Source organism: Microcoleus sp. F4-D5 (assembly GCF_036704885.1).
Classification (GTDB): Bacteria; Cyanobacteriota; Cyanobacteriia; order Cyanobacteriales; family Microcoleaceae; genus Microcoleus.
On sequence record NZ_JAUBSX010000035.1, the window covers coordinates 1 to 56892 of the forward strand.

The following is a 56892-nucleotide window of genomic DNA, read 5'->3' on the forward strand; positions in this document are numbered from 1 at the left end:
CGTGAAAATAAACCTGCTCCTTCTTTGCTTCCATCCGTCTAAAGAAGAGTGAAGATAACGCTTGAATTTTTAATCTAGCTGGATTTAGTTACTTGATTGCTGGCAATAAGTGATGCTTGAAAATTGACTCAATGCCCGAGAGAATTCGTGGTTACATTCTTGTTCGCTCACCCTAGACTCCCAAGCATATTGATGCTTAAACTCCTCTTGGGGTGGTGCGCCGCAGGCGCACCCCCTGAACGGTTACGTCAAAGTTGGATGGCGGCTGTGGTGTTGGGTCAACTTTTCGGTACATTACAAAAGTGATGGTGTGCAGGGGTTTTGACTCATTTTAGCTGTATTGCTTGCACTTTTTTAGCGTTAAAACGAGCCAAAGTGTTTTGAGATAAGGGTTTTAGCCTTTTTCAGCAAGCCCCAATTAGATGTTCTGTTGCTTTTCCGACAAAAAAACTGTCGAATAGGTAGATTGGGGCGCTCAAAAACCCCAGTCCGTTCAAAATCATTGCTTTCATTACTTGTCCTGGGCTTAGGGTTTATTTAATTCTTATTCCCACTTTTTTGTTGACTTCTTCTACCAATTCCATTTCATCTATTATCCCTGCTACTATTCCCTGCAGGGTCTAAATTTACGATATTTATAGCTTCAGATGGCTTTTTCATGGTTTTTAGAGTTGCTCTAATTGCACCAATCATTATACCTGAAAAAAACCTCAAATGATTGCTCTGCAATCATTTGAGGTTTTGACAATTCTGAATCTCTTTGAAATTAAATCCGATCGAATATCTGCGGAATGTGGGTTTTAAAGACCGAGAATATAACCTAACCATTGCCAAGTTTACTCCACATTCATCAATGAATATTAAGTTTTTCAAACAAACTTCTCTAATTTTTTGCCAGAACTCATATCGCAGGTTCTGAACTCTGTCAGTGCCTTTGCCTGATGGGAATAGAGTTTTTTTTTAGGTCATATTTAAGAGTTTTGCCATTCTTCCCATCGTTGCTACGCTGATGGTAAAACCAATTTTCTGGTACAGTAAATAACGGAGTTCTTCGAGAGTTGCATCATTGTTTGCTTCAATCACTTCCGCTAAAATCAATAGTTGTTCTCTATTCAGTTTTAATTTGACTCCACATCGCTCAGTTCGAGGAGCAATATGCAAGGGTCTCGCGATACTGTTTAATCAATTTTTGGACAAAACTTAGAGCTACACCAAAACGGTTAGCTATTGCTCTTTGTGACAGCGGTTCATTATGGTACACATCCATAATTTTTTGTCTAAAATCAATCGAATAAGTTTTCATTTTTACTAATGCGTGATACTTGCTAAAGTTCTAGATAGTTGTCATTCGAGTGACTGCTGCGGGTCAAGGGACTACTGCTTGAAGAGTTCCTCATTTAATTAGAGCTGCATAACATTTTGGGGTTCTATATTTTTCACTCCGTTCAAGTCAGTTATATCATACCTCATCTTTCTGATAAATGCTATAGTGCGAACCTTTCATAAATTAATGACAGATAAAATCGATCGACCTCACGCAACAGTAATACTCGCGATCAGTGCTGACGGTAAAATTGCAGATGCAGTACGATCGCCCGCGAGATTCGGTTCTGCCAACGACAAAGCCCACCTCGAACACCAAGTATCAGCAAGTGACGCGGTTTTGTTCGGCAACGGCACTTTACAGGCTTATGGGACGACGATGAGAGTGATTTCGCCGGAATTGCTCAAACAGAGAGAATTGCAAGGGAAGCCCCCACAACCGGTGCAAATTGTGTGTTCGCGATCGCGCAAATTTGACCCAAACTTGCGATTTTTCCAGCAACCAGTGCCTCGGTGGCTGCTGACAGGGCAAGACAGTAAGGAAATGCCAATGCCGTCTCCGTACCCGACAAAAGACAGTAAGTTCGATCGCACATCTGGCACCATTCTCAATAACGGGCAAGATGCCCGTGAAGCGAGAGATGAATTGTTTTGTGGCACAGGCATCTCGCCTGTTCGTAAAAGGCTTATTGAGAATGGTGCAACATCTCTATTTGATCGAATTATCTATGCGAAAACCGCAGGTGGAGAGATTGATTGGATTGATGCGTTTCAACAGCTAGCAAACTTCGATATCAAACGTTTGGCGATTCTAGGCGGGGGAAAACTCGTAGCGTCTGTGGTGGCTGCTGGCTTGGTAGACGAACTCTGGTTGACGGTTTGCCCGTTAATTTTGGGCGGCGCGGGCGCACCGACACCTGTGGAGGGAGAGGGTTTTTTAGCGCATTTAGCGCCGAAATTGGAGCTTTTGGCGGTTAAACAGGTGGGACAAGAAGTATTTTTGCATTATAGATTCGGGGCGGGCTAGAAGCCCACCCCACAAGAGTTGTGCGGCACAGGCATCTTGCGTGTGGCGGGCGAGAAGTGCCCACCCCACAAGAGTTGTGCGGCACAGGCATCTTGCGCGGCACAGGCATCTTGCCTGTGGCGGGCGAGAAGTACCCACCCCACAAGAGTTGTGTGGCACAGGCATTTTGCCTGTGGCGAGTAATTACACAAGCAGGGGAGATTGTATTAACTTAAATGAAGTTCGATCGCTCTACGCTCAAATCTCCCTATGCTGAAACAGCCAAAACCTGAATATTCTGTAGCCTGGATTAGCAAAATAGGCGAAATCCCGCAAGCGTCGTGGGATGCCTTGGCGATGCCGCTAAAAACTCCTTTTCTGGAATGGGATTGGCTGAACAATCTCGAAATATCGGGCTCTGCGACAGGTAAAACCGGTTGGCTGCCGCATCACTTGACTGTGTGGCGAAACAAACAGTTGATTGCTGGCGCGCCACTTTATGTCAAAAGCCACAGTTACGGTGAATTTGTGTTCGACAATCAGTGGGCCGATTTAGCCCAACGTTTGGGTATTCAATATTATCCCAAATTGATGGGAATGACGCCGTTTACTCCGGCTGAAGGCTATCGGTTTTTGATAGCCGAGGGGGAAGATGAAGACGAGTTAACTGGAGTAATGGTAAGCGCGATCGACCATTTTTGCGATCGCCACAATATCTCCGGCTGCAATTTCCTTTATGTCGATCCAGAATGGCGCGAAAGAATGGAACGCCACGGTTTCAGCGGTTGGCTGCACCACAGTTATATTTGGCAAAATCAAGGCTATCAAAATTTTGACAATTATTTAGGCGCATTTAATGCCAACCAGCGCCGCAATATCAAACGCGAACGCAAAGCAGTTGACCAAGCTGGTTTGTTGGTAAAAACGCTGACTGGCGATGAAATTCCCCAAGCCATGTTTGCTCAAATGTATGCTTTTTATGAGAATACTTGCGACAAATTTGGTTGGTGGGGAAGCAAGTATCTGACTAAGCGATTTTTTGAACAGTTGCACCACAATTACCGCGATCGAGTTTTATTTGTAGCCGCCTACGACAAGGAAGACGACAGACACCCGATAGGTATGTCTTTTTGTTTGTATAAGGGCGATCGACTGTACGGGCGTTATTGGGGAAGTTTGGAGGAAATCGATTGCTTGCATTTCGATGCTTGTTACTATACGCCGATCGAATGGGCGATCGGTCGGGGCATCCAAAGCTTCGATCCCGGTGCCGGCGGACGGCACAAAAAACGGCGCGGCTTTCCAGCTACGCCAAATTATAGTTTGCACCGATTTTATAACAACCGTCTGGCCCAAATTCTCAAGTCTTATATCGGTCAAATCAACGAAAGAGAACAGGAAGAAATTGATGCAATCAACGAGGATTTACCTTTTACTAAGTCACCTCCGTTGTTACTCGGCGATTGACGGTTGACTGGGAATTTGGAATTGGAAACTGGGAATTAGTAACAGCCCATCGGTGTCAACATAATACTAAAACCCTCTGTATATCTCGTTTGTATCGAAGTTTCGATCCCCCTCGCATCCCCCTTGAGAAGGGGAGTAGGGGTTGACTTTGAATGCTCTTTCCCCTTTATTAATGGGAGTTAGAGGGGAGGTAAGAATAGTCTTGTCCCCCCATTATTAAGAGGGGTTAGGGGGGAGCGAAACTCAACTATAAACGATATTTATTATGGATTTTAGTCTTAAGTTGACACGAATGGTAACAGTCAACAGTCAACCGTCAACTAATTAACCTAATTCAAAATTACCTTGCCATCTTCCTGAATTTCCAGGGATTTTGTATCAGTGCCCAACTCAGTTGTCGCGCCGAAACTGACTTGCAACATTCCCGGCATCGCCGTTGCTTGGGGGCGAACCAGCAGCAATCCGCCGTCTGCGCGCTGGTAAGTGAGGGTGATTGGCGCTTTGAGGGCTTGAAGCAAAATTTCAGATTGTTCGCCCAGAGTGCGCGGCTGGGTGACGCCTACGATTTGATAATTAATGACAGCATTGGTGGTATTCACCAGTTTAATTACTATCATGCCTTCTGCAGGCGTAACTCGCGCACTGGGCATGGGGAAGCGGGCCGGCGCGTCTGTGGGTGTAGAGGGCATACCGCTGGGACTCGGACTCGCAGCCGGAGTTGGTTGGCTGACGGGTTCTTCAGTGGCTGCGGGAGTTTCTGCGGGTTGGGAAACGGGTTTTCCTTGTTGGGGCGGAGGGCCGCCGGCGAGGGAAAGTGTTGCGAGACTAACGAGTAAACCTCCGCAGGTGGCTGCTAGCAAGCTGATTTTTTTAAACGGTAGATTGTGGCAAAACATAAATAACTCCTCACAAGTTCGATCGAGGTTGTCCAACAAAGTTCATGTTAATCTATGCGGGAATTGAATTTTAATAGCTTGGTTTGGGTCAGAGGTAAGAAGAATCAGGGTTTTAGGGATAGATTTTTTTTAACCGCAGAGGGCGCAGAGGGCGCAGAGTCCGAGGGGAAGAGAGGATTTTTACAGGCGAGATGCTTCTGATTTGTGGGCGGGCAGGGTGACGGTAACGGCTGTACCTCGATCGACTTGGCTGTCAATGCGGATTTGGCCGCGGTGATTTTCGACAATTGCTTTGGCGATGGCCAATCCTAAACCGGAACCGGCGGCGCTGCGGTGGGTACGGGCGGGATCTGCGCGGTAGAATCGATCGAATAAATGCGGCAGGGCTTCTGCGGCAATTCCGATGCCGGTGTCTGTTACTTTTATTTGCAGCGCTGGATTTAATATCGGCGAATTTCTTTTGTTTTTAGCTGCAAGTTGCAATTCTACTTCAATTTCGCCGCCAGAGGGCGTGTACTGCACGGCGTTGCTGACGATATTGGTAAACAGTCGCGCTAGTTGATCCCAGTCGCCCAACAGTGTAAAGTTGTCCTCAGCGTTGGGCAGATCGACAATTTCCAAAGAAAGAGAGAGATTTTGGGTAGTGGCGATCGCCTGTTGTTCTTCAATAACTTCCATCAGCAAAGCATCGAGGGGAACCTCAATCCACTGCTGCTGCACGATACCGCTGTCTTGTCTGGCTAAAAACAGCAAATCGTCAACCAAGCGCCCCAAACGGCGCGTCAGGCGTTCGATAAGTTGTAGCTGTTGATGCTGCTGCGGTTCGATATCCGGTTCCGCCAAAGCTACTTGCACGTTAGTTTGAATAGTGGCGATCGGATTTCTCAGTTCGTGAGAAGCATCAGCGGTAAACTGTTTGAGACGCCCGTAAGACTCCCGCACCGGTGCCATCGCCAATCCCGACAGCAGCCAGCCAATAGCCGCCACGCAAATTAGAGTTAAACCCGCGCCCAAAATCAAATCGAGAATTAGTTGGCGGATGGGTTTTGTCACTTCAAACCAAGGATGGCTGACTCGCAAATATCCCAGAACTTGGCGGCCGATTTCCACTCGCTGCGTTACTTGTCTGAGGGAATAGTTTTGAGTTGTCCGAATGCTAATCGGTTTGGTAGAAACGCGATTTGTATTTTGTGCGATCGACTTTTCACTACCTAAATTTAGATTTTCCTGCAAACCTGCATTCAAACCGCCATCAAAATCTCTGATTTCTCCCCTCTGCGCCCTCTGCGCCTCTGCGGTTAAATCCCTCTTCCCTCTATCCCTTAAATCCGTGACATCCGGTACATTGCCCGTTGCGAACCTTTCTTGTACCTGATTTGTACCTTCAAACCGCAACTTATGATTAACCCAAACTGTTTCGCCCGTGCGGTTAGCGTGAATGGGAATATTCAGCGGTTCCGATAAAGTAGACCACAGCAATTCGCCCGTAGGACTGAACCATTCTAAATCAATGTGGTCGTCTTCTACAGCATCGGTGCTATCTCGAAAACTCGCTTGAATATTAACTTGCAACTTATTTTTATCTTTGGTAGCAGGCAAACTTAGCGGTTCGATAACCAGTGTTCGCTCTATTACTTCTACAACATGATTGAGGGTGTCGTCAATGCGATCGATCAAAGTAGTGCGGACGTAGAAATAGAAACCAGTGGCGAATACAAGTAACAATACAGCAGTAACGGCTGTGTACCAAATAGCGAGGCGGCGGCGGGTAGCTTGGAACATATTGCGAAAAAAGTTCGGCAACTGATTTTGTTCAGCAACAGGCTTTCCGGCCTGTTGCTGACAATGGTGCAACATTTCAGTTTAACCAATTTAATAACTATAACCTTCTTCTCTTATCTTCTTCTCTTCCTTCGTGACAATAGCGCTTACGCGCGGCTTCGCCTAACGCGCCGAAAGCGGTTCGTTAAAAAAAGCCTTGTTCGCAAATTATCTCAAAAAACTCTAACAACTTTCCATTCTTCTGACATCTTGCAGCAATATCAATCAGAGGATTTTTCGTGGGGTCGGGCGGGTTTATAGAACCTATTTGCAAGCTTTAAGGCTGTTGGCTAACCCGCCCCTACGGCTAATTGAGAATGGTGCAAGATCTCAGTTCTTGATACTTCAGACAGATGTCGAGGTAGCTGTCATGCTGGTAGTCTACTCGCTAAACTTTTTAGGTATCAAGCCTGTGAACAAATTTTTATTTCGAGCCGCGATCGGGCTATTAATGGCATTTTTTGGGGCAATTACCTATTTTACAAACGACGTACAAAATCCGGTAACTGGAGAGAGACAGCGGGTGCAACTTTCTCCCCGCCAAGAGATAGTTTTGGGATTGCAGGCGCGAAATCAAATGGCCGCCAAGTACGGGGGGCTTTATCCGAGTCAGAGTATTCAGCAGTATGTCGATCGAGTAGGAGAACGAGTTGTCAACGGTTCGGCAGCGAAACAAGCGGGTTATCCGTTTGAATTCCACCTGCTGCGAGACCCCGAAACTGTCAATGCTTTTGCTTTGCCGGGGGGACAAGTTTTCATTACTGCAGGGCTGCTGCGGCGGCTGAATTCCGAGTCTCAGTTGGCTGGTGTACTGGGGCACGAAAGCGGTCACGTTGTGGGGCGCCACGCTGCGGAACACTTGGCAAAACAGCAGTTGGGCAGGGCTTTGGTAACGGCGGTTGGGGTGGCTGCTAGCGACGATCGCGGGGGCGGACAGCAGGCAGCATTAATTGCTCAAGCTGTCAATCAAGTTGTCGGTTTGCGGTACGGTAGATCGGACGAACTTGAGAGCGATCGGCTCGGTTTTCGGTTTATGACGGAGGCGGGTTACGATCCTAGAGGTATTGTTGAGGTGATGCAAATTCTCGGTGCAGCTAGGAAGGGAGAAGCGCCGCCGGAGTTTTTGAGTTCTCACCCAAACCCTGAAAACCGAGTTCAAAAGTTGCAAGCTTTAATCGCACAAAATTACCCTAACGGCGTTCCAGCTAATTTGGTGTCTGGACGCGAAGAGTTTGCTAAGAATGTGTCGGGCCGTTAACGAGAATTGCATCGGGCTTTACAAAAGTTATTACTAAAGGCGGATCTAAGTTCGGCTTGGGGTGGGCACGATCGACTTAATGAGCGATCGAGCAATTGGAAAGTTGAAAACCATGATTCAATCTTGGATGATTATCGGCGGCGTGACTTTCTCAGTCGCTTTCGGCACTCTGTTTTTTAAACTGCGCGATATTAACTGGGCCGTCAAACTTCAAAGACCGAATTGGATGTTTTTTGAGCCTGCTATTCCGTTAATTTGGACGGTAATTTTTGCTTGCGGGGCCGACAGCGCTACTTTCGTGTGGGAACAGGAACCAGGGAGCCTTAAAACATGGCTGTTGATGGGTTTGTACTTGCTTTTAGAAATAGTCACAGTTGCTTATATTCCTGCTACTCTCAGAGCCAAAAGTCTCAAAGTAGGGACAATTTTGGGAGGGGCTGGGGAGATTTTGGGAATAGTGCTGACGTTGGCTGTTTTGCCGATTTCTCAAACCGCAGCTTTGTTACTTTTGCCTTACGCGATTTGGGGTGCGATCGGCACCTATACCACTTGGGAAATGATTCATTTAAACCCAGAATCTGCATAAAGATCGGGCGTACAATGCAGACCATACTAACGAACCGCGAAGACGCGAAGCTCGCGGAGAAAGAGAAAAGCGATTCAGAAATAATAACTAAGCTATTAACCAACGATTCACAAGTATAACCATCTTTTATTATTATCTTCCTACCCTTCGGGAACGGCTTCGCCGAACGTGTACTTCGCGTCTTCGTGGTTCGTAAAAAAAACCTTGTTAATATAATAGCAAATCCGTGCTACCGGGTTAACCGACCGATCGAGTGAGGGAATCCGCTTGACATTGTGTGCGTATTGGATGAGAAAATAAATGAATAAAACTGGTTAAAATTAAAGGACGCTCGTTATCAATGGCAATTAAAGACCAGCCCCAACCACCTCGTTTTAGGCAAATTAGCAATATTTTGTTATTGCTCTCAAGTTTGTTTCTGCTGGCAAATATCTTTTTGCCGAATTTGTTCGGGCCGCAAATTCCGCAAGTGCCTTACAGCTTGTTCGTCCATCAGGTTCAAGAACAAGATGTAGTCAGAGCTTCGGTAGGTCAAAATGAAATTCGCTACCAACTCAAAGGCGAAGGCGACAAACCCGGTCAAATTCTGTCAACTACGCCGATTTTTGACTTGGAACTGCCTAAACTTTTGGAACAAAAAGGCGTTGAATTTGCGGCAACTCCGCCGGCAAAAAATAGCTGGATCGGCAGTATTTTAAGCTGGGTGCTTCCGCCGCTGATTTTTGTGGCGATTTTTCAATTTTTCATGAACCGGGGTGCTGGCGGGCCGCAGGGTGCACTGTCGATCGGCAAAAGCAAGGCTAAGGTCTATGTAGAAGGCGAATCGGCGAAAATTACTTTTGCCGATGTGGCTGGAGTAGAAGAGGCTAAAACTGAATTAGTCGAAGTTGTTGAATTCCTGAAAAGTCCCGACAGATTTACGGCAATCGGTGCGAGAATTCCGAAAGGCGTGCTGTTAGTCGGACCGCCGGGAACTGGCAAAACACTGTTAGCTAAAGCAGTGGCGGGTGAAGCTGGCGTGCCGTTTTTTAGCATTTCGGGTTCGGAGTTTGTGGAACTGTTTGTAGGTGTGGGTTCTGCAAGAGTTAGAGATTTATTCGAGCAGGCTAAAAAACAGGCTCCTTGTATTATTTTCATTGATGAATTGGACGCGATCGGCAAATCTCGCAGCAGCAACGCTGCATTCGGTGGTAATGACGAACGCGAACAAACTCTCAATCAACTGTTAACTGAAATGGACGGTTTTGCTGCGGGCAATACTACGGTAATTGTGCTGGCTGCAACTAACCGCCCGGAAAGTTTGGATGCTGCTTTGTTGCGCCCCGGCCGTTTCGATCGCCAAGTTTTAGTCGATCGCCCCGACTTATCTGGCCGCGAAGCAATTTTGAACATTCACGCTCAAAAAGTGAAGCTGGGCCCGGATATTAATTTGAAGGCGATCGCCACTCGCACCCCCGGTTTTTCCGGCGCAGATTTGGCAAATTTGGTGAATGAAGCTGCTTTGTTGGCGGCCCGCAACAAACGCCTAACTGTAGCACAAGAAGACTTTGCAGAGGCGATCGAACGGATTGTAGCCGGCTTGGAAAAGAAAAGCCGCGTGCTCAATGAAAAAGAGAAAACCATCGTTGCTTATCATGAAGTCGGCCACGCGATGGTAGGTGCTCTGATGGCTGGCGGCGGCGAAGTTGCCAAAATCTCGATCGTCCCTCGCGGTATGGCTGCTTTGGGTTATACTTTGCAGTTGCCGACTGAAGACCGTTTCTTGTTAGATGAATCGGAATTGCGGGGTCAAATTGCGACTTTGTTGGGCGGGCGATCGGCTGAGGAAGTGGTGTTTGGTAGCATTACTACTGGCGCTTCAAATGACTTGCAAAGGGCGACTGATTTAGCAGAAAGAATGGTGACAACTTACGGAATGAGTAAGGTTTTGGGGCCTCTAGCTTACGATCGAGGTCAACAAGCAATGTTCCTCAACGACGGTATGGGAAATGCCCGCCGCGCTGTCAGCGCCCAAACTGCTGAGGCGATCGACCAAGAAGTGAAGGAAATTGTCGAAACTGCACATCAGCAAGCTGTGGATATTCTGAAAGCAAATCGAGAATTGTTGGAAACAATTACGCAGAAACTGTTGGAAACTGAAGTGGTGGAAGGTGACGCACTTCGCGAATTCCTCCGTCAAGTGCGGCCTTTAGATAAAGTTGCAGCGGTTGTTTAAAAGGGTTTAATATCATGTAGGCGTGAATCGAGCGGAATTTCTGTAGGGGCGGGTTTTACCAACCATAATCGCCTAAAACTAATAATCTAGTAAACCCGCCCCTCGGTTATCGCGGTCGATCGACTGGACAAGATATTAAACCACAGGTGAACGCAGATAAACGCAGATGATGACAAAATATCATCTGCGTTTTTTGGTATTTCTTAGCTCGTAGATTTTCAAGCAGAAGGCTTGGGAGCCGGTGCCCCCCGCAGCATTCCTTCTGTACTGAGGTCTTCATCGATTTCTTCCCAGTGAATGCCATAGCCTCCTCCGCATATTTCCCATTTTGCCCTTTGATCCGGCGTTGCATTAAACAATCTGGGATACCAAATTAAAGGCACAGTAATGGTTCGTCCATCCATCAAATCAACACTAATTGTTTCTTCTGTAAAATGAATCTCCTTAACTCTCTCGTCCGCTCGAATCGCCAAAATACCCATACCAAGCCTCCAATAAAGTTTGTTGATTTTCTTGTACTACCGACTGTATTTTCCGAAGTTCTTTAGCACTAAAACCAAGGTTGTTTGCCAAACTGACTGGCTCCAACCAAAATTTAACTGATGATTTGTCTCTGTCAATGTGAACATGAGGTGGTTCATTCGGTTCATGGCTGTAAAAGTAAAGTCGGTAAGGGCCTACTCGTAAAATAGTTGGCATAATTTCAGGTTATACAACATTTCAATGCGAATATCTGTAAGTTTTGTATTCTATGATAGCACAGGGCGATTTTATATTTTGGTTACAACCCTTTGATATACTGCCTCAATATAGGTGGGAGAGTGTAAAGACTTTCCTGTTTTTCTATAAAGCAGCGCCGCGATAAAGATTGGAGCGCGTTGAGTAAATCTGATGAGGATAGTTGTCCTTTTTTTAGCAATTTTGCTAGGTTGACTGGCTGGTTTTCTGCAGCCAACAATGACATAACTTGTTTTTCTAGTTCGGAAGTGCGATCGTACTGCTGCTGTAAAACATCTTTCAAATCTTCTGGCAATAATATGGTATCATCTAGTAATAATTCTGTCACGCTGATTCCCAAGTCTTGAATCAGATTCGCCACGCTTTTTAACCATAGGGGGTTGCCTTGGTAGCGGTGAATGAGTGCTTCACTGTTGTCGATTTCTTCTAACCCATAATCTCTGAGTATTTCCCGTCCGGCTGCGATGTCTAAACCCTTGAGTTGTAAGGTACGAATAGAAGTATTTTGGTTTTTAACTTGAGTCACTTCTCTCGGTTGTTCCCAACCGATTAACAGAAAGCAGCTTTGATGGGATAATTTTTCTATCTGTTTGAATAGGGAGCGATATTCTTCGTAGTCTGGTTTATACTTTCCTGCTGATTCGCCACTACAGAAAAGGTTGTGAACGTCATCTAAGACTACTAAACAGCGATGGTTTTGTAAATATTTAATCAGCGGTAAGCGTTTCTGGTTGATTGGGGATGAATCTAGTTTTTCTGACTGGGAAAAAAACTGTATTAGTTTATGTTCAAATTCATCTAGGGTGTAGGAGGCGTCGATGCTGCACCAAATGACGCATTCAAATTCATCTTTTATTTGTTGTACGAGTTGCACTGCTAAGGTGGTTTTGCCGATACCGCTGATGCCGATGAGCGCGATGAGGCGACACCGTTGTTGTAGAATCCATGTGGTGAGGGTGTCGAGTTCGAGAGTGCGATCGTAGAAATCGCCCAACTCTGGCATTTCGCTTAAATCTTGATGTAGAGTTTTAGTTTGTTTTGAGTTAGGTGTTTCTTGATTTGGTGGGTGTGAGTTTGTTATATCTAGCGGGTATCTAGCTTCTCCACAGAAGTTAACGGTACTAATTTGCACATAGTCTTGTGCAAAATGTGAAAATATGGAAACTTGGAACCTCTTCATTGATGCTTGAAAATTCTTTTTATTAACATCTTCTCCCAACTCTTCCGAAAGTATCTGCCATAATTGCGAACCAACTTGCCTAACATAACTCTCGTTACAGTGAATCTCCTCAGCAATTTTGGTATATTTCTCACCTTGCATGGTTCCTCGCAGAATTGCCTCTTGTAAGTTATCGAGGTGCTCACCCGTCTTGGCAAAAACCATCTCGTCAGCCATTTTTAACACTTCCTTAAGATTCATGCAGTATGGTGGATGTTGTGATTTTTCGTATTATACCTAACATTTTCCAACATTTTCTTGCATTTGCCAACATTTTTGACGCGGGGGAGTTGAAGTAGCCGACAAAATTGCCAACAAAATAGAACATTTTGGGGCTAGACAAATCTTTGATTTATAAGGAGCATGGGAGAAGGATAAAGCTGTCTCTGGTTATTTACTAAATCTACAGCAGAGAGTACCCAATTTACTTAGTTCAGTATTGATTAAACAATCAAAACGATAATGCGAGGTACAGAATGAAAAAAGTTTTTAATTCGTTAGTGGGTGTAACCACAATATTCTTAGCATCTTTGTTGGTGACACCTACTCAAGCTCAAAATACTCAGTACGAGGTTTTGATTTTTGCTCGTAAGCCAGACAACTCCTCGATTCCATTGCCAACTGATGCAGGTCACGCTTGGATCGCAATCGTTAAGAATAATGGTAATGGTCAATGGCAAACTGACGCGACATACGGTTTTTGGCCAGAATCGAGAAATGAACCATCTGTAAATCAGGGTACTGATTTTGATCATACAAATAGGTATCTTAGAGGTCAACCACTTAGTAGGAGGGGTCAAGCCGTTCGCAAGGCAAAAATCAGTCCAAACAGAGCCAATTGGATTAAGAATGGAGCTTACAGAGAAGCAGGCTGTGCCAGATATCAAGCTTTTGGAGGTACGGGCACATCTTGCAATTGTGCAGATTATGCAACCCGATTGTGGTGGGTTTTAACTGCTAGGCGAGAAGATTTTAGAATTCGCGCTGTTACTCTAAATTTAACGCTTGATTATCTTGTTGATAAAATTAATGGACAGAATCGCGCAACAGGTGATTTTTTAGACAGTGGTCGAACTTGGGAATAGCACTATCGCCCTTGCTTGTAGGTTGGGTTGACGCTCGTGTTACCCAACCTCTTTTTCTGCTTACAATCTTATCCATTTCCACCATTTGAAAGTGCGCTGATTGCACGGAGGGCGATCGCCCATCGCGCATAAAGAGCGATCGCATCCAACCAATGCAGCAATTACATTATGATTGGTCTGGCGATCGAGTTGGGCTGATAAAAGGCTAATGGCAAGACTCTATTATCGAGGCATGGCAGAAGAAAACGGTAAACCCAAAATGGGACGCAACGCGAGGCTACTGGGAGTCAGACCCAGTATTGACATTGATGTTGAGCAAGTACCCAAAGACTGGTTGGATGAACAAGGTTATTTACTACCAGAAACAGAACGCCAGTCTTCAGAGGAGTCTGTCACTGTAGCTATTAGAAACACAAAAGCAATGTCTGTATCCCTCACTATCGAAGGCTTACCACCATTCCGCAAACCCCCAAAATTTGGCGGAACAGGAAAAGATCCTCTTTGGCAGATTGACGACAGCAAGATCCTCGAAGATATTGAAGCTGTGCAAGATAGTCCAACTCATGTCAGTATTTTGCCAAGCGCTACAATGCTTTTAGAGAAATATGAAGCAGCCCTGGCCCAGACACAGAACGAATGGGAGAAAGTTTGATAGTTTAATTTAGTCAACGGGAGAACAGCAATGGCATGGGTGTTTAGCTTATCGGCTGAATGTGGCACAAAGCAATTTGAAGCACAGCAATTTGCTCAATATTTCAATGAAATTTCCTGGGTTCTCTCAAACGGTAGACATTCCCAATGTCGGGCAGAAATTTTTCAGGACATAGAAGAAAATTGGTGGTGTCGAGTTTGTCCAAGTGGCATCAGTGAGATTGGAATTGACACTCCAGAAAGTGCTTATTTAACGACGGAAATAGGTATATTTCTGTATCAGAGTTTGCGGTTTGCTCCACCGTTTCGGTATGCTTTAGTTGGTATGGAAGTAGATGAATTTAGAACCTACAGCGAATTGATTGAAGAGCCTGCCTTGGTTTTTCCTGGATTGGTTTTAGCTGAAGCTGTTTGGCAAGCAACGGGAGCATCTTCGGTTTTTCGATCGTTCAGTCTGGGATATGTTTGGAAGCCCTATGAAGGTGAAGTTTATAGACCACTACTAGCATCACCGGACTTAAAGAACAAGCTTGATGAATTGCTGAGCGTGGGGAAAATCCTTTTAGTGGAGACATCGCCCCCCACCATCTAATTTACACCCAACAAACCCAATCTACTCAGCATTTATCCCGATCGCACCCTCCAATCTTTAGGCGGTTTTACTTGCCTTCTTCTTTTTTCGTTCGCGCCTTTCTACTGCTATTTGTTTCATAACCTCTATTTCCTCAAAATCGACCTGCATCACAGCCGTCTTAAACTCCAGACCCAAAACACAGCTAATTTCAAGGAGTTCCATATAACTAGCACCTTGATAATCTTTCTTCTCATGTTCCTTAAGGCGTTCAGGGTCAATATCCAACCTTTCTGCTAGTTCTTCCACGCTGATTTTTGCTGCCATTCGAGCTTTAATTAAAGCATCTGATAGTTTATTAAAATTCTCAACTACAAGTTCGATCGGCTTACTCTTATCCCACGCCATCAATCGTTCATATTCTGCTATTTCTTCGTGCAACTGATCCAAATGGCGCTGAATCGAACCTCTACCTGCATCCCATTTGAGAAAGTCCTTTCTTTTTGCTTCTTCATCCCGCTCCATTGCTGCTAGAGTTTTGTTGAATTTTTGAACCCAATCTTTGCTGACTCCGTACTCAAATTCATCTTTAATCACGGTTCCCACCTCATTAAATCGATAGCTATAATTCCTTTCGTGTTTTTGCCTCTGTCACTTTGAAAAAATTCAAAGGAATTTTCTCCGTAATTGCCTACAGGTTCGTCTGAGGGAAAAATTTCCCCTCGATACTTAGCTTTTTGGGCATTTCGATCCTGATGATTGAACAATCTAGGAGCATTGATTCTCAGATACTCCCTGTCTACAGTTTCTCTATCGTAACAAGCATCAAAATCATTAGGCTTATCTTTGCTGGTAACAAAACTACCATCAATATAGATAGTTCTAGCACCTGCTGCTTTTAATTGGGTCATTGCCAGTTTCAAGCCCAATATCAAGCTATCTCTTTTAAAATTCGTGCCAAATCTCTCCTCAAACTCCTCCCATTCGCACCAATGAACTCCCCGTGGTAGATTGCCGTTTTCATCGAATTCTGGAATCACTTACTCACACCCGCGCCGCAAATTAGTTGTGCGAGTCGATCGTACCACAGCTACCATTATAAACAAACAAAAACCAGGCTGCTTCAAACAACCTGATTTTTCGATATTCTTGCTGCATTTTCGCTCGCTCAAACTCCGTTTATGTAAGCCATAACAGGAGTACCTTGCTGCTGCTGCTGCGCGATTTCCAAAAGGCGCTGAATCCGATCCTCTGTCGGCGGGTGAGTGCGGAAAAGTGACTGCAAACCTTTAGTCGAAAAAGGATTGACAATCAGCAGCGGCGACATCGCAGGATTGCCGTGCATCGGAATTTCATGACCCATTTTCTCTAATTTTTGCAGCGCGTTTGCTAAACCGATCGGGTTATTGGTAATTTCCACCGCACCGCTGTCTGCTGCAAATTCCCTCGTCCGAGAAATCGCCAATTGAATTACGGTTGCTGATAGCGGTGCTAATATGATTAAAAACAGCAAACCAAACGGATTCGCGCCTTGCCTGCTATCCCGCGTTACCGGACCGTAAAGCGCTCCAAAAGTCAGAATTCGCCCGACAAATGTAATTGCACCGGCAATTGTTCCTGCAACTGCTTGAGTGAGGGTGTCGCGGTTGCGGATGTGGGTAAGTTCGTGGGCTAAAACGCCTTCCAATTCGTCGCGGGAAAGCAGCTTGATGATGCCTTCAGTAACTGCTATTGTCGCGTGTTCCGGGTCTCTTCCTGTGGCGAATGCGTTGGGAGATTGAGTGGGAACTAGAAATATTTTCGGTACGGGAATTTGGGCTTTTTCGCTCAGCGATGCTACCATATCGTAGAGTTCGGGAGCTTCGCTGCGGGCGATCGGCTGAGCGCGGTAAGCCATTAACGCGGCCGTGTCGGAATAGTACCAAGAGCTAAAACTTGAGAAGGCGGCTAGCGCTAAACCGATGTAAAGTCCTTGCTCGTTGCCGATTAAATAATAACTTCCTAAAACTAGAAGACCGCTTAGGAGTCCTAAAAGAGCTGCTGTCCTGAGTTGATTTGTTCCTAACATGGCGGGTTGAGGGCGATCGAGATTTTTTTTATTTTTGAGCTTGTTATTAGAGTTCCATATTTGGGGCGATCGCGCCTCTATCTGCCGAAATAGCTGCTGCCGCCAATAGTAGTATTCCACCTTTCCAGTGAGAAACTGGGAATGCCTCGGGATGCTCTATCTGCTTGCTTTGTTGAACCAGCAGAGCCGCAGAATCTGACATTTCCAGCCAGAACCTGGAAACGAGACAACCATTCTAAATACCCTTTGACTGCAATTACGGTATAATTGGTGAATATGACATAGTAAAAATTCCACATAAATCATGACTGTCGATATAGAGATTTTTCAAACTGTCCTCAAGATGCCAGAATCTCTCAAACAAGAGATATTGCATTATGCAAAATATTTACTTGAAAAACACGCAAAAACTGAATCATCTCAAGAACAAATTGAACAACCTCATGGTTATGGTAGTTGGGCAGGTCAGATCGTTATGTCTGATGATTTCGATGAACCGCTGGAAGATTTAAAGGAATATATGTAACATGGAATCCCTTTTAGATACTCATGCCTTTCTGTGGTATTTGCTTGGCGATTCCAATCTAGGTAGTAAAGCAAAAGAAGCGATCGATACTAAAACAGGTTTGTATTTTAGTATTGCCAGCCTTTGGGAAATCTCTATTAAAATCAATGTCGGTAAGCTTCAACTGAATCGACCATTTGAAGACCTGCCGAAGGAATTGCAATACATTAACGCTCAAATTCTACCAATTACATTTGAAGACACTCTGATTTACGCAGGTCTTCCTCTGCACCACCCTTGATCCTTTCGATCGCATTCTGGTAGCACAGACGATGAATCATTCGCTGGTTCTGATTAGTCGCGATGAGGCTTTTGATGCTTATCCAATTCAGCGGGTGTGGTGATGAAGAAGGCAAAAATTGTACAAGTAAGCCACTTAACAAAAGAGAATATCCAGATACCCGACTTGTTTAAGAAGTCGGGTATCTGGGTATTAGGTTGAATTCTCCAACCCTAAACCGCTTGCACTTGCTTTTCCTCAACAGCAACAGGTTCTTGATATACAGTTTGAGACTCATTAGCCAAAAACTCAGCCAATTGGGCTTCGATTTCATCCCGCACAATCTGGCGGTATTCGAGGAAATGCTCGTTGTGAGCACACACTGTCAAATAATGATCCCAAACAGCAGGATTGCGTCTGAGAATGCTGAACAAATGATGCCAGAACTTCCACCGAGTTTTGCGCTTGACTCCCTGACGCCACACCACAGTTAACAGTGCTCGCAAGTCTATCCAACTGGGAATTCTTGCAGGTATATTTGCTGTCGGTGCACCCAACATTAAGAAATGGCGATAAGTGCGGTCTAAATATTTCTCAGCATCGTACACTTCGCAGAATGCCTCGACATATTCGCGGGCAATATCTTCGAGAGGCCGCGTCGGGATAAAGTTCATTAAAGTAGTCTGATTGAGGTTGCCAGATTTGTCGCGCAACCGCCCTTCTTTTGCTAGTCTGTGGGACAATGCCGTGTGCGGCAAAGCTTGCAGCATTCCAAAGGTTGTGCTCGGAATGGCTGCTGCTTCGGCAAACTGGACAATCCGCTGACCGGCACCGGGTTTTTCGCCGTCAAATCCGATGATAAATCCGGCCATTACTCGCAAACCAGATTTGGCAATTAACTCTACGGATTCTATCAGGGAATTTCGGGTATTTTGGAATTTTTTGGTCATTTGCAGGCTTTCTTCATCGGGAGTTTCAATCCCTAGAAACACTGCATTGAAATTGCAAGCAACCATCATATCCATCAATTCTTGGTCTTGGGCTAAATCGATGGATGCTTCTGTGTTGAAAGTAAACGGGAATTTATGTTCTTCTTGCCAAACTTTTAAGTCGGTTAGCAACAGTTTGACGTTGCGTTTGTTGCCGATAAAGTTGTCGTCTACCATGAACACGCCGCGCCGCCAGCCCAAGTTATAAAGGCAATCTAATTCTGCTATCAATTGTTGGGGGGTTTTGGTGCGGGGTTTGCGGCCGTAGAGGACGATGATATCGCAGAATTCGCACTGGAAAGGACAGCCTCTGGAAAATTGAATTGACATCGAGTCGTAGGCGTCTAATTCCAGCAAATCGAAGCGGGGAACTGGGGTTGTGGTAACATCGGGTTTTACGCCGTCCGATCGATAAATTCCGCTTTTTTCGCCGCGCCCTATTGCTTCGACGAACATCGGCAAGGTAATTTCGCCTTCGTCGAGAATCAGGTAATCTATGCCCGCTGCTTGAGGTTCTTCGGGTACAGAAGTCGGGTAAGGGCCGCCGCAAGCTACGGATTTACCGCGCCGTTTTGCTTCGCGAATTATGTCTAGCAAATCTTCTTTTTGGACAATCATTGCGGACAGAATAACGAGCTCTGCCCATTCCCATTCTGCTTCTGTGATTTGTCTGATGTTGCGATCGACTAACTTAAATTCCCATTCTTGGGGTAAAATAGCTGCTACTGTTACCAAACCCAGCGGTGGCAGCAGCACTTTACGATCGACTAATTCTAAAATTTTCTCGTAAGACCAAAATGTTTTCGGAAACAGGGGGTAAACTAGGAGAACTCGCATTATATGTTAAACCTCACATCAGTAAACAACTTGCGATCGGGCTGGCGGGGCGTGAGAGTTTGATCGGCTCTCAAGACTTCATGTTAAGGCTAAAATTACGATCTTGCACTCGATCGAATATCTGGTGAGGGGTCACACCCCCTAAGATAAATAAATGGAGTGCAATTTTTAGCTTGCAGTTCCCTGTTAAAGTTTGCAAATGCTGATATCTTATCGTATTTGACCGTTAATTGACGATAATCGCATTTAAAAAGCATGGGACTAAGGCAAAAAAGAACTTGAAAAACTTAGCATTATTCGTAAAATGCGCCTCGGCGCACCCTACATATATCTCGTAAGGTGCACATTCCCTCTTCCCTCTTCCTTCTTCCCTCTTCCTTCTTCCTTCTTCCTTCTTCCTTCTTCCTTCTAATTTGAATCTTTGCCGGGAATCCCGCTAGTTCTTAACATATCGGCCACTGTGCCGCAGTAACTCGGCATTCCTATGCTTTCGGGATTCACAAGATTTTGATAGGTAAAATGGCGGTAGCTGATGCAAAATCTATCCCAAGCAGCCATCTGAATTCGGAACAGCCAAATAAAGAAATCGGCCATCCGAGGTGACAGAGTAATCCGAAAAAATATCTTTTTATTCAAATACTTGCAAGCTTGTTCTACCACTTCGTTAGCTGTAATCGCCGGAGTTCCAAGCACAAAATGTCGCGGTTCCTCGGAAGCCGGCGGATGCTCAACTAAATAATTAACTACTTTAGCAATATCTGCGCCGTGGATGAAGTGAAAACTGCCATCTGCCTTAAACCAGCGAATCAAACCCATCCATTTTGCGACAAGCGGCAGGCCCGATGACAAGTGAGAGACGGGTTTTTCTGCGTCTCCTCCCAATACTAATGTCGGGTAAAGTGCCGTAATTGGAGGCACATTTGTCAAGGCTGACAGATGCACCATGCAGTTGTATTTTGAGCTAATATAATCTGTCCCCAGTTCCCCGGCTTCTTTGAGCAAATTGTTGTCTCGACCGAGAATGCTGGCCGTTGAAAAATAAATTACTTGTTGGCAAGTCTGTGGCGAAAGTAGTTGAATTAACCGGAGAGTTTTGGTGACGTTAACGTCAAAAACTTCTTGAGTTCCTCCCCAAGCAGTGGCAGCTAAAATTGCGACATTAATTGTTTGCAGAAGTTCGTCAAATTGCTCGATATCTCGCATATCGCCTTGTATGATATGGATGCCGGGGCGGGCTTTCCAGTCAAATTTTAATTTTTCGGGGTTGCGAACTAAGAGGTAAAGTTCGTGGTTTGTTTCTTGAATCAAAGTTTCGGCCATGTAGTGACCGATACAGCCACTTGCACCCGTTATGAAAATTTTTTTGGCGTTCATTTTGCAGAAGGGGAAGGGGGGGACGGCAAGGGGGAGAATTGGGCTGTTTCATTCTCCTGCAATCCGCCAGGGGTTTCAACCCCTGGCTAATAGCAAAAGTCGGTTTCAACCGACTGAAGAGCACCATTGTTAATAAAAGGCTTTTTTGTGGGTGGCGGCGGGTTTATTTAACCTGTCTGCACTTCTTAAAGCTTTTGGTGAACCAGCCCCTACGGGATGCTTTATTCGCAAGGGCGATCTTCGGTGAGTTAAAACCGACGTAAATATTAATCTTGAGCCCTCATAGCGAGGACTTTAGCTATGAGACAGGGGTTGAAACCCCTGTCGGATTGTCGGACTCAAGCAGCAACTGCAAGCAATTTGTCGGCTTGTTTTGCGGTTTCAAAGAAGAAACGCACGTTATCTTCCGGAGTTCCCGGCAATACGCCGTGTCCCAAATTGAGGATGTGTCCGCGATGACCGGCTTTGCGAATTGTATCAAGAATTCGATCGCGAATAAACGGTTGAGAACCAAACAACACGCCCGGATCGAGATTTCCTTGAACGTTCATATTCGGGCCCAAACGCTTGCGCGCGTCGGCCATATCAACCGTCCAATCGACGCTGATTATATCCGCGCCGGATGTTGTCATGCGTTCGAGGAGGCCGGCGCTACCGGTGACTAACAGAATTAGCGGGGTGTCGGGATGGGTTTTTTTGACTTGCTCGAACACCTGTTTCTGGTAAGGTAGAGCGAAGGTGTCGTAGTCTTGGGGGGACAGTTGGCCGGCCCAGGAGTCGAACATTTGCACGACTTGCGCGCCGCAGTCGATTTGATAGCGCACGTAAACGGCGATCGCATCGGCGAATTTCGACAGCAACTGATGCAGTAAAGTTGGATCGGAAAATGCCATGTTTTTGATGATGGCATAATCCTTAGAACCTTTGCCCTCAACCGCATAGGCTGCCAGCGTCCACGGCGCGCCCACAAAACCGAGCACGGTGGATTTGTTGCCGACTTCTTCGCGCAGGGATTTCAGGATTGTTTTGATAAACGGCAAGCTTTCTTCCGGGTTCAGCGGTTGCAGGTTGTCGATTTGCTGCTGAGTGCGAATGGGTGAGTGGATAATCGGGCCTTTGCCTTCGGCGATGTCCATGTCGATGCCCAAACCCGGCATGGGGGTGACAATATCGGAAAACAGAATTACGCCGTCGGGTTGAAACGCGCGCCACGGCTGAAGGGAAACTTCGATGGCAACTTCGGGAATTTCGGAACGTTCGCGAAACGAGGGATACTTTTCTCGCAAATCTCGATAGGCTTTCATGTAGCGACCGGCTTGGCGCATCATCCACACGGGCGGGCGGTCTAGGGTTTCGCCGCGGGCTGCCCGCAACAACAAGGGAACTTCATTTAATGCCGACATTTTAACTTTTCTCTACCTTAGATATTTCAATGCCTTTGGTAGCTTACCACTGTGCGATCGTCCTTTTCGATCGAAAATTCGGCGATCGGGCCGCATCAGCTATTGTCTGTCATTTCGAGGCCCGTTAGCGTAGCGATCCGAAGGAAAGCAATTGCGGGATCTGTTTTGTAGGGTTTCTATTTTCTGGGCTGATGAACTAATTGGTAGACCTTGATTTGCGATCGAACTGTGGTAGTTTGCGAGGGCCTTGAAAAATCGCTGAAACGACGGTATTTCGTCGATGCCCTCGCAGCATTGCTGGGCAAGGGTTTCAGCGATTTTTTCTGCGGGGTTGAAGGAGTTTTGACGGATATTTTGGGAGGCCCTCGCAAATGGCCTCTGGAGATCTTGCCGTATATATGGTGTATGATGGAGTGCTCCCCACTCGCTGGGGAAACTAATTGAATGGAAACATTATCTACTTATACCAATTTAATATGAAGCTGCATAGAATAGGGCTTCTAGAATAAAATTGTAAGATGACAACGAACAGATTTGCGAGCGGAGTGATTTTTTCAAGAACTTGTTGCAAGCGCTCTCGTAGTTGCCCAAAAGTTGTAAAAACCTCTCCAACAAGTTGCTGTTTGATATATTCCCAAACCCGTTCAATTGGATTAAGTTCTGGACTATGTGAGGGCCCACAGACTGGAATTAAATTTTCTGGCCATGAGAGTTCATTAGTGATATGAACACCCGCTCGATCCATTTGAATTAGAGCAATATCTTCACCCAATTGTAGAGAAAGAGCGTCATTCGATTTTAGATTTTAGATTTTAGATTTTGGAGGCGACCCCACGGATTAATTCGGGGGCTTGAGGATTTTAGATTTTAGATTTTGGATTGACTCCACGGATAAATCACGTGGCGGGTACCACCTTTGAAATTCTTGGTCAATAAATTGCTGGAAATCTTCTCCATTAAGATGGGCATATTCTTGGCAAAAATGCCAGCCACTCAATGGTTCGACTACCCCATACAACCAAAAATTTTCACGCTTCCACAGTATGGGAGCAACTGGTTTTACCCCCCGGGCTGTAATTACTTTTCCCGTCAACGTTTTCAGTCCCAAACGGGTAACATCAAGACACAAATATCGTAGCCGTTTACCCAAACCCAAAAAATTTTTTTTGAAACGTCAAGACTGCTGGGACGATGTTTTTTTCCACCATAATACTTGTATTCGTTCTCTTTGGCTGGCAGTACGAGTATTTTTTAGTTTTTTTTCTAAAAACTCTGCACTTTCTTCAATTTTGATTTTTAAACTACGACTCATAAACGCACCATAAAAGCTATCTCTCCATTATATGCAACTTCACATAAAATTGGTATTACAGGTTTAAGACTTATTGCTGGTAGGTTTGATTTGTTGCAGCGCAGGCAAGCTTGCAGCGCAGGTTAGGCGGGCATAGGGGTAAATTCACGCCTACTGTGAATTTGCACATTTGAGAGAGGTTGGGTGCTATTAACTAGTGCATCCCGGCAGAAGTAACTGACCACCCCTTGGGGTGGTAAAAAAAAGCTAAGACGCGCTCGTGCCGAGTCGATGTGTATGTTCATTATCTACGTCTACTCAAGCCCCCAGCTTGAGCCGTGGGTAATGCCGTGGGTAATTACGAATTAAGAATTGGAGCGAAGCGACTTGACAATCATATTGGCGCTTTTGGCGTTACTTCTGCCACTGTGTACTAGTCTATCTTGTACCGATTAGGAATCAAGCGGACCTAGCAACAAGCTTCCAATCGATTGCGGGTCTTCGTTGAAGTAGTATTCGCGGATAGCCTCCACCATTTCATCGGTGGTGATATAGCCGCTGCCATCCTTATCGATCAGGCGGAAAGCCACACGTGCATCGGCCTTTGGCACGTTGATCAACGTATGCATCCAAAGTTCATATTCCTCTAAACTTTGACGACTATCGCCATCGACATCGACGATGTCCATGACCGCCTCGCAAAACGGACGATAGCCTCGATCGTAGTTTTCAGGGGTTACAAGCATACTGTTGGCAAATGCATTCTTGTATTCGGCTTCGCTGATACGACCATCTGCATTGGCATCGGCAGTGGTGACAAGACGCTGCCAAAGTTGCATGGTGAGGTCATATAACCGCTGTCGCGCTGCGGAATCAGGTCCATGACCAAATGCCTCGCACATCCTGGCAATAGCCTGCTCGAAATCTGTTTTCTCAACGTAGCCATTGCCATCAAAGTCGTATCCTTTAAAACGTCGAGCGAGCTTTTTATTGAGAAATGGTGAAATGTTCATAAGAGATATTTTCCTTGTCGAGTTAAATGAATTAATGATTGATACCAATTTTACATGAAGTTGCATAGAATAAAGATAATGTTGAGAGGTGATGAGTTATGGCACGTCAACTGATTGTGGCGATCGCAGAAAGTGCAGAAAGAAGGCGAGCAACAACTAAAACACAGTCGTATCTAAGCGTCAGAAAGAACGGTTGCAAATGTTGTGGTGGCTAAAAACTGGACAAATCACGAGCGCATCAAACCCTGGCCAAACGTCTGGGACGCGATGGTTCAACGGTAACTAGGTGGCTGCAAAAGTATCGTCAGGGAGGATTGTCCGAATTGTTGGCCCTCAAGAGCGCAAGAGTGAAAATCGCCTCACTTGAGCGAAGATGCGATCGCCGGATTACAAAAAAGACTGGAACAGCCACGCCTGTTTCAAAAGTTACGGAAAAATCCTGGAGTGGCGTTGTGGGAGACCGATCGACTGAACCTAACATACCCCACAGTCTATTATTGGTTACACTATCGGCTTAAAGCTAAATTAAAAGTGCCGCGCCCCAAAAGCGCGAAGCAAGAACCCAATGCCGATCGGCGTTTTAAAAAAACATCGAAAGAGCCCTGTTGACCTATCAACGCTTATTGGGAAAGGGACAACGGTTGCGTTACTTGTGTCAAGACGAGACTCGCTTAGGACTCAAAACCTTCAAGGGGAAAGTAATTATGGCGTTTGGGGTAAAACCGATCGCACCGGTACTCTGGAAACGTGACAATTTTTGGCTCTGGGCGTGTGGTCGAACCAATGAGATTGCTGGCATTTTTGTCAAGAATACGATCGCCTCAATACTCAAAGATTTCAGGAGTTTATTGATGCCCTCTCACATCAACTGGGAGATGACATCGCACTAATTCAAGTTGACCAGGCGGGGGTTCATGTAACCAGCGCACGCGGGCGTGGCCTGACAATTTGATTCCCGGCAAGTCAACCAGCTCATAGCCCGGAGCAAGGGTCCCATTGAAAGGGCGCAAGCAATTTATCAAACAACAATTCAAGGGAGAAGTGTTTCTGACACTTGGGGAATTGCGCGAACGACTGGCAGGAGGTTCTGCAACAAATCACACCTGAAGAAATCAGTTCACTATCTTCTTACACTTTCATTCTGGAAGCTTTATTCTATGCAGCTTCATATTAAATTGGTATTACAGTGATGGCTGTTGGGGAACCACCTACACTTAATCAACCCATGAGACTTCCTTTCGATGAAGGAGGGGAAGTGTTCATTTCCTACTACATTTAAATTGATATTCAGGCGTACCTTTAACCAGTACGCAAGGTACAAGCCAAGGATTAGACCTACAAACAAACCTAAGCACTTGACTACCATATCATCTCCTTGTTCACCAGGATAGTGCTAACAGGATTGATGCCTCTGGACACGATCCAGAGGCACCACGAACATACTCTCCACTCGCTGAGGAAACTAATTGAATGGAAACTAGCGAGGCAAAGAAACCCGATTTCTACTAAGAAACCGGGTTGATGAACCCGCGCTAGTGTCCAAAATATAGAACCGATGAAGCACAAATCCTGCGATTGCTTCGTTCCTCGCAATGACAAGAAACAGTCCTCGCAACGACAAGAAACAACTTACCTCGTCACGCACACTCCGCCCACCACTACGCGACATTGATCGCGGCCGGCATCGAATCTACTATCATTCAGCCTAGCCGACTCTAAATTTCTAGTCCGCGAATTGTAATAATAATCTCCCGCCGGAAACCTTCTATTCGGGACAGCGCAGTAAGTTGAATCTTGATAGCCATCGTCAAACCTTACTCTCACCATAGAACGTCTCTCGCGACAATCAACAGACCGCAAGTCAAAATCATCTTGCAAAAGCCGTTCTCTGTCATATCGATCGTTATCTCGCCCGCTGTACCAATCGTCCCGTGAATTGCGAGATCGTCTGCCGTCCCCATCAATTCCCGCAACTTCCAGCGTGTAGCTACCGCCTCTGGCAGCATCTTTTGCTAATACTAAAAGCTTGTAATCACCAGTACGGGGAATTTGATAATTAAAAGAACGGTCTTGCGTAAAGGCGACTTGTTTATTGTTACCGTAAAACAGCACCATAACGGGAGTAAAACCGCGACTTCTATCTGTGTCTAAAAACACTTCAATGTTATCGCCTTCCCGAGCACTGAAAGTGTATTCTTGACCCCGCAATTCTTCCGTCGGAGATCCCGGTGTCCACATATTTCGGAAACGGTAAATCGGCGAAGTGCGGCGAATTACTCCATCTATGCGCTCGTTATTCCGTATCTGTTCGCCAACAGCACTAGAGGAAATACCAGTAAGTGCCAATCCTGTAACTAGGAATGCGGCAGCAATACTGTTTAACAAGTTGTGTGCTTTCATATCAACCTCTCGAAAATTTTAAAATCTTTTTGCTTTTTTGATGCCGAGATTTGCATACACAATCCATTTTAAATGTAATTTCTGCCAACCGTGTCAACCTCACCCAACCAGACTCTTTAGCGGGTGCAAAATTTCAAGCTAAACTCACAGACGTTTATCCCCATTCTAAAGTTGCGATTTATCGCCGCAAATCAGCAATCCCGATTCGGCGTCGAGACAAGCCGTAACTCCCATAGGTAAAGCAGCGTTGACGCCCTCGTGCCCGAAGGGCAAATCCGAGACAATGGGAATATTCAAGTCCCCCAGCCGATCGCGCAAAACTTCTTCAATCCTAAAACTGGGAATACTCGGGTCAATCTCGCAGCGGCTGAAGCGCCCCAAAGCAATGCCCCGCACTCCTGCGAAAGCCCCCGCCATCCGCCACAAAGTCAGCATTCGATCGACCCTGTAAGGAGCCTCAGAAACATCCTCAAATGCGAGAATAACCCCGGTCAAATCCGGTTGATACGGGGTTCCGAGCAAATGAGAAGCAACCGTCAGATTCGCCGGAAACAGCGGCCCGGTGGCTTGTCCGCTGCCCCATCCTTTACCTTGCAAAGATGGTAAGGGACGACCTTCGATGCAGTCAAAAAGTCGATCGACAGACCAATCCGGTTCATCCGCCAAAGTTGTCAGCATCGGCCCGTGAACGCCCCAAATCCCCAATTTTTCGTGATTCCACAGCAAAGCAGTAATGTCGGAAAAGCCGATCAACCATTTCGGCGAATGGGAATCGGGAGTTGGAAATTGGGAGTTTTCCGGCTTTCCCACTTTTCCTTTTTCCAAAAGTCTAGTGCTGCCGAAACCGCCTCGAACACAGAGAATACCGCGACAATCCGGGTCATTGAGGGCATCTGCTAGCTGTCGGACGCGGTTTTCGTCGGAACCTGCCAAATAGCCCCAGCGATCGTCAAAACCTGGTGTTAATTCAACTCGATAGCCGCGAGATTTCCAAATTTCTACACCCTTTTCAAAGTTGGTTGATTCTCGCAAAGTGCCACTAGGGGCAACTACTTTGAGCAAATCTCCTGGTTGCAGAAATTTTATGTTAGTCATTAGTTATTAGTTATTTGTTATTTGTTATAAGCTGTTCTACATTTAAATTGTCTGTTAAAAAACAATTCCCCGTATTGTGGGGAGTAGGGGCCCTAGCGTCCCGCCCGCCCTGAATATACAACTTAAATGCGCGACAGCTTATCGTGTTTTGTGAATTAACGGTAATTCTGTAGGGGCGGGTTTTAGCAACCATCAACTATTAAAACAAACAATCTCCAAAACCCGCCCCAAACCCAGGGACTATCGACATCAACATTACCCACATTTAGATATTTCGTTGGGTGGGAGCGGGTTTTCGAGATTGTCTGTTTCATGCGGAAATTTTCTGTGAACCCGCCCCTACGGGATAGGGTTAATTATTGATTTAGGAGTGAGTTTTTCAGATTGTTTGTTCATGATTGCTAAGGCAAAGTTAGAATTTCCACCCCAGAATCAGTAACAGCCAGAGTGTGCTCGAATTGAGCCGAAAGCTTTCCATCTTGCGTGATCGCAGTCCAACCGTCGGCCAAAATTTCCACTTCCCAAGTACCCTCATTAATCATCGGCTCGATCGTAAAAACCATGCCTTGTCTGAGCTTCTTTCCCGTGCCCCGCTTGCCGTAGTGCAGAATTTCCGGTTCAGTGTGAAAGACTCGGTGAACCCCGTGCCCGGCAAAATTTCGCACTACCGAAAAACCCTGTGCTTCAGCATATTCTTGAATCGCTGCACCGATGTCCCCGGTACGAGCACCCGGTTTAACTTCCGCAATTCCTCTTCTGAGACATTCCTCAGTTACTTCCACTAACTTTTTAGCTACAGGCGAAGGTTTCCCGACAAAAAAAGTTTTGGAAGTATCGCCGTGATAACCATCTACTAAAGGCGTTACATCTATATTAATAATGTCACCTTCTTTAAGAATTTGTTTAGCATTCGGGATGCCGTGACAGACAACTTCATTGACGCTTGCACACAGAGATTTAGGAAATCCTTTATAACCTAGCGGAGCGCTTTTTGCTCCGTGTGCCAAAGTCCAGCGTTCGGCTTCGTCGTTAATTTCGAGAGTGCTGACACCCGGTTTTACCATCGGTTCGAGATGTAGCAAAAGTTGAGCTGCTAAGCGACCGGCTTGGCGCATTTTTTCTATTTCTCTACTGGATAAAAGCACTAAACGTTCGGTTGCCATAGTTTCTGTTTTCTTTTTTTCTGGTCGATTAAGAGTTTATTTAACTCAATTTTAGAATAGATTTGAACCAGCGTTCAAAACGATCGCCCAAAGCTTCCAAAGAGTATTCTACCTCTGCTTGTCGCCGGCAAGCGCTGCGGTCAATTTGGTCTAAGCGGGCGATCGCACCTACCAAGCCATTTACACTATCAGGCTCCACTAAAAAGCCCGTCAGTCCGTCTCGAACAATTTCGGCCGGCCCCCCGCGCTCGTAAGAAATCACAGGTACACCGCACGCTAAAGCCTCGATCGCGACATTTCCGAAAGCTTCAACCCAACGCGGCGTCATCAACAATGCTCGGCACTGCCGGACTTGCTCTTGCATTTGGGTTGTTGTCAAAAATCCTAAATATTCTACCGGAGCATCCGGGTAATCTGCACAAATTTTTTGCCAATAATCCTCATCTTGCATTTTGCCCATAATTTTGAGGGGAATGCCTGTAATTTTCGCTGCTGCCACTGCATCTTCTAAGCCTTTTTCCGGGGCGATGCGGCCCAGCCAAGCTAATTTGGGTTCCGGTTGGCTGCCAAATTCGTACAGCGATAAATCGATGCCGCTTCCCAACAACTGACATTTGCCGGCAAAGGCAAAGGTTTCGGCTTGGGAAAGGGTGTAAACTCCGATCGTGCCGGGAAACTCTACTGCTATTTGTCCGGCAATGCGATCGAGCGATCGCGAAAGCGATCCCATACTGATAAAATGGGCGATCGGAGTTCTAAAAAATGGCGTCAAATAAAACGGCAGCCAATCGTAGGCAAAGTTAACAATGACATCCCATTCATCCTGAACTTTGCGAGCGTATTCCCACATATTCGCCAGCACAGCATCGGCGGGCATCACAATAGCAGCATTGTAATCTTGTGTTTGGGCGGTTACTTGCAAATCGCCTGTTATTTCGATTACTGGAATTGATTCTAAGACCGAACCTACTGGTGCTACAACTGCTATTGTATGACCTCTGCGGTGCAATTCTTTACCGATGTTGAGGACTGTAAGTTCGACTCCGCCGCCCAAACCCGAACCGAGTTGACCGACGGAAGTTGACAGGAACAATATTTTCAAAGAGTTAGTAGTCATTAGTCAGTTGTCATTAGTCAGTTGTCAGCAGTCACTAATTGTAACACAATCTAAATTCTAAATTCTCTCCTCTCAAATTTCAAAGTTCCAATTACTTGAAAATAGCTAGATATAGCGGTTCTCAAGTGAGTGAGGTATTCACAAATCAATTAACAATTTCTCAATCCCCCAATCTAAAATCTAAAATCTAAAATCTAAAATCTAAACCTGTACCTCATGTTACTGAGAAAGGCTATATATCAATCCCTCCCCGAACGCGGACGGATGCGGTTCAACTGATTGATTGCCCAGCGAGCAGTTTCCTGAACTTCTGGATCTGGATCGTCCGTTGCACGGTGCAACCAGTGACTGATCTGATTCACCAATTCGTAAATCCGCGTCAAGTCGCGAATCGCATTTTTCCGCACTTCGGGGTTTTCATTTTGCAGCGAAATTGACCAGGCATTATTCATGGGTTTGAGCGTGCGAATGCCAATTTCTGAAAGACTTGCCAAAATTAAACTGTACTGCTTCGAGTCGGAATTCGGTAGCAAATCGAGCAACGGCTCAACTGCTCTGGAATCTCCCTGCTGGCCGAGTTCCCAAATTGCTTTGCGTCTCTTTACCGGATTTAAGTGCTGCAAATCTTCAATCAGTGCTTCGATAAGATCAACTTTAGGTCTGCCATCCGTTTCGGGAAGGGAAATATCTTTCTTCCGACTTGCTAGCGAATCGGCTCGATTAATTGTTTCGGGAATGTTGAAACCTGTGTCACTGTAGCCGTTGCTGTTAGTTTCCAAGGGCACTGTGTCGGAATTTATTCGATCGCCCTCGACTCCTGCATCATCGGATTCTGGTTCCCCCGATTCCCGGCTCCCCGATAAAGATAGATCGCTAGTGTCGAGATTGTAGCCCTGTGGGAAATCAACAGGGTAGGGCAATGCTGGTTGTGGTTTTTGTTTCCCAAAAGAAGCGTTTTGCTGTCCTGTGTTATGCAAGTTTGTATGAGAATTGGGATTGGTGAATCTAGAGTTTCTTTGGTTTTGGCGATCGGCTCTTACCCGTTTTCGTTTAGAATGATGTGACTCGCCGCTGCTAACTAATTTGAGCATGATAGATACTGCCGCTGCCGTGATGACAACTGCTGCAAAACCCAATATTAAAAACCCCCGTTGGCGAGACAAAATGACGATTAAATTAGAGATTGATTTCGGGATTTTGGAATTGGATTTTGGCGTTTTGGACGGCTGAGATTTGCTTCTATCTGGCGCTGGAGAGGGTTTTTGAGAATTCGAGTCCTGGCGGTCGTCCGGGGGAGAGTTCGCCTGAGCAATTTCTTGGGAAACAGCCCGATAAGAGGCATTGATAGCCTGTTGCCTTCCTTCGGCACTTGGACTGAAGGCAGCGCCCAGACAGGCAATACAAGTGAACAAACATAGAGTGGAGCGGTAGTACGCCATAAGACTCAATCGGGTTTTTGAGAGGCAACGCCGCATGACGAGCTTTAGTGTAACCTTGAGTTAGCTCGATCCTAGCTGCTATGCGCCCAACTAATTCACAAATAGCACCAGACTCGCAAAAAATCCTGGTTTGAGGTGAGAGCGAGGCGGATATCATAAGCACAATTGTGTCATTGACGTGCAACTTCTTTAAATAATTAGTTTGAAACGAACTACATCGGTGGCTGCCGGTAAAGCAACCGCATCCACAAAGTTGATTGCTGCTCACCTCAGCAACCTCAGCTAAGTGCCGTGCAGGCGCCGCGCCGCAAGCGAAACGGCCTGGCGGGACTTCCGGGGTGCGGGCGGGCGATTGTTGCTCGCCGTCGATTTCTCACTCAGTCATGGACGCAGGATTGTTTAGAAACCGGGTTTTTTTACGAAAAGAAGGGTTGTAAACGTCAGATTCGGTAAAAACCCCGGTTTCACCGGTTCCGATGCGTCAGTCCTGTCACTGTAGCGTGGCACGATCGAGAGTTTAACAAGCTTCAGAACGGGCAAGCCGATCGTTTTTGTCTTAATCTGGGCGCGAGACTGTCAATCTGATTAATTTCAGGGCTGGTGATTTTCCCTGGTACTAAGAAAGAGATCGCTGATTTGACCGATGTTAATTGCAAGGGGGGCAATTATGCCGGATAGAAGTGTTTGCGCGATCGACTAACATAACCGTTAGGAAATATTGTATTCAGCAATCAAGCGCCAAAATTTTTTTTATCTTGTAAAAGCAGGGTCGAATTTAGTTAGAAGCTATAGTGACAGCCAGTAGAGCCTTTCACGCACGCCCCTTTGCCAGCGTTCTGTTTATTTGTACCCACTTACTTAAGTTAAATCAATCGGTATTTAATTCTGTGCCGCCAAATTTGATATAAGATCGAGCTAAATTTCTAGTGTGAGAGAGTAGAGGCATTTGTGAGCCAACAAGATATTTTAAATTTAGCAAAAGAAGGCGATGCCAGGGCGATCGCATTTCTGATCGGCCAAGCGCTCGAAAGCTTCGGGGTTACGGCTAAAGCCAGCCTAGAAAATGACACCCTGCACCTGCTGCTGGAAGCAGAACAATTGCCCGCAGAAGAAGCCTGTCTCCGAGTCGCCGTCAAAGGATTGCAGCGGCTGCAACCAAATAACATTTACTCCGTAACAGTTTACGGGCGGCGGGGCGGCCAGCAATTGCCCGCTTGGACTCAGACGGTAGAATTTAAAAAACGCTTGACTCCCGCACCCGTGAGCGAACCAGTAGCCGTGAGTGCAACAGCCGCGAGTCTACCCGCTGCTCCAATTCCTGTGACTTTGCCCAAGCTAGAAAAAACTCAAAATGTCACAACTGCACCCCCTCAAACACCAAAAAAATCTCCGCCCCAACCCCCTAAAATCTCAACTCCAAAACCTCAAAACCAAAGGCAGAAAAAGCCATCACCGCAGCCCGAGTTAGCAGGCACTAAAACTAAGAAATCTGGGCTGTCAGTCGGTGCTCTGAGTCTAATTATCGTACCGATATCCGGCTTGGTTCTGGCTTCTCAACTTTACAAATCCTCAAGTACCGCTACTATTAACCCTCTAACGTCAAAGCCTGCGGTACAAAAAGCGATCTCGACACCAGCACCAGCAGCCGCAGCCAAACCCCTTCCCGCTCCAAAATCGCCCTCTCCGGCTGCCCAAAAACCTGCCACCGTGCCCGCCACTGTCAGCATCAAAGCAGTTGGTGACATGATCCCCGGCACAAATTATCCCTACAACAAACTGCCGGCAAAAAAAGAGATGTTATTAGAGTCGGTAAAACCGTACCTCAAAGGAGCTGATATTCTGTTTGGCAATTTTGAAAGCACGATGACCGATTATCCTTACAGTTCCAAAGCAGGCGGCGGACGAATGCTGTTTGCCTTTAGGACGCCTCCGAGTTATGCCAAAATTTTCAAAGATGTTGGTTTTGATATTTTGAATGTTGCCAACAATCACTCTTACGATTTTAACGAGCAAGGATTTAATGACACGATTAAAAACATCGACAGCAACGGCATGAAGGCTGTTGGGAAAAGAGATCAAATTGTTTATCAAAATGTCAAGGGGGTGAATTTTGCCTTTATCGGTTTCAGCAACTACGGCGAAGTTCACAATTCTTTGCTGGAACTGAAAGCGGGAGCCGAAGTAGTCAAAAAAGCTAAGGAAAAGGCTGATATTGTAGTGATATCAGTTCATGCTGGAGCTGAAGGAACTGGAGCTATCAATGTGAGAAATAGAACTGAGTTTTTTTACGGAGAAAACCGGGGAAATATGGTTTTGTTTTCGCGGACGATGATTGATGCGGGAGCAGATTTGATTTTGGGACACGGCCCGCACGTTCCCCGTGCGATGGAACTTTATAAAGGGAAATTGATTGCTTATTCCCTGGGAAATTTTTTGGGTTATCGCACTCTGTCCACAGCAGGAGCACTCGGTAAATCTCTAATTTTGGATGTGAAAATGACTCCGCAAGGGGATTTTGTTTCTGGTAAGATTATTCCCATTCAACTTGACGGGCGAGGTGTTCCGGCTGTTGATAACAATTTTAGGACTGTGGGGTTGATTGACCGTTTGACAAAGAGCGATTTTCCCAATAGCGGTTTGAAAATTGATGACAAGGGGATAATTTCCAAGAAATGATCGGGGCAATTATTGACCGAAGAAGTGAGTTATGAATCACATCTTTCAGCATTCTCAAGAACAGGCAAGATGCCTGTTCCACCAAGAATGAGTTGTCTTGTGGGGTGGGCATCCTGCCCGCCCAAAAAAAGATTATTGATATTGGTGCAAGATGTGAGTTATGACCAGAAGCTATACTTCCGGTGAATCCTCAAATAAGCGATCGCCCCTGTGCAATCGATCGGCCATTTGATAAGTTTGTGCTTGCGATCGCACTGTCGGGGCATGGGCGGCTAAATACCTTGCCGCCGCTACCAATACCACAACGCGATCGCCCGCATTCTCTAATAAAGCATACTGGCGAAATGCCGCTTCTACCTGCTGAATAACGTGGAAATCCCGATTTTCCCGCAGCATCAGTTTTCCTAAAACTGCCATCAACCGTTCCGATTTGCCACCGCTATATAAGTATTTTGCAACTAATTTACCGACTTGATTCACCTGTTGCTGTCTGTCCAACAAGTCGGGCAGTTGTTTGAGCAATTCTTCTGGATTCTCAACTACATCTGTTGGTTCTGGAAGTCGCGCAGGCGGTACATTTAAGAAACGGTTGAGATATACGCCGATCGCTGCATCGAAAACTCCCCGCAGCAACTCTATTGAAGGCGATCGCCGCAATCCTTGATGCACCGCATTCGCAAAGGTAAAGGGATGGTGCGCTGAATTCCAGTCGCTGTGGTCGTTATTCGTATTAAACCGGGCTACGCGGAGGGCAGCAGCATAAGTGACTGCACTAGCTAATTCTGCTTCGCTACAACCTTCTTTCAAGGCAGTTAAAAGTGCATCGACGATCGCCAATACATCTTCGCCCAACAACATCGGAATTAACTGTTCTCTTCCCAACCAATTGCCCCGGTGCGATCGGCCCATTTCTAAAGCTGCCGGCAATTTCGCCATCGCTGATTCTAAAATTGCCACCACATCCACAGGATAGCGCCAAGAACTCGACTCTTCCATGCGCGCCGCATTCGCCAAACCAGCCACCAAACTCGCGAAAACAGTTTCTGCCCCTTCCCAATTCACTGCATCCAGGGCTTCTAACGCCTTGTTAATAAAGTCGAGGCTGTGACCGACATCAATGTAGCGGTGGTCAGTAGCGGCCGCAAACAGCATATCAGCAATTTGTTCTCGTTCAAGAGGCGCGCGTACTGCTGTCAACAAACATCGTTCCGCCGCTTCACTGTCTCTGATTTCAATAAATTGCCGGAACCAGCTTTTGAGTGTCTCTGGATCAACCTCAGAATTAGGCAAGGGGTGAACGGCAAAGTGAGGAGGTGCGCCTGCACTATCGCGGGCCACTGCCGAAAGTCCCTGATAGAGGGCGGGGGGTCGGTCTTCTGGATCTAGATAAGGCAGGATATTCATCAAGCAGGTGTGGATCGATAAACCCGTATCCCATCCCGATTTGTTGTAGCGCGTGCCAAATTCTAATCCGATTTGGAAAGGTTCGCTGGCAGTTGCCCCCAGATCTAGCAAGGCAATCACTGACTTGGCGATGACTAGGGAAATTCCTTGTTCTAACCCATCTTGAAGTCGCTGGCGCTGGTGGGCGTAAGGGTCAAGCTGTTGTGCTAAATTTACCCAAACTTCCCCGTCGCGAATTTCCGCCGGGAACGATCGCACGTCGTCGGCCCAAGAGTCAAAAGTACCCCCGCTGGCGACATCAAAGCGGGCGTAGTGCCAAGGACAGGTGACTATGCCATCTTTGCAAGTGCTGCCGTTGAGGGGAAAACCCATGTGGGGACAGCGGTTGTCGATCGCGTACACCCGATCGTTTGAGTAAAAAAGGGCGATCGTCTGTTTTTCCAAATTCACTAACAAACTGCCCTTTGTCTCGACTTCTGCAAGTTTCGCAGCGCAAACGTAATAGCCTGAAGTCTCAGCCATAAGTTTTTAAACTAATTTATATATAAACTAGATTAACTCAATCTCGATCGATCGCCATAAGGTTAGTGTTTTCGACTCATTCCAGATTCATCAGCGATCGCAAAGCTTCTTTCATCTCCTCTACCGTTGTTGTCGCCGTACCGAATTGACGCACGACAATACTAGCCGCCAAATTGCCCAAAACTGCCGCTTCCCAACCGGATGCACCGACGCACAAAGCTAAAGTCATTGCTGCTACAACTGTATCTCCAGCACCGGTTACGTCGAATACATCAGTCTTGTTAAAAGGGGGAATGTCCCAACTTTGAATTGCAAATTCCCCCTTTTCACAAATGGATGTTGGAGGGGGTGAATTTTTGATTTCTGCGCCGTTCGCCCTTTCAAACAAAGTCATCCCTTCTTCGCCGCGAGTTATCAGGATTTGTTGAGCTTGAGTTAAGTTCAACAAATCGCGTCCTGCTTGCATTAAAGTTTGAGGGTTTTTGATAGGATATCCGACGGCTTGCTCGGCTTCTGGCAAGTTCGGAGTAAATAACATTGCTCCAGAATATCGCTGCAAATTTGTTTGAGCGTCTACAATGGTTTTGCCGGGAACCACTGCCGATTCGATCGCCAAACGAGTCAAAACTCCGTCGCCGTAGTCGGAACAAACCACTGCATCTACTGTCGGTATTTGCTGCCGGATGTAGTCTGCCAGTTGCAACTGCAAATCTAAATCCGGCAACTCGTCCGATTTGCGATCGACTCGGACAATTTGCTGAGTCACAGACTGCCGCGCGTGCCCGGAAATTCGAGTTTTGGTCACAGTTGGACGCTGCGAATCGATTAAAATCCCAGCCGTATCAATTCCCGCCGCCTCAAAAATACCGCACAAAGCCTTTCCCTGGTCGTCTTTTCCCACCAAACCAGCAACTTTTACTTGGCCTCCCAGTTTGGCTAAATTATAGACAGCATTTGCGCCACCTCCGGGTACTTGCTGAGTATTTTCGTAGCGCAAAATCAACACAGGCGCTTCGCGGGAAATTCGCTCTACTTGTCCGGTAAGAAACTCGTCCAAGGTCAAATCTCCGATCGCTAATACCTGCGCTCGATGGAAGCAGTCTAATCTTTTCAATAATTGCTCAGTTGAGGCACGCAGTTGAGGCAAAAAATCGGAATAGTCGTTAGTCATTAACCAAAAAAATGAGACTGAGGATTTGATTGTTGAGCGTGGAACGAGCGGGAATTAAAAATCCTAATATAAATTAATAATTAATTTCCTCCCTTGTTTGATTTTCAACTTTTAATTGATTTTCTGACTGGGATTTTAAGAAACCAGTTGCAGGCTGTTGGCGATCGCACTCGCTCAAACAATTGGGCAAAAAAATGCGGATAAAAGCGCAGCCATTCAGACTCAAGAGAAAGTTTTACGGTGTGGAAGTTTCCTTCTACATAAGTGCCTTCAAAAAACAGCAAAATTATTTCAATTTCTGTTTGATGATCGTAATTACCTGAGTCATTTGTTTTTTGAGTGCATCAATTTCCGCTTGCATTTTCGCCATTTTCACAGTCATCGCCTGAATTTCGGCCGCGCCCGCTCCAGAAGTGGGTGCAGCGGCGGCTGGGGCTTCCGGCACCGGTTTCTTTTTGGCCAGCACCATCGCCGATTTGATTGCCTCGGTTAGCTGCTTCTTCTCAAAGGGTTTGGCGATGAATGCAAAAAAATGCTTCTCGAAGGGTTTCGGAATTTTTTCCATCACCTCTTCTTCGCGGCCCGACATGATCACTAAAGGTATCTTAGAAAGCTCCGGATGGGCTTGCACTTTTTGATAAACTTCCCAACCGCTGACTTTCGGCAGTAGGAAATCTAACATAATTAGATTGGGACGGGCTTGACGGATCAGTTTGAGTCCCTCTTCGCCGTCTTTTGCTTCTAAAACTTCAAAGTTACCCTGAGGCAACATCTCTCGGACTCGGACGCGGATGACTTTACTGTCATCGATTACCAAGATTTTTTGACCAGCCACGACTGACTCCTTCAGTAATGAATGAGTGATGATTTGCAACCTTCAGTATATCCCTAACAGAATTCTACCCATAATTCTGGGCGAGTTTAGTTTTGTTGCACCTCGGCGGGATTCTGGTTTAGGGTGAGACTCCTACAAGTTCAGGGGCTTTGATTTCGGATACGATCGAAGGAATTAAATCAATTGCCACTTCATTATATGTCGCCCCAAACTCCTCAAACTCCTACAGTCAAAGCAATTACCGCCCAAATGCGGGGTGAAATCGAGGCGATGCCGCAGTGGTTGCGCAGGCCCGTTGGCAAAGCTAGCGAACTTTCCCAAGTGCAAAAAATTATTAAACAGCGACAAATTCACACGATTTGCGAAGAGGGCCGATGTCCCAACCGGGGCGAGTGCTACGCCCAAAAAACGGCGACTTTTTTGTTGATGGGGCCGACTTGCACCCGCGCTTGTGCTTTTTGTCAAGTAGATAAAGGTCATTCTCCGATGCCCCTCGACCCGGAGGAACCGCAAAAGGTGGCCGAGGCTGTGCAGTTGTTGGGTTTGCGCTATGCGGTGCTGACTTCGGTGGCTAGGGATGATTTGCCGGATGGGGGTGCGGGTTGGTTTGCCAGGACGATCGCCCAAATCCGCATTCTGAACCCGCATACTGAAGTTGAGGTACTGACGCCGGATTTTTGGGGGGGAATCGGGAGGAGTTCAGAGGGGGAGAATTCCGGCCTCCATGAGTTGCAGCGATCTCGGATTCGCACGGTGGTGGAGGCTAAACCGGCTTGTTACAACCACAATATTGAGACGGTGCGCCGGTTGCAAGGGCCGGTGCGGAGGGGGGCGAAGTACGATCGCTCGATCGACGTTCTGCGTATTGTTAAGCAATATGACCCAACTATTCCCACCAAATCCGGTTTGATGTTGGGGCACGGGGAAACCGAAGCCGAGATAGTCGAAGCGATGAGCGATTTGCGGGACGCCAAGTGCGATCGGCTCACCCTCGGTCAATACATGAGACCGTCTCTAGATCACCTCCCAGTGCGCAAATACTGGACGCCGGCCGAATTTGACCGTTTTGGGTCGATCGCCCGGGAGATGGGGTTTGAGCGCGTGCGATCGGGGCCTCTCGTCCGCAGTTCCTACCACGCCGGAGAGAGCGAGTGAAATTCATCAGAATTTAACTCGGTATAAACTCCTTGTTACAAAAAATAACTCTAGAGGATTGTGCATAAGTGCGACGCTCTCTGCTATTTGTAAATAGAGTGACTTATGAATTAGGAGCTTTACTTATGGCAGAGATAGCGAAGAACCAATTAAAATCCGACTCCGTGATGAAAACGGGCAAATTCCCTTACACGTTTCGCGCGGCTTGGTTTTTGGGGCTGTTAGCGATCAATTTTCTGGTTGCAGCCTATTATTTCCATATCATTGAATAGTTCTGCAAGTTGATTTTTAGCAGACCCTGCTGTTCTCGACCTCAACGTCCGAGAGAGGGAGAGAGGGAGAGTTTTGAGTTTTGAGTTGGCGAGAATATGACTTCATCCTTCTAACTAATAACTGCTGACTTCTTCCCTCTTCCTTCATCCTTCTAACTAATGACTTCTCTAACGATTTCTCGACGCTTCTAGCTTTGACAACCGCTCTTGAATTTTGATAACATCTTGCTTCGTTTCAATTACCAAAGTTGCTAAATTATCAAACATCGGGTCTCCCGACCGCACTCTAGGATTTGTCCTACCAGAACTCGGAAGGCTAGGAGACAGAGGCCGGTTAACTCTAGAACCTTGGTTTTGCAAACTGTAGATTTGTCCTCTGAGTTCAGAAATTTGACTTTCTAATTGAGTAATACGAAATTCTAATTGACTTGCGGATTGAGCGGGCGTGACAATTGGCGCAACAGCAATTGCTAAGGCGCAAGCCAGACACAAAAGACAGATTGTTAGGGCGCGATGGCGAATATTTTTCGGCATAGCTTTAATAATTTAAATTATACCAGTTCTAAGATAACAAATCGCCGAGATTTGTTGCCTCTATCAGAAGTAGGTCTTATGGCAACTAGGAACGTAGCTATTTTAATGTTCGATGATGTCGAGGTACTGGACTTTGCTGGCCCTTTTGAAGTGTTTTCGGTGACATCAGAATTAAGTAAGGGCGAGCGACCTTTTGCAGTCTCTACCGTAGCCGAACATCCCGGTGCTGTCAGCGCCCGCAACGGTTTGAGTGTAAATCCCGACAGCACCATTTCCGATTGTCCGCCACCGGATATTTTAATTGTACCGGGAGGACAAGGTACGAGAAAGTCGATCGATAATTCAGCAGTTATTAATTGGATAAAAGATTCTGCGCCAACAGCAGAATTAGTGCTTTCTGTCTGTACGGGTTCGCTGCTTTTAGCAAAAGCTGGCTTGTTGGAAGGTTTGGCAGCAACTACCCACCATCAGGCATTGGATTTATTGAAAAAATTAGCGCCCAACACAACTATTATCGAAAACCAGCGATTTGTAGATAACGGCAAAATCATCACTTCTGGGGGAATTGCTGCGGGAATTGATATGTCTTTGCACGTTGTCGGCAAGCTTTTGGGAACAGCACAAGCTGAACGAACAGCAGAGCACATGGAGTATAAAATTGGGAATGGGTAATTAGGCATTGGGAATTGCATAATTTGCGCGTAGGGGCGGGTTTTACCAACTATCTACGACTAAAACAAACAATCTCGTAAACCCGCCCCGCCCATACACAAAGGATGCTACCGGACGTGATATCAAGCATCTTCGCCCCAAACTTTTAGTTGTAAATAGACTAATAGCAAAGCTACAGCCATCAGGAAAGTTGCCGCTGCTGCTGCATAGCCAAAATCAAATTGCGAAAAAGCTTGCTCGTAAATATAATAAACTAGCAAATTAGTAGAGTTCAAAGGGCCGCCGCCGGTGATGACGTAAACTTGCTCGAAACTCCGCAGGGTAAAAATAGCAGTAGTGACGGTAGCAAATACTAAAGTCGGTCGCAAACCGGGTAAAGTGATGTACAAAAATTGCTGCCAAGCATTAGCTCCATCCAGTTCTGCTGCTTCGTAACGATTTACCGGAATTGCTTGCAATCCTGCTATAAATACTACCATATTAAAGCCTAATTGTTTCCAAATACTGAGCAGAATTATCACTGGCATTGCCCAAACTGTGCTGCTAAGCCAAGGAATTGGATTGAAGCCGATCGCCATTAACACACTATTCACCGGGCCTTCGGTTTGAAACAACCACCGCCAACCCAAGCCAACTGCAACTAAAGAGGTAATCGAAGGAATAAAATAAGCGGTGCGGAGAGCTCCTCGCCAAGCAAACGAGCGATTTAGCAAAACTGCTAAGCCCAATGGAATCACTAAACTGGGAATGACTGTCGCAGTAGTAAAATAGAGCGTATTTTGGAGAATTTGCCAGAAATCCGGGTTTGTGACTATACGCCAGTAGTTGTTGAAGCCAATCCAACGCACTCCAGACTGGGTAAAGCTGCCGCTGGTAAAGCTGAGGTAAAATAAATAGGCGATCGGCCCAATCAAAAAAGTACCCAGCAACAGCAAAGCTGGGGCCAGGAAAGTCCAAGCTGCGATCGAATCATTATCCAACCAGTTAAAACGCCCAAATTTTATCCGAACCATTGGCTTGTAAATTTTAGCTTTTAGTTTTAAATGGTATCACAATATAGGTCAACGTCAAAATGAACCTTCTCGATATATTAGCTCATTTACCCACTATAGAAACTGAAAGGCTCCTGCTCCGAAAAATTACTTTAAACGATGCCAGCGATATGTTTGAGTATGCCTCAAACCCCGAAGTATCACAATACACAATGTGGTCAACTCACACCTCGATCGAAGACACTAAATACTTTCTCAGGTCACTTACTAAAATGTACAAAAGACGAGAGCTTGTAGATTGGGGACTCGTCCATAAAGCTGAGAAAAAGTTTATCGGAACTTGCGGATTTGTGGAATGGAGCATGACGCACAGCCGCGCGGAAATTGGCTACGCACTCTCTAGGAGATATTGGGGCGAAGGATACATGAGCGAGGCTGTCAATGCAGTGATTGAATTCGGCTTTCGGGAGATGTTGCTGAATCGAATTATGGCTCGATGTGAAGTTAACAATATTGCTTCCGCTCGGGTGATGGAAAAAGTGGGGATGCAATTGGAAGGGATATTGCGACAGCACCTATTTGTGAAAGACAAATATTGGGATCTGAAAATTTATTCGATTCTCAGGGAAGAGTTTTTTGATAATATTGTAGAATAAGGTTAAATCAGTAAGTGACAGAATAAAATATACTTAAGACGGAGGCAATATCTCGATGTAGAGTGCGCCGAAGCACACCTTACCCTTTACCTCTATAGTAGAATACGAGTGAATAGTTTTTATCTTGATGACCGAGAATTTCAAAGGTGGTACCCGCCACGCGATCGATCCGTGGAATCAATCCAAAATCTAAAATCCTCACGCCCTCGAATTTATCTCGCGCAAGTCAATCCAAAATCTCAAATCTCAAATCTAAAATCGAATGACCGCTAATCCAGTATCTATTAATTCCAATGCCTGCCTGATTTCTCCTGAGATTGGCAAAAGTGGGATCTATCCGGCCCATCCTCCCTTAAAATTAGGAGTTTTAGCATCAGGAAGCGGCAGCAACTTCGAGGTAATTGCCCGATCCATCCAAAACCAACAACTCAACGCTCAAATCCCAGTATTAATTTACAACAACCCCGAAGCCAAAGCCGCAGCCAGAGCCGAAAAATACGGCATTCCCTCGATTCTGCTCAATCACCGCGACTGCAAAAGCCGCGAAGAATTAGATACAAAAATTGTTAAAACTTTCCAAGAATATGATGTAGAATGGGTAGTGATGGCGGGTTGGATGCGAATTGTTACCAAAGTTTTGCTCGATGCTTTTCCCGATCGCGTTATTAACATTCACCCCAGCTTACTGCCAAGTTTCCCAGGAATTCGCGCGGTGGAGCAAGCACTGGCCGCTAAGGTTAAAATCACCGGATGTACGGTGCATATCGCCCGTTTAGAAGTAGACAGCGGGCCGATTTTAATGCAGGCTGCGGTGCCGGTATTGCCTGATGATACTGCAGAAACGCTGCACGCGAGAATTCAGGTGCAAGAGCACAAGATTATGCTGGGTGCTCTTGCACTTATTGCCGAATCTAATCGAAAATATTGTGACTAAAAACCTCACCAGTGCCGCATCTATCCCGGAATTGCCCGTCAGCGAATCACCCGAAACAGACCCGCCGCTGACTCCGCCCAAAAACGGATAGTTGCGAATGACTTAAGTGCTGAAAAGATCAAAATTTTAGAGTCTTGTTCTAGATCCCAGATTCAATGCGAGAGTCAATCTAAAATCTAAAATCTAAAATCTAAAATCGAATGACAGACTCGAATCGCCTGAAATTAATTCTCAAAGAAAGGCTTAAAAAGAACATCGGCATCAAGGGAGAATTTTATCTGCCTTGCTTGCCATCGATGCTAGACGACTATCTTAAATTACTCTCAGACTTCTTAAACATTCTCGGGCAAAATATTGACGCTGCCCAAACCGAAAACTTGCGAACATTAATCGCCAACGCCTTAACAGAAGGATTCAAAAATTCCCCCCACGCTAATCTAATAGTCTCATATTTTCCCGCCAATGCCCAAAGCGGTTTAGCCGGCGGCATTACTCTGAATACCAAGATTCAAGTCGAATCGATGGCCCAGAAATATCATACCTGGCCGGATATTCGCCCCGAACCTTTATTCGGCAGCCATCCCGATGCCAAAGTTATCGCCACTGCCGCTGAATTAGGCGAACCGGGAAAAGCACCTATTTTAGATGTTGGTGCGGGCCCAGGGCGCAATAGCCTGCCTTTAGCAAGGTTAGGCCATTCCGTGGATGCGATCGAACTAACACCGATATTTGCCGAGAAACTATCAGCAGCAGCAACCGCCGAAAACTTGCCGATAAATGTCACCCAAGGCGACGTTTTAGACCCATTATTGAGGATGAAAACTTATCGGTACAAATTAGCCATTGCTACCGAAGTTCTCTCTCATTTCCGCTACCCCGAACAAGTCCGCCTGTTCCTCGGCAAAATGTCCGATGCCGTTTTAAGCGGCGGGTTTATCTTATTCAGCACTTTCTTAGCTGTAGATGGGTACGAACCCGACGAGATGACAAAACAAATGTCTGAATTGTGTTGGTCGTATCTGATTACCAGAGAAGAATTGCAAGCAGCAATAGAGGGTTTGCCGTTAGAAATTATTTCAGATGAATCTGTGATTGAATACGAACAAAAACATTTGCCTGACTCTGCGTGGCCGCCGACACCTTGGTTTGTGACTTGGGCTAGCGGGCGCGATTTATTTCCCCTGCAAGAAACACCGCCGTTAGAGTTGCGGTGGATACTGCTTAAACGCTTGTAAATTGTCCTGTATCTAATATCGTTTCCGGTTGCACCGGAATTATATAGAGGACACGGCTTGGCCTAAGTCCCTACCGCGATTAATTGTAGGGACTTAGGCCAAGCCGTCTCGAAAGCTGCGGGCAATATTAAGTCCGATGCTACCGGATTTGATATAAAGTGTATTTTTGGGCGGGACACCCCACAAGAATTTCATCAAGCTTAACGCTAAAATACAGATTTGCCTCAGCTTATAGTTGATTTTTTTAGTAGTAGGGTGCGTCATAATTCACATTTTTAATAATAGAAGATAACGCCTTGTGACGCACCCTAAGACAATAGCAATTAGCGGTTAAAAATTTAATTCTCCACCTCGGATCGCCGCAATTGTCCGCAGGCGGCATCTGCTTCTAAGCCGCGAGAATACCGCACGCTAACTGCAATTTTCTTTTCCTTCAAAGTCGCAACGAAACTGTTAATTCGATTGGGAGTCGGTCGCTTATAATCAGCTTCCTGAATCGGATTGTAAGGAATCAAATTGACGTGACACTGAAAACCGCGCAAGTGAGTTGCTAACTCGGCTGCGTGTTCCGGCAAGTCATTCACACCTGCTAAAAGTACGTATTCAAAACTCAATCTGCGCCCAGTCGATCGCACATATTCGCGGCATTCTGCGATTAACTCGCCCAAAGGATAAGGGCGGGCGCTGGGAATTAACTCTTCGCGCAATCTTTGATTGGAAGCGTGGAGGCTGACGGCGAGGGTAACTTGCAGTTGATGTTCGGCTAGTTGGCTGATGCGATTGCGAATTCCTACTGTGGAAACGGTGATGTTTCGCTGTCCAATTCCTACGTCTTGATTCAAACACTTGACAGCAGCTACAACATTATCGAAATTCAGCAGGGGTTCGCCCATTCCCATAAATACGATGTGACTGACTCGGCGGCCGAAATCTTGCTGTACTGTCAAGACTTGATCGACGATTTCGTGTTTTTCTAAATTGCGCTTGAAACCGCCTTTTCCGGTAGCGCAAAAGTCGCAGCCCATCGCGCAGCCAACTTGGGCTGAGACGCACACAGTCAGCCGTTTTTCTGTGGGAATGCCGACTGTTTCAATGATTTGACCGTCGGCCAATTTTAAGAGATACTTTACCGTGGCGTCTGGTGCGACCGATCGATAGTGAATGGTCGATCGCCCGATCGGGATTTTAGCAACAGTCTCGCGCCACTGTTTCGAGAATACAGAAATGTCAGAGATCGATCGCGCACCTTTCTCATAAATCCACTGATACAACTGCTTTCCCCGATATGCCGGTTGTCCCTGTTGCTGTACCCACTCCGTTAACTCAGCTAAACTCGCGCCCAGCAAGGGCGGAATTTTACCCGACTCAACAGCCAAAGCAGCAGTCTTGCGAGACTGATTCGCACCCCTGGAATTACCAGAAGAGTACACCTGAGAAACGAACGTAGGAGACATAGGTCATCAGAAAATTTAAAGCCACTCTCTATATTAAAACTTCTCGACCAAAGCGGCTCTTAATCCTCCTCAAGCCACTTATGCAGAAGCCACAAGGTATAGCAAGCAACCGCGCCCGACGGTTGGGACGTTCTTAATGGCCTTTTCCCCATGCGGTATTCCTTCTTCCTTCTTCCTTCTTCCTTCTTCCTTCTTTTTTGGCAAAATTCCCCAAATATTGCGTGTAAATGACCGCAGCCACCTAAAATAAACTCTGGAGTTTGTTAAAGGGTATGCAAATTTGACGGCTTTCCATCACAATTAATGCAACTTTTATGGTGTTAAATATTCTTGCGCTGCCCTTAGCGTTTCAATTTACATCGCCGGGCCCAATTATCTTTCAACTTGGCCCCGTAGCCATTCGCTGGTACGGGCTGTTAATAGCTTCTGCCGTCTTGATTGGGGTCAGCCTGTCCCAATACTTGGCCCAAAAACGCCGCGTCAACCCGGAATTGTTGGGTGATTTGGCAATTTGGCTGGTTCTGGCCGCTATTCCCTGTGCTCGAATTTATTACGTGGCTTTCGAGTGGCCGCAATACGCGCAGAGGCCAGAGGATATTATTGCGATTTGGAAAGGCGGAATAGCCATTCACGGGGCGATTTTGGGTGGTACGATCGCAGCTTTAATTTTTGCGAAAATCCAGCGAGTTTCTTTTTGGCAATTGGCAGATTTAATCGCGCCTTCGGCAATTCTCGGTCAGGCGATCGGACGCTGGGGAAATTTCTTTAACTCGGAAGCTTTTGGCAGTCCTACGGATTTGCCTTGGAAACTCTATATTCCGCCAAACAGCCGCCCGCCCGCCTATGCTAATTTTGAATACTTCCACCCCACATTTCTCTACGAATCCCTGTGGAATTTGACAGTATTTGGGTTGCTTCTGACTTTATTTTTTCGCGATTTGCAGGGCAAAATTCGCTTGAAAACTGGTGCTTTATTTTTGGTTTACATCGCAGCTTACAGTTGCGGTCGAGTCTGGATTGAAGGGTTGCGGACTGATAGTTTGATGTTCGGGCCGCTGCGGACGGCACAGATGGTAAGCTTGACTGGAATGATTTTAGGGTTGGGCGGGTTAGCTTGGCTTTATTTGCTCGATCGACCTTTGCCCGATGTTGTCTCACCCAATAGCGATCGGGCAAAGATCGCTCAGAAATCCCCAGAGGATAAATAAAAAACCCCAGAGAGGTTAGTCTCTAGGGTTCAAAACCAGGGTGCATCTACCATCCCTTACTTCCAACCAAAATAGGTACATCCGGAAGCGTCCGTAAATTTAGCAAATTTTTTAGCAGCCATGAGTTTGACAGAGATTGAAGCCCTAATTCCAAGGGTATACATTGTAGGTGCAGGCCCGGGAGACCCGGATTTGTTGACTGTTAAGGCTCAAAAATTACTGGCTGCTGCTGATGTCATATTATTTGCTGACTCGCTAGTCCCAGAGCAAATTTTGCAGGGGGTGCGCGCAGATGCTGAAGCGATCCAAACTGCGGATAAGACCCTCGAAGAGATTGTACCTTTGATGGTGGAACGAGTGCGCGCCGGAAAAAGCGTCGTCCGCCTCCATTCCGGCGATCCCTGTCTCTACGGGGCTGTCGGCGAACAAATGCAAGCTTTGGCCTCCGAGGGAATTGCTTTTGAGGTAATCCCGGGAATTAGCGCTTTCCAACTTGCGGCGGCTAAACTTAAAATTGAGTTGACAGTTCCGGGAGTTGTGCAGACAATTATTTTGACGCGAATTAGCGGCAGAACCGAAGTACCCGAACGCGAAGAATTGGCGAGTTTAGCGGCTCATCAAGCGAGTTTGTGCCTGTATTTGAGCGCCCGCCATGTCGAACAAGCTCAAGCTAAATTGATGGAACATTACCCATCGGATTTGCCTGTAGCGATTTGTTATCGGTTGGGCTGGCCGGATGAAAAAATTGTGCTAGTTCCCCTTGACAAAATGGCCGTTGCTACGCGCGAAAATAATTTGATCAGAACGACAATGTATGTCATTAGTCCGGCGTTGGGAAAATCAGCAGAAGGGCGATCGCGCTTGTACCATCCAGAGCACGATCGGCTTTTCCGACCATCGAAGGAAGAAGGAAGAAGGAAGAAGGAAGAAGGAAGAGGGAAGAAGGAGCAATTATGAAATAACCAATTACCAATGCCCAATACCCAGTTCTTAATCCCCCAATCTAAAATCTAAAATCTAAAATCTAAAATCGCCATGACTGATTTAACTCGCAGACAATTTATCACTGTCACCGCATTAAGCGCCGGATTTGCCTTAGCAGTTCATCCTATTGCGGCTGGCGTTATCAATACCGATGCTGCTGGTTTAACAGCAGGTGAGGTAAAAATTACGGTAAAAGAAGGCTCAATTCCAGCCTACAGAGCAATGCCAGCCAGCGGTAGCAATTTTCCAGTAATTTTAGTAATTCAAGAAATCTTCGGAGTTCACGCACACATTCAAGATATTTGCCGCCGTTTTGCCAAATTAGGTTATTTAGCGATCGCCCCAGAAATGTTTGCCCGTCAAGGTGATGTTTCTAAAATCACCGACATCCAAGAAATTATTAGTAAAGTTGTCTCGAAAGTTCCTGACGCTCAAGTTATGTCCGATTTAGATGCTACCGTAGAGTGGGCACAAAAGTCAGGAAAAGGCAATATTAATAAGTTGGGAATTACAGGATTTTGCTGGGGTGGCAGAATTGTTTGGCTGTACTCTTCTCACAACCCGAAAGTCAAAGCTGGAGTGGCTTGGTACGGGCGTTTGGTTGGCAATTCTACGGCTTTAACTCCCAAACAGCCGATCGACATTGCAGCAACTTTGAAAGTGCCTGTATTGGGGCTTTACGGCGGCAAAGACGAGTCAATTCCCAACGATACAGTCGAGAAAATGCTGCAAGTTCTCAAAACTGGCAGCAGCGGTTCGGAAATTGTGCTTTATCCAGATGCGCCGCACGGTTTTAACGCCGACTATCGCCCCACTTACCGGGAAAAAGAAGCTAAGGATGCTTGGAAACAGATGCAAGATTGGTTTAAGAAGCACGGAGTTTCATAATAGTTTTGAGTTGTTAATTGTCACTTAAAACTGGTGTCAAGTTTGGGATCGAAAAAGGCAATATTAGCGAATAGCCCTTAAGACAGGTGGGTTTGTGGGCCCGACATTGGTAAACTGAGCGGTGTAGAATTATCGATCGAACAGGTAAGCCCGTGCTAGACGAACAAGCTAAAAAGACCATCTTGCGGAAAATCCCTCACGGATTGTACATCTGCGGTGTCAAAGACGGGGAGGAAGTCAACGGTTTCACCGCTAGCTGGGTGATGCAATCTTCTTTTACCCCTCCCTTAGTTGTCAACTGCGTTAAACAAGACTCCAAATCCCACAGCATGATCAAAGCCAGCGGTGTCTTTGCTTTGAGTTTCCTAGAAGCAGGGCAAAAAGACTTAGCCCAGAAATTCTTCAAGCAGCAGCGCCGCGTTGGCAATAAATTTGAGGATGTAGAATTTTATCCCGGCGCGGAAACTGGTTGTCCGATTATCTCAGACTCTCTGGGTTACGTCGAGTGCAAAGTTGTCGGCGCTGTGGAACACGGGGATCACACGGTTTATGTGGGAGAAGTTTTGGCTGCGGGCGTCCACCGAGAAGGCAATCCGTTGCTGCTAGAAAGCACCGGTTGGAATTACGGCGGCTAATGACTTGGCAGTTGGCAGTTGTTAGTAAAAAAAACTAACACTGAGAAACCCGGTTTCTTTAAAAGTCCGGGTTTCTGAATACTAAACAAATTTTTATGTTGAATTAGAGCGACTTATTTATTAGCTGCGAGAGTTAGGCGGCGCATAACTAATAAAAAATCAGCGACTATTCTGTCAGTGTTGTCTGGAGTTAAAATTGGTACGTGGACGAAAATACATTTAGCGGCTATTTGAGAATCGCAAATATGTTTTAAAACCGCATAATACAGGGCTTCGCATACAAATTTTCCGGCTTCGTGGCTGATTTCTGTTGCAGCTAAATCAGCGACTAGCGGTTCGAGATTAACTGCTGTTTTCAGAATGTCGCTATCGCAGCAAGCGCAAGATTCTACGGTTAATTTTTGCCGACTTTCTGCCATGCCGCAGCAGATAATAGTATCGGGTTGGAGTTGGTTGATTTTGGCGATCGCTAAATAAGGTGCTAGCTGGAAATCTACTGGCAGTTTCCTCAAAAAAGTCAGGGAATCAGGCAAAGATTCGATCTGGGAAATCTTGGCTAATAAGTCGTCCGAAGAGTTTGATTTCTGATGGGGAAGCCAAGTATCAAAAGAGGTTAGCAGGATTTTCGCCGTCATATTTGTGCAATAATACTGATATTGATAATATAAGGCAGTAAGTCAATGTCTGTCATTGCAGTAGTGGACTATGGCATGGGAAATCTGCACTCGGTCTGTAAAGGCTTGGAAAATGTGGGTGCAGTGCCAAAAATTACAGATTCTCCTGCTATAATCGAGCAGGCTGATGCGGTGGTTTTGCCGGGAGTTGGTTCGTTTGACCCGGCAATGCAGAATTTACGATCGCGCAATTTGATAGAACCGATAAAAAGGGCGATCGCCTCGCGAAAACCTTTTTTAGGCATTTGTTTGGGTTTGCAAATTCTGTTTGAAAGTTCCGAAGAAGGTGTAGAACCGGGATTGGGCGTAATTGCCGGAAAAGTGCGCCGATTTCGGTCGGAACCGGGTTTGACAATTCCGCACATGGGATGGAATCAATTGCAATTAACTCAGCCGGATTTGCCGCTGTGGCAAAATTTACCGTCCGATCCTTGGGTTTATTTCGTGCATTCTTTTTATGTCGATCCAGTTGATTGGGAAGTGCGATCGGCAATGGTGACTCACGGCAGTCAAAACGTGACGGCGGCTATAGCTAAAGACAATCTGATGGCCGTGCAATTTCACCCGGAAAAGTCTTCGAGTACGGGATTGCAAATGCTGTCAAATTTTGTCAGTCAGGTGAGGGAAAAAGTCGCCGCTTAGGCGATTTGTACAAAACCCGGTTTGCGGTATAAACCGGGTGTTTATAGTTTTAAATGATACCAGTTTTAATAAAGAATGCAACTGTAAGTCTGCACCAAATTCATATTTATTCAGTCATCCCCAATCTAAAATCTAAAATCTAAAATCTAAAATTGTATGAGTCTGAGAATCAGTGGCAACCGCCAAATCAAAACCCTGCCCGGACTCGCAACTCGCCCTACACCTTCGCGAGTCAGAGAAGCTTTATTTAATATTTGGCAAGGGACGATCGCAGATTGCAGGTGGCTTGACATTTGTACAGGCAGCGGTTCGATGGGTGCAGAAGCTTTGTGTCGGCAAGCCGCGAGTGTCACTGGCATCGAACAGTCGGCGAAAGCTTGTGCGATTATCCGCCAAAACTGGGAGCAAGTAGCAGACTCGTCCCAAACATTCCAAATACTGCGGGGAAACGCGACGGCGAAGTTGGTGGCACTAGCGGGGCAGCAGTTCGATCGCATTTACTTCGATCCGCCCTACGCCAGCGACTTGTACGAACCTGTGTTAAACACGATCGCCAGCCAAGAAATGCTAGCACTCCTCGGCGAAATCGCCGTCGAACACAGCCCGGAGCGATCGACAGAAGCGATTTCCGGCCTAGAAATTTGCCGCCATAAAATATACGGCAATACAGCATTAACCTTCTATACCCGCAGTACCTGACAGGCTAAAACGGCAGCAGCGTCAATCGATTTTAGATTTTCGATTTTAGATTTTCGATTTATGACTTGCGCGAGATAAATGCTCTTTCTTGAGGATTTTCGATTTGAGATGCTTTCGATTGATTCCACGGATCGATCGCGTGGCCGGTACCACCTTTGAAATTCGCGGTCACGCCTGGAGGCAGAAAGAAACCGGGTTTCCGGGCGTTGGCGCCCCCGGTACTAAAAGTTTTTCCCTGGGATACAATACAAATTTTTCCGATGAAGTTAAGCTTTGTGCGTAGGTTGTCAGAGCAAGTTGCTTCAGCAATTGACGAAATAAATGGAGTTTAGGCTGAAAATAAAGCTTTCAGTTGTAACATGAACCCAAAGTGTGAGTGTGAATATTCCTAAAGGAGTGAATATGGTTCAGACACCTTCGCGCCCTCGTGGCAGCGACTTTCCGGCTGCTAACTCGGTACAGCAAGTCAAACGCGATACGATTCTGCTGGGAGATAGCCTCCCCCTGCCCAATACCAAACTCTTCGGTACAGACGGCATTCGCGGGAAAGTTGGAGAATTGCTGAATGCACCCCTAGCCCTGCAAGTGGGCTTCTGGGCTGGGCAAGTTCTACGCCAACATTCCCCCAACCAGGGGCCTGTGATTTTGGGGCAAGACAGCAGGAATTCCAGCGATATGCTGGCAATGGCACTGTCAGCGGGTTTGACGGCCGCCGGTTTGGAAGTGTGGAATTTGGGATTGTGTCCCACTCCCTGCGTTGCTTATCTGGCAAGCGTTTCGGAGTCGGTCGGCGGAGTGATGATTTCGGCTTCTCACAATCCCCCAGAAGACAACGGCATTAAGTTTTTCGACTCAAACGGTTCCAAGCTGTCGCAGCAGTTGCAGGAACAAATCGAAGCGGGAATCCGGGGGGCAAAGGTTCCGGTTGCTAGCTTGGCTTGGGGACACCACTACCATCGCGCTGAGTTGGTGAAAGATTATGCCACTTCCCTCTGTGATTCGCTGCAACAGATGAATTTGGAGGGAATGCGAATAGTTTTGGATTTGGCTTGGGGGGCCGCTGCGGGTTTGGGGCCGGCGGTGTTCGCGCAAATGGGGGCGGAGGTTATCTGTTTGCACGACTCTCCTGATGGCGATCGTATTAATGTTAACTGCGGTTCTACTCATCTCGAAAGTTTGCAAGCGGCGGTTTTGGAACACAATGCCGATTTGGGCTTTGCTTTTGACGGCGATGCCGATCGAGTTTTGGGTGTTGACAACCAAGGTCGAACGATTGACGGCGATTACATTCTTTACCTGTGGGGCCGGCAGTTGCGCGACTCCCAACAGTTACCGTCCAATTTAATTATTTCTACTGTAATGGCTAACCTCGGCTTCGAGCGAGCTTGGGAAGAATTGGGGGGCAAACTAACTAGAACCAACGTGGGAGATCAGTACGTTCACGCTGAAATGCAGCGCACCGGTGCGATGTTGGGCGGCGAACAGTCGGGACACATTCTTTGTCCGCATTACGGTGTCAGCGGCGACGGTTTGCTGACAGCTTTGCATTTGGCTTCGCTGGTTCGCCAGTCCGGGGAATCTTTGGCACAATTGGTAAGTGGCAGTTTCCAAACTTATCCGCAGTTGTTGCGAAATATTCGGGTGGAGGATCGCGAAAAACGCCTGAAATGGCAGGAGTGCGAGGCAATGCAAAGTGCGATCGAACGTGCTACAACAGCAATGGGCGAACAGGGACGGGTTTTGGTTCGCGCTTCTGGCACTGAACCGCTAATCCGAGTTATGGTGGAAGCTGCCAGCGCCGAATTGGCTAATTTCTGGACTGAAAATTTAGTTTTAGCCGTTGGGCAACACATCGCTATCTGATGGAAATGGGGAATTAATCTGAAGGTAGAAGGGAGAAGCAAGAAGGAATAATGAAGAAGGAAGAATAAAGAAGCCTCTAGAGAAATACAGGGATATTAAAACCAATTTCTCATTCTTTATTCCCTCCTGCTTATTCTCTCTCTCCTAAATAACTAAATCCTTCTTTCTTCATTTCCCCATTTCTGATTGTATGAACACCCAATCAATTCAAAATGGGCGGCTGCATCGAATTTCGTTAAAAATTTTAATTGTCGTCATATTAATAACGGGGATATGGTTTCGCTTTACTAATCTGGATCGCAAAGTCTACTCGTTCGACGAATCTATCACCTCGCTGCGAATTTCTGGCTACACTTGGACGGAAATGGTGCAGCAAGATTTTCAAGGCAAAACAATTAGCGTCGCAGATTTGCAGCGGAAATACCAACAGATAAATTCCGAAAAAACTTGGTTGGATACTGTTAAAGGTTTAGCTGCAGAAGAACCCCAACTATCGCCGCTGTATTTTATTTTAGCCCGATTTTGGGTGCAGTTGTTCTGCCCGCAAGTGGCGAGTGTTAGAAGTCTTTCAGCTTGGATTAGTTTGTTAGTTTTCCCCAGCATTTATTGGCTGTGCTGGGAATTATTTCGCTGTGCGTCTGCGGGATGGGTGGCTGTTACAATCGTCGCTGTGTCGCCCTTTCACGTCTTGTACGCGCAAGAGGCAAGACCGTACATGATGTTTGCAGTCCTCGTCTTGCTGTCGAATGCAATTTTGCTGCGGGCGATCGCGATACAAAATTCTCCTACAACATCTAAATTGAGTAAGGCTGTTTGGTCTATTTATGCGATCGCCCTTACTTTAGGACTGTATTCTAGTTTATTATTTTTTTTAGTAGTATTCGCCCACGGCATCTATCTAATTATCACAGAAAACTGGCGTTTTAGCAAAACATTAATTGCTTATTTACTAGCTTCAGCGGCAGCAATAATTATTTTTGCGCCTTGGATTTGGATATTACTTTATAACTCGGAAAAAATCGAGGCAACAGTAGGCTTGCCCCGCCTTTCCTTGTCTTTGATGTCTTCACTTAAACCTTTAATTATCATCACCTGCCGAATGTTTATCGACACGCATTGGGCGGGCGGAATTATCAAATTGGGCGCAAGCGGTCTTGCTACCGATTTAATACGACTTATTGTAGTGGCCGTATTACTGTTAGCGATCGCACATTCAATCAACTCGCTCTGCCGCTCCACTCCCAAACGATTTTGGCTGTTTGTATTGACAGCGATCGGAATTACAGCGATAGTATTGATAGCAGTGCGAGGCGTTGCCGATCGCTATATGGTTCCCTATATTTTAGGAATCCAGCTAGCTGTTGCCTATCTATTCACTGCTAAAATTACAATCGCCACCAATCCCCGACAAAACAAACTGTGGCAGCTCGGTTTAATAGCGCTAATATCGAGTGGAATAGTTTCTTGTACCGTCAGCTCGCAGTCGCAACTTTGGTGGAACAAATATCCTTCTAGCACTAAATACAATCCCCAAATAGCAGCAATTGTCAATCAAGCCAAAAAACCTTTAGTAATCACTCACGGAGGGAACAACATCACAGGGAAAATACTGTCTGTCAGCTATCTGCTGAAGCCGCAAGTACAGCTTTTGCTGGCAGTTAAACCCGAACAAGTGAAAATTCCTGACGGTTTTAGCGATGTATTTTTATACCGAGCTACAGAAGCATTGCAATTTGAACTAGAAAAAGTGCAAAAATATAAAATCACACCAATTTACCAGCCGGGCGATGTTTGGCTTTGGCGTGTAGAGAAATAAGGAAAGTGGCAACTGCAAATGATGATTTCTGTTGTGATACCCACCTACAACCGCGAGCAACCTCTGCGAGAGACATTGGCTGATGCGATTCGGCAAAATTACCCGAATTTTGAAGTGCTGGTAATCGATCAAACTCGCACCCACGAATCGGAAACTCAAGTTTATTTAGAGGAATTGGCAAATGCTGGCAAAATTCGCTGGTTTCGGGTAGATTGGGCGAGTTTGCCTGGTGCTCGAAATTATGCAGTGCGGCGCGCAGTAGGAGAGATTATTTTATTTATTGATGATGATGTCCAATTGCCAGATGGTTTTTTGGCGGCTCACGCTGACAACTATTTAGAAAAACCCGATGTGGGATGTGTGGCGGGCAGGGTTTTGGACAGAATGAAATTGGATTTTTCTGGAGGCGATTTGGCTATCGAATATTTGCCAATAGAAGCGATGGATGCCGCGATTGCCTGGTATTTTATCGATTTGGTGCATACCGTCAAACCGCAGGAGGTGCTCTCGGCTAGAGGCTGCAATATGTCATTTCGCAGGCAGGTTTTTGCCGAATGGAGGCTGAGGTTTGACGAGAGGTTTGCAGGGAGTGCGGTGCGGGAGGAGTCGGATTTTTGTTTGAGATTGCGATCGACTGGCATGAAAATTTGGTACGATCCCAATGCGTCTTTAGTTCACTTGGGGGAAGAGAGCGGCGGCTGTCACGATGTCAGCACGCGATCGATCGAATATCAAATCACATTTTATCACAACCATTTCCTCATGGGATTGAAAAATTTAACAGCACTTCAATGCCTGCGATTTTTCGCCAAACTATTTGACTGCCACGTTTTGGGAAATCCACCTTGTTATAAAAGTGCCTCACCCATTAAAATTATAACTAGATTTGCTTTTTATATCCTGGGTTTTCTCAGTGCTATAAATACAGTAATTAAATCTCTGTGGAATGATGGACAAAGTTACAGCCATCAAGACAACATCAACGCTCAATAATTACCTATTCCCCATTCGCCCTTCCCAATAAATGAGAATTCTCGTGGCCAGTCACACCTATATTGTGGACATTAATCGGGAAAAATTCAAGATATTAGCCAACCTAGAACCCGATATAGAAGTAACAGTTGTAGTGCCGAAGCGTTGGAAACCAGGAGGCGTACAAAA

Annotated in this window: 56 protein-coding genes and 1 pseudogene (1 of these 57 only partly in view); 29 read left to right on the top strand and 28 right to left on the bottom strand. The window is 46.1% G+C overall.

The annotated features are described in order from the left end of the window. Positions 1-413: 413 nt before the first annotated feature. Positions 414-660, bottom strand: a pseudogene (locus QUA80_RS17485) (DUF4277 domain-containing protein); the annotation flags it as partial. An 850-nt stretch (positions 661-1510) separates the two neighbouring features. On the opposite strand from QUA80_RS17485, the gene QUA80_RS17490 reads away from it, so the two are divergent. From QUA80_RS17490 to QUA80_RS17500, 3 genes are read left to right on the top strand one after another with little or no spacing between them, the layout of a single operon-like run. After that, positions 1511-2350: a dihydrofolate reductase family protein gene (locus tag QUA80_RS17490; RefSeq protein ID WP_333426393.1), complete on the top strand. Its 840-nt coding sequence runs from the start codon at positions 1511-1513 to the stop codon at positions 2348-2350. Positions 2351-2406: 56 nt separating this feature from the next. Continuing rightward, positions 2407-2565: a hypothetical protein gene (locus QUA80_RS17495; protein WP_333426394.1), complete on the top strand. Its 159-nt coding sequence runs from the start codon at positions 2407-2409 to the stop codon at positions 2563-2565. A gap of 34 nt (positions 2566-2599) precedes the next feature. Continuing rightward, complete coding sequence (locus QUA80_RS17500) at positions 2600-3796, top strand: GNAT family N-acetyltransferase (protein WP_333426395.1); 1197 nt, start codon at positions 2600-2602, stop codon at positions 3794-3796. Between the two features lie 329 nt (positions 3797-4125). Here the strand turns inward: QUA80_RS17500 and QUA80_RS17505 are convergent, their stop codons facing one another. Both QUA80_RS17505 and QUA80_RS17510 read right to left on the bottom strand, forming a co-directional pair. Continuing rightward, positions 4126-4692: a hypothetical protein gene (locus QUA80_RS17505; protein WP_333426396.1), complete on the bottom strand. Its 567-nt coding sequence runs from the start codon at positions 4690-4692 to the stop codon at positions 4126-4128. A 180-nt stretch (positions 4693-4872) separates the two neighbouring features. Then, the gene (locus QUA80_RS17510; RefSeq protein WP_333426455.1) at positions 4873-6474 is read right to left on the bottom strand and encodes a HAMP domain-containing sensor histidine kinase; all 1602 of its coding nucleotides are present in this window, start codon (positions 6472-6474) and stop codon (positions 4873-4875) included. A gap of 451 nt (positions 6475-6925) precedes the next feature. Here QUA80_RS17510 and QUA80_RS17515 point away from each other — a divergent pair, with 451 nt between their 5' ends. The 3 genes from QUA80_RS17515 to ftsH4 all read left to right on the top strand — a co-directional run bounded on the left by QUA80_RS17515 (position 6926) and on the right by ftsH4 (position 10572). Next, on the top strand, positions 6926-7771 hold the full coding sequence (locus QUA80_RS17515) for a M48 family metalloprotease (RefSeq protein ID WP_333426397.1): 846 nt from the start codon (positions 6926-6928) through the stop codon (positions 7769-7771). Positions 7772-7883: 112 nt separating this feature from the next. Beyond that, positions 7884-8357, top strand: a complete 474-nt coding sequence (locus QUA80_RS17520; protein WP_333426398.1) for a tryptophan-rich sensory protein — start codon at positions 7884-7886, stop codon at positions 8355-8357. 340 nt (positions 8358-8697) lie between these two features. Continuing rightward, entirely contained in the window at positions 8698-10572 is a 1875-nt protein-coding gene (gene ftsH4, locus QUA80_RS17525; RefSeq protein ID WP_333426399.1) for an ATP-dependent zinc metalloprotease FtsH4, read from the top strand. Positions 10573-10790: 218 nt separating this feature from the next. Here ftsH4 and QUA80_RS17530 read toward each other — a convergent pair whose 3' ends face one another. From QUA80_RS17530 to QUA80_RS17540, 3 genes are all read right to left on the bottom strand, one after another. Further along, positions 10791-11054, bottom strand: coding sequence for a DUF2442 domain-containing protein (locus tag QUA80_RS17530; protein WP_333426400.1), 264 nt, complete (start codon positions 11052-11054; stop codon positions 10791-10793). Further along, positions 11017-11271, bottom strand: coding sequence for a DUF4160 domain-containing protein (locus QUA80_RS17535; RefSeq protein WP_293145823.1), 255 nt, complete (start codon positions 11269-11271; stop codon positions 11017-11019). Before QUA80_RS17535 ends, QUA80_RS17530 begins: the two co-directional genes overlap by 38 nt. A gap of 82 nt (positions 11272-11353) precedes the next feature. Further along, a complete protein-coding gene (locus QUA80_RS17540; RefSeq protein WP_333426401.1) occupies positions 11354-12730 on the bottom strand; it encodes an NB-ARC domain-containing protein in 1377 nt (458 codons plus the stop codon). 275 nt (positions 12731-13005) lie between these two features. Between QUA80_RS17540 and QUA80_RS17545 the strand changes: the two genes are divergently transcribed. From QUA80_RS17545 to QUA80_RS17555, 3 genes are all read left to right on the top strand, one after another. Beyond that, the gene (locus tag QUA80_RS17545) at positions 13006-13614 is read left to right on the top strand and encodes a hypothetical protein (RefSeq protein WP_194060397.1); all 609 of its coding nucleotides are present in this window, start codon (positions 13006-13008) and stop codon (positions 13612-13614) included. Positions 13615-13822: 208 nt separating this feature from the next. Beyond that, complete coding sequence (locus QUA80_RS17550; RefSeq protein ID WP_333426402.1) at positions 13823-14266, top strand: Tse2 family ADP-ribosyltransferase toxin; 444 nt, start codon at positions 13823-13825, stop codon at positions 14264-14266. Between the two features lie 30 nt (positions 14267-14296). Further along, positions 14297-14857, top strand: a complete 561-nt coding sequence (locus QUA80_RS17555) for a hypothetical protein (RefSeq protein WP_333426403.1) — start codon at positions 14297-14299, stop codon at positions 14855-14857. Positions 14858-14914: 57 nt separating this feature from the next. On the opposite strand, the gene QUA80_RS17560 is transcribed toward QUA80_RS17555, so the two are convergent. From QUA80_RS17560 to QUA80_RS17575, 4 genes are all read right to left on the bottom strand, one after another. Then, complete coding sequence (locus QUA80_RS17560; RefSeq protein ID WP_333426404.1) at positions 14915-15433, bottom strand: DNA-binding protein; 519 nt, start codon at positions 15431-15433, stop codon at positions 14915-14917. Beyond that, on the bottom strand, positions 15430-15876 hold the full coding sequence (locus QUA80_RS17565) for a DUF6932 family protein (protein WP_333426405.1): 447 nt from the start codon (positions 15874-15876) through the stop codon (positions 15430-15432). Before QUA80_RS17565 ends, QUA80_RS17560 begins: the two co-directional genes overlap by 4 nt. Before the next feature lie 128 nt (positions 15877-16004). After that, positions 16005-16904 carry a M48 family metalloprotease gene (locus QUA80_RS17570; protein ID WP_333426456.1) on the bottom strand — a complete coding sequence of 300 codons (900 nt, stop codon included), beginning with the start codon at positions 16902-16904 and terminating at the stop codon, positions 16005-16007. Between the two features lie 46 nt (positions 16905-16950). Further along, positions 16951-17106 carry a hypothetical protein gene (locus QUA80_RS17575; protein WP_333426406.1) on the bottom strand — a complete coding sequence of 52 codons (156 nt, stop codon included), beginning with the start codon at positions 17104-17106 and terminating at the stop codon, positions 16951-16953. 102 nt (positions 17107-17208) lie between these two features. Here QUA80_RS17575 and vapB point away from each other — a divergent pair, with 102 nt between their 5' ends. Beyond that, complete coding sequence (gene vapB, locus QUA80_RS17580) at positions 17209-17430, top strand: type II toxin-antitoxin system VapB family antitoxin (protein WP_333426407.1); 222 nt, start codon at positions 17209-17211, stop codon at positions 17428-17430. 1 nt (position 17431) lies between these two features. Beyond that, the gene (locus tag QUA80_RS17585; RefSeq protein WP_333426408.1) at positions 17432-17710 is read left to right on the top strand and encodes a type II toxin-antitoxin system VapC family toxin; all 279 of its coding nucleotides are present in this window, start codon (positions 17432-17434) and stop codon (positions 17708-17710) included. A 212-nt stretch (positions 17711-17922) separates the two neighbouring features. Here QUA80_RS17585 and QUA80_RS17590 read toward each other — a convergent pair whose 3' ends face one another. The 5 genes from QUA80_RS17590 to QUA80_RS17605 all read right to left on the bottom strand — a co-directional run bounded on the left by QUA80_RS17590 (position 17923) and on the right by QUA80_RS17605 (position 24596). After that, the gene (locus QUA80_RS17590; protein ID WP_333426409.1) at positions 17923-19515 is read right to left on the bottom strand and encodes a B12-binding domain-containing radical SAM protein; all 1593 of its coding nucleotides are present in this window, start codon (positions 19513-19515) and stop codon (positions 17923-17925) included. 408 nt (positions 19516-19923) lie between these two features. Next, positions 19924-20889, bottom strand: coding sequence for an NAD(P)-dependent oxidoreductase (locus tag QUA80_RS17595; RefSeq protein ID WP_333426410.1), 966 nt, complete (start codon positions 20887-20889; stop codon positions 19924-19926). A 338-nt stretch (positions 20890-21227) separates the two neighbouring features. Then, positions 21228-22292, bottom strand: coding sequence for a uroporphyrinogen decarboxylase (hemE, locus tag QUA80_RS17600; RefSeq protein WP_333426411.1), 1065 nt, complete (start codon positions 22290-22292; stop codon positions 21228-21230). Positions 22293-22749: 457 nt separating this feature from the next. Continuing rightward, positions 22750-23037, bottom strand: coding sequence for a transposase (locus QUA80_RS33840; protein ID WP_445302254.1), 288 nt, complete (start codon positions 23035-23037; stop codon positions 22750-22752). Positions 23038-24035: 998 nt separating this feature from the next. Beyond that, the gene (locus tag QUA80_RS17605; protein ID WP_333426412.1) at positions 24036-24596 is read right to left on the bottom strand and encodes an EF-hand domain-containing protein; all 561 of its coding nucleotides are present in this window, start codon (positions 24594-24596) and stop codon (positions 24036-24038) included. A 605-nt stretch (positions 24597-25201) separates the two neighbouring features. Here QUA80_RS17605 and QUA80_RS17610 point away from each other — a divergent pair. Continuing rightward, on the top strand, positions 25202-25486 hold the full coding sequence (locus QUA80_RS17610) for a hypothetical protein (protein ID WP_333426413.1): 285 nt from the start codon (positions 25202-25204) through the stop codon (positions 25484-25486). A gap of 739 nt (positions 25487-26225) precedes the next feature. Here the strand turns inward: QUA80_RS17610 and QUA80_RS17615 are convergent. The 5 genes from QUA80_RS17615 to QUA80_RS17635 form a co-directional block, all read right to left on the bottom strand. Further along, positions 26226-26996 (bottom strand): hypothetical protein, encoded by a 771-nt coding sequence (locus QUA80_RS17615; RefSeq protein WP_333426414.1) that lies wholly within the window; start codon positions 26994-26996, stop codon positions 26226-26228. 165 nt (positions 26997-27161) lie between these two features. Continuing rightward, on the bottom strand, positions 27162-28091 hold the full coding sequence (locus QUA80_RS17620; RefSeq protein ID WP_333426415.1) for an LD-carboxypeptidase: 930 nt from the start codon (positions 28089-28091) through the stop codon (positions 27162-27164). Between the two features lie 401 nt (positions 28092-28492). After that, positions 28493-29254, bottom strand: coding sequence for a type I methionyl aminopeptidase (gene map, locus QUA80_RS17625; RefSeq protein ID WP_333426416.1), 762 nt, complete (start codon positions 29252-29254; stop codon positions 28493-28495). A gap of 40 nt (positions 29255-29294) precedes the next feature. Further along, the gene (locus QUA80_RS17630) at positions 29295-30371 is read right to left on the bottom strand and encodes a glycosyltransferase family 4 protein (RefSeq protein ID WP_333426417.1); all 1077 of its coding nucleotides are present in this window, start codon (positions 30369-30371) and stop codon (positions 29295-29297) included. A gap of 239 nt (positions 30372-30610) precedes the next feature. Further along, positions 30611-31810: a HEAT repeat domain-containing protein gene (locus QUA80_RS17635; RefSeq protein ID WP_333426418.1), complete on the bottom strand. Its 1200-nt coding sequence runs from the start codon at positions 31808-31810 to the stop codon at positions 30611-30613. A 948-nt stretch (positions 31811-32758) separates the two neighbouring features. Here QUA80_RS17635 and QUA80_RS17640 point away from each other — a divergent pair. Further along, entirely contained in the window at positions 32759-34486 is a 1728-nt protein-coding gene (locus QUA80_RS17640; RefSeq protein ID WP_333426419.1) for a CapA family protein, read from the top strand. A 171-nt stretch (positions 34487-34657) separates the two neighbouring features. On the opposite strand, the gene QUA80_RS17645 is transcribed toward QUA80_RS17640, so the two are convergent. The 4 genes from QUA80_RS17645 to QUA80_RS17660 form a co-directional block, all read right to left on the bottom strand. Next, positions 34658-36412, bottom strand: coding sequence for a Rieske (2Fe-2S) protein (locus tag QUA80_RS17645; RefSeq protein WP_333426420.1), 1755 nt, complete (start codon positions 36410-36412; stop codon positions 34658-34660). Positions 36413-36488: 76 nt separating this feature from the next. Beyond that, complete coding sequence (locus tag QUA80_RS17650; RefSeq protein ID WP_333426421.1) at positions 36489-37583, bottom strand: PfkB family carbohydrate kinase; 1095 nt, start codon at positions 37581-37583, stop codon at positions 36489-36491. A gap of 104 nt (positions 37584-37687) precedes the next feature. Further along, positions 37688-37867: a hypothetical protein gene (locus QUA80_RS17655; protein ID WP_333426422.1), complete on the bottom strand. Its 180-nt coding sequence runs from the start codon at positions 37865-37867 to the stop codon at positions 37688-37690. A gap of 2 nt (positions 37868-37869) precedes the next feature. After that, the gene (locus QUA80_RS17660) at positions 37870-38418 is read right to left on the bottom strand and encodes a response regulator (protein WP_333426423.1); all 549 of its coding nucleotides are present in this window, start codon (positions 38416-38418) and stop codon (positions 37870-37872) included. Between the two features lie 198 nt (positions 38419-38616). On the opposite strand from QUA80_RS17660, the gene lipA reads away from it, so the two are divergent. Then, positions 38617-39573 carry a lipoyl synthase gene (gene lipA, locus QUA80_RS17665; protein WP_333426457.1) on the top strand — a complete coding sequence of 319 codons (957 nt, stop codon included), beginning with the start codon at positions 38617-38619 and terminating at the stop codon, positions 39571-39573. A gap of 125 nt (positions 39574-39698) precedes the next feature. Further along, positions 39699-39845, top strand: coding sequence for a photosystem I protein PsaX (locus QUA80_RS17670; RefSeq protein ID WP_265238824.1), 147 nt, complete (start codon positions 39699-39701; stop codon positions 39843-39845). Between the two features lie 168 nt (positions 39846-40013). On the opposite strand, the gene QUA80_RS17675 is transcribed toward QUA80_RS17670, so the two are convergent. Beyond that, positions 40014-40379: a hypothetical protein gene (locus QUA80_RS17675; RefSeq protein WP_333426424.1), complete on the bottom strand. Its 366-nt coding sequence runs from the start codon at positions 40377-40379 to the stop codon at positions 40014-40016. 78 nt (positions 40380-40457) lie between these two features. On the opposite strand from QUA80_RS17675, the gene QUA80_RS17680 reads away from it, so the two are divergent. Continuing rightward, positions 40458-41051: a DJ-1/PfpI family protein gene (locus QUA80_RS17680; RefSeq protein ID WP_333426425.1), complete on the top strand. Its 594-nt coding sequence runs from the start codon at positions 40458-40460 to the stop codon at positions 41049-41051. 122 nt (positions 41052-41173) lie between these two features. Here the strand turns inward: QUA80_RS17680 and QUA80_RS17685 are convergent, their stop codons facing one another. Then, positions 41174-42064 carry a sugar ABC transporter permease gene (locus tag QUA80_RS17685; RefSeq protein ID WP_333426426.1) on the bottom strand — a complete coding sequence of 297 codons (891 nt, stop codon included), beginning with the start codon at positions 42062-42064 and terminating at the stop codon, positions 41174-41176. 59 nt (positions 42065-42123) lie between these two features. Here QUA80_RS17685 and QUA80_RS17690 point away from each other — a divergent pair, with 59 nt between their 5' ends. From QUA80_RS17690 to QUA80_RS17700, 3 genes are all read left to right on the top strand, one after another. Beyond that, the gene (locus tag QUA80_RS17690; RefSeq protein ID WP_333426427.1) at positions 42124-42699 is read left to right on the top strand and encodes a GNAT family protein; all 576 of its coding nucleotides are present in this window, start codon (positions 42124-42126) and stop codon (positions 42697-42699) included. A gap of 262 nt (positions 42700-42961) precedes the next feature. Then, a complete protein-coding gene (gene purN / locus QUA80_RS17695; protein ID WP_333426428.1) occupies positions 42962-43633 on the top strand; it encodes a phosphoribosylglycinamide formyltransferase in 672 nt (223 codons plus the stop codon). A gap of 200 nt (positions 43634-43833) precedes the next feature. Further along, complete coding sequence (locus QUA80_RS17700) at positions 43834-44868, top strand: class I SAM-dependent methyltransferase (protein WP_333426429.1); 1035 nt, start codon at positions 43834-43836, stop codon at positions 44866-44868. Positions 44869-45206: 338 nt separating this feature from the next. Here the strand turns inward: QUA80_RS17700 and rlmN are convergent, their stop codons facing one another. Beyond that, the gene (gene rlmN / locus QUA80_RS17705) at positions 45207-46322 is read right to left on the bottom strand and encodes a 23S rRNA (adenine(2503)-C(2))-methyltransferase RlmN (RefSeq protein ID WP_333426430.1); all 1116 of its coding nucleotides are present in this window, start codon (positions 46320-46322) and stop codon (positions 45207-45209) included. Positions 46323-46636: 314 nt separating this feature from the next. Here rlmN and lgt point away from each other — a divergent pair, with 314 nt between their 5' ends. The 4 genes from lgt (at position 46637) to QUA80_RS17725 (ending at position 50037) form a co-directional block, all read left to right on the top strand. Then, complete coding sequence (lgt, locus tag QUA80_RS17710; protein WP_333426431.1) at positions 46637-47530, top strand: prolipoprotein diacylglyceryl transferase; 894 nt, start codon at positions 46637-46639, stop codon at positions 47528-47530. 120 nt (positions 47531-47650) lie between these two features. Continuing rightward, positions 47651-48487 carry a precorrin-4 C(11)-methyltransferase gene (gene cobM, locus QUA80_RS17715; RefSeq protein WP_333426432.1) on the top strand — a complete coding sequence of 279 codons (837 nt, stop codon included), beginning with the start codon at positions 47651-47653 and terminating at the stop codon, positions 48485-48487. Positions 48488-48565: 78 nt separating this feature from the next. Beyond that, on the top strand, positions 48566-49402 hold the full coding sequence (locus QUA80_RS17720) for a dienelactone hydrolase family protein (RefSeq protein ID WP_333426433.1): 837 nt from the start codon (positions 48566-48568) through the stop codon (positions 49400-49402). Between the two features lie 152 nt (positions 49403-49554). Next, positions 49555-50037 (top strand): flavin reductase family protein, encoded by a 483-nt coding sequence (locus QUA80_RS17725; protein ID WP_333426434.1) that lies wholly within the window; start codon positions 49555-49557, stop codon positions 50035-50037. 113 nt (positions 50038-50150) lie between these two features. Here the strand turns inward: QUA80_RS17725 and QUA80_RS17730 are convergent, their stop codons facing one another. Then, positions 50151-50672 (bottom strand): pyroglutamyl-peptidase I family protein, encoded by a 522-nt coding sequence (locus QUA80_RS17730; protein WP_333426435.1) that lies wholly within the window; start codon positions 50670-50672, stop codon positions 50151-50153. A 45-nt stretch (positions 50673-50717) separates the two neighbouring features. Between QUA80_RS17730 and hisH the strand changes: the two genes are divergently transcribed. From hisH to hpsO, 6 genes are all read left to right on the top strand, one after another. After that, the gene (gene hisH / locus QUA80_RS17735) at positions 50718-51353 is read left to right on the top strand and encodes an imidazole glycerol phosphate synthase subunit HisH (RefSeq protein WP_333426436.1); all 636 of its coding nucleotides are present in this window, start codon (positions 50718-50720) and stop codon (positions 51351-51353) included. A gap of 156 nt (positions 51354-51509) precedes the next feature. Beyond that, positions 51510-52052, top strand: coding sequence for a 16S rRNA (guanine(966)-N(2))-methyltransferase RsmD (gene rsmD / locus QUA80_RS17740; RefSeq protein ID WP_333426437.1), 543 nt, complete (start codon positions 51510-51512; stop codon positions 52050-52052). A 402-nt stretch (positions 52053-52454) separates the two neighbouring features. Next, positions 52455-53915 (top strand): phosphoglucosamine mutase, encoded by a 1461-nt coding sequence (glmM, locus tag QUA80_RS17745; protein ID WP_333426438.1) that lies wholly within the window; start codon positions 52455-52457, stop codon positions 53913-53915. Between the two features lie 190 nt (positions 53916-54105). Next, entirely contained in the window at positions 54106-55731 is a 1626-nt protein-coding gene (locus tag QUA80_RS17750; protein ID WP_333426439.1) for a glycosyltransferase family 39 protein, read from the top strand. An 18-nt stretch (positions 55732-55749) separates the two neighbouring features. Further along, positions 55750-56724, top strand: a complete 975-nt coding sequence (gene hpsN / locus QUA80_RS17755) for a hormogonium polysaccharide biosynthesis glycosyltransferase HpsN (RefSeq protein WP_333426440.1) — start codon at positions 55750-55752, stop codon at positions 56722-56724. Positions 56725-56755: 31 nt separating this feature from the next. Further along, positions 56756-56892 carry the 5' end (the start) of a hormogonium polysaccharide biosynthesis glycosyltransferase HpsO gene (gene hpsO, locus QUA80_RS17760; protein WP_333426441.1) on the top strand. The gene runs 1033 nt beyond the window's last position, so only the first 137 of its 1170 coding nucleotides appear in the window; the start codon lies at positions 56756-56758; its stop codon lies beyond the right edge, outside the window.

Excerpts from the sequence above, each read along its gene's own strand:
- lipA (WP_333426457.1), top strand. The coding sequence starts at position 38,617 with ATGTCGCCCCAAACTCCTCAAACTCCTACAGTCAAAGCAATTACCGCC.
- ftsH4 (WP_333426399.1), top strand. The coding sequence starts at position 8,698 with ATGGCAATTAAAGACCAGCCCCAACCACCTCGTTTTAGGCAAATTAGC.
- QUA80_RS17605 (WP_333426412.1), bottom strand. The coding sequence starts at position 24,596 with ATGAACATTTCACCATTTCTCAATAAAAAGCTCGCTCGACGTTTTAAA.
- QUA80_RS17645 (WP_333426420.1), bottom strand. The coding sequence starts at position 36,412 with ATGGCTGAGACTTCAGGCTATTACGTTTGCGCTGCGAAACTTGCAGAA.
- rlmN (WP_333426430.1), bottom strand. The coding sequence starts at position 46,322 with ATGTCTCCTACGTTCGTTTCTCAGGTGTACTCTTCTGGTAATTCCAGG.
- QUA80_RS17500 (WP_333426395.1), top strand. The coding sequence starts at position 2,600 with ATGCTGAAACAGCCAAAACCTGAATATTCTGTAGCCTGGATTAGCAAA.
- hpsN (WP_333426440.1), top strand. The coding sequence starts at position 55,750 with ATGATGATTTCTGTTGTGATACCCACCTACAACCGCGAGCAACCTCTG.
- QUA80_RS17545 (WP_194060397.1), top strand. The coding sequence starts at position 13,006 with ATGAAAAAAGTTTTTAATTCGTTAGTGGGTGTAACCACAATATTCTTA.
- map (WP_333426416.1), bottom strand. The coding sequence starts at position 29,254 with ATGGCAACCGAACGTTTAGTGCTTTTATCCAGTAGAGAAATAGAAAAA.
- QUA80_RS17750 (WP_333426439.1), top strand. The coding sequence starts at position 54,106 with ATGAACACCCAATCAATTCAAAATGGGCGGCTGCATCGAATTTCGTTA.
- QUA80_RS17675 (WP_333426424.1), bottom strand. The coding sequence starts at position 40,379 with ATGCCGAAAAATATTCGCCATCGCGCCCTAACAATCTGTCTTTTGTGT.
- QUA80_RS17670 (WP_265238824.1), top strand. The coding sequence starts at position 39,699 with ATGGCAGAGATAGCGAAGAACCAATTAAAATCCGACTCCGTGATGAAA.
- QUA80_RS17520 (WP_333426398.1), top strand. The coding sequence starts at position 7,884 with ATGATTCAATCTTGGATGATTATCGGCGGCGTGACTTTCTCAGTCGCT.
- QUA80_RS17595 (WP_333426410.1), bottom strand. The coding sequence starts at position 20,889 with ATGAACGCCAAAAAAATTTTCATAACGGGTGCAAGTGGCTGTATCGGT.
- QUA80_RS17635 (WP_333426418.1), bottom strand. The coding sequence starts at position 31,810 with ATGGCGTACTACCGCTCCACTCTATGTTTGTTCACTTGTATTGCCTGT.
- rsmD (WP_333426437.1), top strand. The coding sequence starts at position 51,510 with ATGAGTCTGAGAATCAGTGGCAACCGCCAAATCAAAACCCTGCCCGGA.
- QUA80_RS17550 (WP_333426402.1), top strand. The coding sequence starts at position 13,823 with ATGGCAAGACTCTATTATCGAGGCATGGCAGAAGAAAACGGTAAACCC.
- QUA80_RS17685 (WP_333426426.1), bottom strand. The coding sequence starts at position 42,064 with ATGGTTCGGATAAAATTTGGGCGTTTTAACTGGTTGGATAATGATTCG.
- QUA80_RS17555 (WP_333426403.1), top strand. The coding sequence starts at position 14,297 with ATGGCATGGGTGTTTAGCTTATCGGCTGAATGTGGCACAAAGCAATTT.
- QUA80_RS17590 (WP_333426409.1), bottom strand. The coding sequence starts at position 19,515 with ATGCGAGTTCTCCTAGTTTACCCCCTGTTTCCGAAAACATTTTGGTCT.
- hisH (WP_333426436.1), top strand. The coding sequence starts at position 50,718 with ATGTCTGTCATTGCAGTAGTGGACTATGGCATGGGAAATCTGCACTCG.
- QUA80_RS17535 (WP_293145823.1), bottom strand. The coding sequence starts at position 11,271 with ATGCCAACTATTTTACGAGTAGGCCCTTACCGACTTTACTTTTACAGC.
- QUA80_RS17650 (WP_333426421.1), bottom strand. The coding sequence starts at position 37,583 with ATGACTAACGACTATTCCGATTTTTTGCCTCAACTGCGTGCCTCAACT.
- QUA80_RS17630 (WP_333426417.1), bottom strand. The coding sequence starts at position 30,371 with ATGACTACTAACTCTTTGAAAATATTGTTCCTGTCAACTTCCGTCGGT.
- QUA80_RS17575 (WP_333426406.1), bottom strand. The coding sequence starts at position 17,106 with ATGTCAGATTCTGCGGCTCTGCTGGTTCAACAAAGCAAGCAGATAGAG.
- QUA80_RS17730 (WP_333426435.1), bottom strand. The coding sequence starts at position 50,672 with ATGACGGCGAAAATCCTGCTAACCTCTTTTGATACTTGGCTTCCCCAT.
- QUA80_RS17540 (WP_333426401.1), bottom strand. The coding sequence starts at position 12,730 with ATGAATCTTAAGGAAGTGTTAAAAATGGCTGACGAGATGGTTTTTGCC.
- QUA80_RS17585 (WP_333426408.1), top strand. The coding sequence starts at position 17,432 with ATGGAATCCCTTTTAGATACTCATGCCTTTCTGTGGTATTTGCTTGGC.
- QUA80_RS33840 (WP_445302254.1), bottom strand. The coding sequence starts at position 23,037 with ATGGATCGAGCGGGTGTTCATATCACTAATGAACTCTCATGGCCAGAA.
- QUA80_RS17570 (WP_333426456.1), bottom strand. The coding sequence starts at position 16,904 with ATGTTAGGAACAAATCAACTCAGGACAGCAGCTCTTTTAGGACTCCTA.
- QUA80_RS17490 (WP_333426393.1), top strand. The coding sequence starts at position 1,511 with ATGACAGATAAAATCGATCGACCTCACGCAACAGTAATACTCGCGATC.
- purN (WP_333426428.1), top strand. The coding sequence starts at position 42,962 with ATGACCGCTAATCCAGTATCTATTAATTCCAATGCCTGCCTGATTTCT.
- QUA80_RS17620 (WP_333426415.1), bottom strand. The coding sequence starts at position 28,091 with ATGACTAACATAAAATTTCTGCAACCAGGAGATTTGCTCAAAGTAGTT.
- QUA80_RS17690 (WP_333426427.1), top strand. The coding sequence starts at position 42,124 with ATGAACCTTCTCGATATATTAGCTCATTTACCCACTATAGAAACTGAA.
- glmM (WP_333426438.1), top strand. The coding sequence starts at position 52,455 with ATGGTTCAGACACCTTCGCGCCCTCGTGGCAGCGACTTTCCGGCTGCT.
- QUA80_RS17510 (WP_333426455.1), bottom strand. The coding sequence starts at position 6,474 with ATGTTCCAAGCTACCCGCCGCCGCCTCGCTATTTGGTACACAGCCGTT.
- QUA80_RS17680 (WP_333426425.1), top strand. The coding sequence starts at position 40,458 with ATGGCAACTAGGAACGTAGCTATTTTAATGTTCGATGATGTCGAGGTA.
- hemE (WP_333426411.1), bottom strand. The coding sequence starts at position 22,292 with ATGTCGGCATTAAATGAAGTTCCCTTGTTGTTGCGGGCAGCCCGCGGC.
- QUA80_RS17530 (WP_333426400.1), bottom strand. The coding sequence starts at position 11,054 with ATGGGTATTTTGGCGATTCGAGCGGACGAGAGAGTTAAGGAGATTCAT.
- vapB (WP_333426407.1), top strand. The coding sequence starts at position 17,209 with ATGACTGTCGATATAGAGATTTTTCAAACTGTCCTCAAGATGCCAGAA.
- cobM (WP_333426432.1), top strand. The coding sequence starts at position 47,651 with ATGAGTTTGACAGAGATTGAAGCCCTAATTCCAAGGGTATACATTGTA.
- lgt (WP_333426431.1), top strand. The coding sequence starts at position 46,637 with ATGGTGTTAAATATTCTTGCGCTGCCCTTAGCGTTTCAATTTACATCG.
- QUA80_RS17700 (WP_333426429.1), top strand. The coding sequence starts at position 43,834 with ATGACAGACTCGAATCGCCTGAAATTAATTCTCAAAGAAAGGCTTAAA.
- QUA80_RS17505 (WP_333426396.1), bottom strand. The coding sequence starts at position 4,692 with ATGTTTTGCCACAATCTACCGTTTAAAAAAATCAGCTTGCTAGCAGCC.
- QUA80_RS17615 (WP_333426414.1), bottom strand. The coding sequence starts at position 26,996 with ATGAAAGCACACAACTTGTTAAACAGTATTGCTGCCGCATTCCTAGTT.
- QUA80_RS17720 (WP_333426433.1), top strand. The coding sequence starts at position 48,566 with ATGACTGATTTAACTCGCAGACAATTTATCACTGTCACCGCATTAAGC.